Source organism: Streptomyces bugieae (genome assembly GCF_036352915.1).
Lineage (GTDB): Bacteria > Actinomycetota > Actinomycetes > Streptomycetales > Streptomycetaceae > Streptomyces > Streptomyces endophytica.
On the sequence record NZ_JAZBJP010000005.1, the window covers coordinates 57,672 to 115,342 of the forward strand.

The 57,671-nt window shown below is 74.1% G+C and carries 40 protein-coding genes and 1 tRNA gene (2 of these 41 cut by a window edge); 21 read left to right on the forward strand and 20 right to left on the reverse strand.

The annotated features are described in order from the left end of the window. From V2J85_RS13335 to V2J85_RS13345, 3 genes are all read left to right on the forward strand, one after another. Window positions 1–1,038, forward strand: partial view of an FUSC family protein gene (locus tag V2J85_RS13335; protein ID WP_330821692.1) — the final stretch only. It extends 1,074 nt beyond the left edge of the window; the window shows 1,038 of its 2,112 coding nt (coding positions 1,075–2,112); the start codon falls outside the window, past its left edge; its stop codon occupies window positions 1,036–1,038. A 114-nt stretch (window positions 1,039–1,152) separates the two neighbouring features. Beyond that, entirely contained in the window at window positions 1,153–2,232 is a 1,080-nt protein-coding gene (gene mreB / locus V2J85_RS13340) for a rod shape-determining protein (RefSeq protein ID WP_261951360.1), read from the forward strand. 84 nt (window positions 2,233–2,316) lie between these two features. Continuing rightward, window positions 2,317–3,333, forward strand: coding sequence for an alpha/beta fold hydrolase (locus V2J85_RS13345; protein ID WP_330821693.1), 1,017 nt, complete (start codon window positions 2,317–2,319; stop codon window positions 3,331–3,333). 204 nt (window positions 3,334–3,537) lie between these two features. Here the strand turns inward: V2J85_RS13345 and V2J85_RS13350 are convergent, their stop codons facing one another. Then, the gene (locus V2J85_RS13350) at window positions 3,538–4,284 is read right to left on the reverse strand and encodes a TetR/AcrR family transcriptional regulator (RefSeq protein ID WP_261951362.1); all 747 of its coding nucleotides are present in this window, start codon (window positions 4,282–4,284) and stop codon (window positions 3,538–3,540) included. 116 nt (window positions 4,285–4,400) lie between these two features. On the opposite strand from V2J85_RS13350, the gene V2J85_RS13355 reads away from it, so the two are divergent. Further along, a complete protein-coding gene (locus V2J85_RS13355; protein WP_330821694.1) occupies window positions 4,401–5,921 on the forward strand; it encodes an FAD-dependent monooxygenase in 1,521 nt (506 codons plus the stop codon). A 272-nt stretch (window positions 5,922–6,193) separates the two neighbouring features. On the opposite strand, the gene V2J85_RS13360 is transcribed toward V2J85_RS13355, so the two are convergent. Then, a tRNA-Arg gene (locus tag V2J85_RS13360) sits at window positions 6,194–6,269 on the reverse strand. 310 nt (window positions 6,270–6,579) lie between these two features. On the opposite strand from V2J85_RS13360, the gene V2J85_RS13365 reads away from it, so the two are divergent. From V2J85_RS13365 to V2J85_RS13395, 7 genes are all read left to right on the forward strand, one after another. Then, on the forward strand, window positions 6,580–8,472 hold the full coding sequence (locus V2J85_RS13365; RefSeq protein WP_330821695.1) for a dynamin family protein: 1,893 nt from the start codon (window positions 6,580–6,582) through the stop codon (window positions 8,470–8,472). 938 nt (window positions 8,473–9,410) lie between these two features. Continuing rightward, entirely contained in the window at window positions 9,411–11,294 is a 1,884-nt protein-coding gene (locus V2J85_RS13370) for a YfjP family GTPase (protein WP_330821696.1), read from the forward strand. Between the two features lie 177 nt (window positions 11,295–11,471). Continuing rightward, window positions 11,472–12,116 carry a single-stranded DNA-binding protein gene (locus V2J85_RS13375; protein WP_330821697.1) on the forward strand — a complete coding sequence of 215 codons (645 nt, stop codon included), beginning with the start codon at window positions 11,472–11,474 and terminating at the stop codon, window positions 12,114–12,116. Window positions 12,117–12,348: 232 nt separating this feature from the next. After that, entirely contained in the window at window positions 12,349–13,746 is a 1,398-nt protein-coding gene (locus tag V2J85_RS13380; RefSeq protein WP_261951424.1) for a Cys-Gln thioester bond-forming surface protein, read from the forward strand. Between the two features lie 572 nt (window positions 13,747–14,318). Continuing rightward, window positions 14,319–15,983 carry an energy-dependent translational throttle protein EttA gene (gene ettA, locus V2J85_RS13385; protein WP_330821698.1) on the forward strand — a complete coding sequence of 555 codons (1,665 nt, stop codon included), beginning with the start codon at window positions 14,319–14,321 and terminating at the stop codon, window positions 15,981–15,983. A 4-nt stretch (window positions 15,984–15,987) separates the two neighbouring features. Further along, entirely contained in the window at window positions 15,988–16,422 is a 435-nt protein-coding gene (locus tag V2J85_RS13390) for an acyl-CoA thioesterase (RefSeq protein WP_330821699.1), read from the forward strand. After that, on the forward strand, window positions 16,419–17,231 hold the full coding sequence (locus V2J85_RS13395; protein ID WP_330821700.1) for a DUF8185 domain-containing protein: 813 nt from the start codon (window positions 16,419–16,421) through the stop codon (window positions 17,229–17,231). Before V2J85_RS13390 ends, V2J85_RS13395 begins: the two co-directional genes overlap by 4 nt. A gap of 8 nt (window positions 17,232–17,239) precedes the next feature. Here V2J85_RS13395 and V2J85_RS13400 read toward each other — a convergent pair whose 3' ends face one another. The 10 genes from V2J85_RS13400 to V2J85_RS13445 all read right to left on the reverse strand — a co-directional run bounded on the left by V2J85_RS13400 (window position 17,240) and on the right by V2J85_RS13445 (window position 35,892). Further along, a complete protein-coding gene (locus V2J85_RS13400) occupies window positions 17,240–18,271 on the reverse strand; it encodes an ABC transporter ATP-binding protein (protein ID WP_330821701.1) in 1,032 nt (343 codons plus the stop codon). Next, complete coding sequence (locus V2J85_RS13405) at window positions 18,268–20,994, reverse strand: FtsX-like permease family protein (RefSeq protein ID WP_330821702.1); 2,727 nt, start codon at window positions 20,992–20,994, stop codon at window positions 18,268–18,270. Before V2J85_RS13405 ends, V2J85_RS13400 begins: the two co-directional genes overlap by 4 nt. A 46-nt stretch (window positions 20,995–21,040) precedes the next feature. Next, entirely contained in the window at window positions 21,041–24,439 is a 3,399-nt protein-coding gene (locus V2J85_RS13410) for an ABC transporter permease (RefSeq protein ID WP_330821703.1), read from the reverse strand. A 255-nt stretch (window positions 24,440–24,694) separates the two neighbouring features. Beyond that, a complete protein-coding gene (locus V2J85_RS13415; RefSeq protein ID WP_261951430.1) occupies window positions 24,695–25,099 on the reverse strand; it encodes a globin in 405 nt (134 codons plus the stop codon). 487 nt (window positions 25,100–25,586) lie between these two features. After that, window positions 25,587–27,200: an FHA domain-containing protein gene (locus V2J85_RS13420; RefSeq protein WP_330821704.1), complete on the reverse strand. Its 1,614-nt coding sequence runs from the start codon at window positions 27,198–27,200 to the stop codon at window positions 25,587–25,589. A 331-nt stretch (window positions 27,201–27,531) separates the two neighbouring features. Continuing rightward, window positions 27,532–29,022, reverse strand: a complete 1,491-nt coding sequence (locus V2J85_RS13425; RefSeq protein ID WP_330821705.1) for a PP2C family protein-serine/threonine phosphatase — start codon at window positions 29,020–29,022, stop codon at window positions 27,532–27,534. Between the two features lies 1 nt (window position 29,023). Further along, window positions 29,024–31,630 carry a serine/threonine-protein kinase gene (locus V2J85_RS13430; RefSeq protein ID WP_330821706.1) on the reverse strand — a complete coding sequence of 869 codons (2,607 nt, stop codon included), beginning with the start codon at window positions 31,628–31,630 and terminating at the stop codon, window positions 29,024–29,026. Beyond that, the gene (locus V2J85_RS13435) at window positions 31,627–32,919 is read right to left on the reverse strand and encodes a coiled-coil domain-containing protein (RefSeq protein ID WP_261951434.1); all 1,293 of its coding nucleotides are present in this window, start codon (window positions 32,917–32,919) and stop codon (window positions 31,627–31,629) included. The genes V2J85_RS13430 and V2J85_RS13435 overlap by 4 nt, the downstream gene beginning before the upstream one ends. A 256-nt stretch (window positions 32,920–33,175) precedes the next feature. Next, window positions 33,176–34,210: a glutamate ABC transporter substrate-binding protein gene (locus V2J85_RS13440; RefSeq protein ID WP_261951435.1), complete on the reverse strand. Its 1,035-nt coding sequence runs from the start codon at window positions 34,208–34,210 to the stop codon at window positions 33,176–33,178. 308 nt (window positions 34,211–34,518) lie between these two features. Further along, window positions 34,519–35,892, reverse strand: a complete 1,374-nt coding sequence (locus V2J85_RS13445; RefSeq protein WP_330821707.1) for a hypothetical protein — start codon at window positions 35,890–35,892, stop codon at window positions 34,519–34,521. A 464-nt stretch (window positions 35,893–36,356) separates the two neighbouring features. On the opposite strand from V2J85_RS13445, the gene V2J85_RS13450 reads away from it, so the two are divergent. Beyond that, window positions 36,357–37,049: a FadR/GntR family transcriptional regulator gene (locus V2J85_RS13450; RefSeq protein WP_330821708.1), complete on the forward strand. Its 693-nt coding sequence runs from the start codon at window positions 36,357–36,359 to the stop codon at window positions 37,047–37,049. A gap of 235 nt (window positions 37,050–37,284) precedes the next feature. Continuing rightward, window positions 37,285–37,614: a hypothetical protein gene (locus V2J85_RS13455; protein ID WP_330821709.1), complete on the forward strand. Its 330-nt coding sequence runs from the start codon at window positions 37,285–37,287 to the stop codon at window positions 37,612–37,614. 591 nt (window positions 37,615–38,205) lie between these two features. Here V2J85_RS13455 and V2J85_RS13460 read toward each other — a convergent pair. The 7 genes from V2J85_RS13460 to V2J85_RS13490 all read right to left on the reverse strand — a co-directional run bounded on the left by V2J85_RS13460 (window position 38,206) and on the right by V2J85_RS13490 (window position 46,334). After that, entirely contained in the window at window positions 38,206–39,186 is a 981-nt protein-coding gene (locus V2J85_RS13460) for an N-acetylglucosamine kinase (protein WP_261951439.1), read from the reverse strand. After that, window positions 39,177–40,430: a 6-phospho-beta-glucosidase gene (locus V2J85_RS13465; RefSeq protein ID WP_261951440.1), complete on the reverse strand. Its 1,254-nt coding sequence runs from the start codon at window positions 40,428–40,430 to the stop codon at window positions 39,177–39,179. Before V2J85_RS13465 ends, V2J85_RS13460 begins: the two co-directional genes overlap by 10 nt. An 8-nt stretch (window positions 40,431–40,438) precedes the next feature. Further along, window positions 40,439–41,347, reverse strand: a complete 909-nt coding sequence (locus V2J85_RS13470; protein WP_330821710.1) for a carbohydrate ABC transporter permease — start codon at window positions 41,345–41,347, stop codon at window positions 40,439–40,441. 3 nt (window positions 41,348–41,350) lie between these two features. Continuing rightward, window positions 41,351–42,316, reverse strand: a complete 966-nt coding sequence (locus tag V2J85_RS13475) for a carbohydrate ABC transporter permease (RefSeq protein WP_261951442.1) — start codon at window positions 42,314–42,316, stop codon at window positions 41,351–41,353. A 69-nt stretch (window positions 42,317–42,385) separates the two neighbouring features. Beyond that, window positions 42,386–43,726: an ABC transporter substrate-binding protein gene (locus tag V2J85_RS13480; protein ID WP_330821711.1), complete on the reverse strand. Its 1,341-nt coding sequence runs from the start codon at window positions 43,724–43,726 to the stop codon at window positions 42,386–42,388. Between the two features lie 75 nt (window positions 43,727–43,801). Then, on the reverse strand, window positions 43,802–44,941 hold the full coding sequence (locus V2J85_RS13485; RefSeq protein WP_265362712.1) for an ROK family transcriptional regulator: 1,140 nt from the start codon (window positions 44,939–44,941) through the stop codon (window positions 43,802–43,804). A 301-nt stretch (window positions 44,942–45,242) separates the two neighbouring features. Further along, a complete protein-coding gene (locus tag V2J85_RS13490) occupies window positions 45,243–46,334 on the reverse strand; it encodes a mechanosensitive ion channel family protein (protein WP_261951445.1) in 1,092 nt (363 codons plus the stop codon). Window positions 46,335–46,622: 288 nt separating this feature from the next. On the opposite strand from V2J85_RS13490, the gene V2J85_RS13495 reads away from it, so the two are divergent. Continuing rightward, on the forward strand, window positions 46,623–47,159 hold the full coding sequence (locus V2J85_RS13495; protein ID WP_261951446.1) for an HNH endonuclease: 537 nt from the start codon (window positions 46,623–46,625) through the stop codon (window positions 47,157–47,159). Window positions 47,160–47,333: 174 nt separating this feature from the next. On the opposite strand, the gene V2J85_RS13500 is transcribed toward V2J85_RS13495, so the two are convergent. After that, complete coding sequence (locus tag V2J85_RS13500) at window positions 47,334–50,294, reverse strand: glycoside hydrolase family 84 protein (RefSeq protein ID WP_330821712.1); 2,961 nt, start codon at window positions 50,292–50,294, stop codon at window positions 47,334–47,336. A 492-nt stretch (window positions 50,295–50,786) separates the two neighbouring features. On the opposite strand from V2J85_RS13500, the gene V2J85_RS13505 reads away from it, so the two are divergent. The 7 genes from V2J85_RS13505 to V2J85_RS13535 form a co-directional block, all read left to right on the forward strand. Further along, window positions 50,787–51,056, forward strand: coding sequence for a hypothetical protein (locus V2J85_RS13505; protein WP_261951448.1), 270 nt, complete (start codon window positions 50,787–50,789; stop codon window positions 51,054–51,056). Between the two features lie 6 nt (window positions 51,057–51,062). Then, window positions 51,063–53,168: a 4-alpha-glucanotransferase gene (malQ, locus tag V2J85_RS13510; RefSeq protein WP_330821713.1), complete on the forward strand. Its 2,106-nt coding sequence runs from the start codon at window positions 51,063–51,065 to the stop codon at window positions 53,166–53,168. Between the two features lie 144 nt (window positions 53,169–53,312). Continuing rightward, complete coding sequence (locus V2J85_RS13515; protein ID WP_330821715.1) at window positions 53,313–54,974, forward strand: alpha-L-fucosidase; 1,662 nt, start codon at window positions 53,313–53,315, stop codon at window positions 54,972–54,974. A 104-nt stretch (window positions 54,975–55,078) separates the two neighbouring features. Beyond that, window positions 55,079–55,324: a hypothetical protein gene (locus V2J85_RS13520; RefSeq protein ID WP_261951451.1), complete on the forward strand. Its 246-nt coding sequence runs from the start codon at window positions 55,079–55,081 to the stop codon at window positions 55,322–55,324. A gap of 258 nt (window positions 55,325–55,582) precedes the next feature. Next, the gene (locus V2J85_RS13525) at window positions 55,583–56,557 is read left to right on the forward strand and encodes an acyl-ACP desaturase (protein WP_261951452.1); all 975 of its coding nucleotides are present in this window, start codon (window positions 55,583–55,585) and stop codon (window positions 56,555–56,557) included. 144 nt (window positions 56,558–56,701) lie between these two features. Next, the gene (locus V2J85_RS13530; RefSeq protein ID WP_419836776.1) at window positions 56,702–57,622 is read left to right on the forward strand and encodes a DMT family transporter; all 921 of its coding nucleotides are present in this window, start codon (window positions 56,702–56,704) and stop codon (window positions 57,620–57,622) included. 17 nt (window positions 57,623–57,639) lie between these two features. Beyond that, on the forward strand, window positions 57,640–57,671 hold the start of the coding sequence (locus V2J85_RS13535; RefSeq protein ID WP_261951453.1) for a LysR family transcriptional regulator. The gene runs 985 nt beyond the window's last position; 32 of the gene's 1,017 nt are visible here — the first part of the coding sequence; it begins with the start codon at window positions 57,640–57,642; the stop codon falls past the right edge of the window.

Consider the following 57,671-nt stretch of genomic DNA (forward strand, 5'->3'; position numbering starts at 1 on the left):
CTGCACCGCGAGGCCCGCTGGTCCTCGCACATCTTCCGGCACGCCCTGCGGGTGGCCGCGGTCGCCGCCGCCGGCTATCTGCTGGGCACCGCGCTGCCGTTCGGCCACGGCTACTGGGCGCCGCTGGCCTCCGTCATGGTGATGCGCCCGGACTTCGCGCAGACCTACTCCCGGGGCGTGGCCCGTTTCTGCGGCACCCTCGTCGGCGTCGCCGTCGGGGGCACCGTGATGGCCCTGGTGCATCCCGGCGAATACGTCAGCGCCGCGCTCGCCGTGGTCTGCGTCTGGCTGATGTACCTGCTGATGCGCACCGGGTTCTCGGTGACCTCGGCCTGCGTGGCCGCCTACGTGGTCTTCCTGCTCGGCATCGCCGGCGCCGGCTGGGAGCAGACCGTCCAGGAACGCGTCGTGCTCACCCTCCTCGGCGGGCTGCTGGCGATGCTCTCCTACGCGCTGTTCCCCGCCTGGGAGACGCCCCGGCTGCGCGACCGGCTCGCCGACTGGCTGGAGGCCAACGGCCGCTACGCGCTCGCCGTATGGGAGGCCTGCGCCCGGCCCGCCGCCCGCCGGCCGCGGCAGGTCCGCGAGGCCCTGCTGGACGCCCGGGCCGCCCGCGTCGCCTGGGAGAAGAGCGAGGACCGCGCCGAGAAGGAGCCGGTGCGCCACCGCGGGTTGTCGCCGGGCGCGGCGAAGGCGGCGGGCGCCGCGCTCGCCACCATGGGCCGGGTCACCATGATCCTGGAGGCCCATCTGCCCGCCAAGGACGCCGAACCCTCCACCGGCGCCGCCGCGTTCGCCGCCGCACTGCGCCCCGGCCTGGAGCGCGCCACCAAGGCCGTACGGGAACGCGGCCCGCTGAACTGGAGCGCCCTGCGCACCGTATGGGAGAGATGGGACGCCGAAACGGGCAGCGAGGGCGTCGCACCGCGCGCCGCCGGACTGCTGGTCGACGCCCTCGACGAGCTGGCCGAGGCGCTGTCCGGCGACCCGGAAGCACGCGAGGAGGGGGTACGGGGAACCATCCCACGCCCCCAGTAGTCTTATTAATTGCCCGCAATGAACCCCATTGGTGACCAATGGGGTCATCTGCGGCCCGCCGCCCCCCGTCCCCGTCAGTTCCGTCCCCGTCGCGAGAGAGCAACCCCACTCCCCATGGCGTCCAGCACTTCGTCCGGTACGTACGACATAGGCATCGACCTCGGCACCGCCAACACCCTGGTGTACGCGCGCGGCAAGGGCGTGGTGCTGAACGAGCCGTCGGTGGTCGCCGTCAACGCCTCCGGCGAGGTCATCGCCGTGGGCGAGGACGCCAAGCGGACCATCGGCCGCACACCCTCCGGCATCACCGCGATGCGCCCCCTGAAGGAGGGCGTCATCGCCGACTTCGAGGCCGCCGAGCAGATGCTGCGCGCCCTGATGAAGAAGGCCCTGCCCAGCCGCCGCTTCTCCCGGCCGCGGGTGGTCATCTGCGTCCCCTCCGGCATCACGGGCGTCGAACGGCGCGCGGTCATCGACTCCGCCCGCGGCGCCGGGGCCCGCGAGGTGCACCTGATAGAGGAGCCGATGGCCGCCGCGATCGGCGCCGGCCTCCCGGTGGACGAGCCGGTCGGCTGCATGGTGGTGGACATCGGCGGCGGCACCACCGAGGTCGCCGTGGTCTCCATGGGCGGCCTGGTCACCGCCCAGTCCCTACGGGTCGCCGGTGACGCCCTGGACGCCGCCATCACCGCGTACGTCAAGAAGAAGCACTCCCTGGCCATCGGCGAGCGCACCGCCGAGGACATCAAGATCGCCATCGGGTCGGCGGTGTGGACCCCCGTCGACGTCGACGAGGACGGCGAGCCGGACCGCCGCTCCTCCTACACGGTCCGCGGCCGCGACCACATCAGCGGCCTGCCCCGCCTCCAGGAGATCGGCGAGGAGGAGATCCGCCGGGCCCTGGCCGAACCGGTCGACGCGATCGTCCGCGCCGTCCACCAGACCCTCGACGCCTGCCCGCCGGAGCTCTCCGGCGACATCATCGAGCGCGGGATCGCCCTCACCGGCGGCGGCGCCCTGCTGCGCGGCCTGGACCGGCGGCTGCACCAGGAGATGGGCGTGCCCGTACGCGTCGCCGACCAGCCCCTGGACTGCGTCGTCAACGGCACCGCCAAATGCGTCGACGAATTCGCCAGCCTGCACGGCCTGTTGACGGGGGCGAAGGAACAACCCCGCAAGACGGTGCGTTTGTAAGGTGACCGCTGCAGGACTGCACCCTGCGGGGCCGAACCCCGCAGGGACGGTGCTGCGGAGGAGACCGCCCCACTAGGAGGACGCATGCCGCTGACCACGGAAACGGCCGAGCACCCCGCCGGCCCGGTCCACCGCTTCGCCGAGATCCCCGAAGGCCGCATCCACTTCGTCGAGCAGGGCACCGGCCCGGTGGTCCTCCTGGTCCACGGCTTCCCCGAGTCCTGGTACTCCTGGCGCCACCAACTGGCCGCGCTGGCCGCCGCCGGCTATCGGGCGGTCGCCATCGACGTCCGCGGCTACGGACGTTCGTCCAAGCCGAGCGAGGTGTCGGCCTACCGCATGCTCGCCCATGTGGCCGACAACGTCGCCGTGCTGCGCGCCCTGGGGGCGGAGACCGCGATCATCGCGGGCCACGACTGGGGCGCTCCCATCGCCGCCCACACCGCGCTGCTCCGGCCCGACCTCTTCACCGCCGTCGCCCTGCTGAGCGTGCCGTACGCGCCCCGCGGCGCCACCCGCCCCACCGAGGCGTTCACGCGGCTCGGCGGCGACGAGGAGTTCTACGTCAGCTACTTCCAGGAGCCGGGCCGCGCCGAGGCGGAGATCGAACCGGACGTCCGCGGCTGGCTGGCAGGCGTCTACGCCGGCCTCTCGGGCGAGGCGAAGCCCGCCGCCGACGACCAGGACGGCAACGGCCTCACGCGGATGACCGTCCCCGCGGGCGGCAAACTCTCCGACCGCTTCCCGGCCGACACCACCCTGCCGTCCTGGCTCACCGAGGCCGACCTCGACTACTACACCGGCGAGTTCGAGCGGTCCGGACTGACCGGCGCCCTCAACCGCTACCGCAACGTCGACCGGGACTGGGCGGACCTCGCCGCCTGGCAGGGCGCCCCGATCACCCGGCCCGCCCTCTTCATCGGCGGCGACCGCGACGCCCCCACCCACTGGATGGCCGACGCCATCAAGGCCTTCCCGGTGACCCTCCCGGCCCTCTCCGGCTCCCACATCCTCGAAGGCTGCGGCCACTGGGTCCAGCAGGAACGCCCCGACGAGGTCAACCGACTCCTGATCGACTGGCTGCACGGCCTGCCGGCCTGAGGGGACCACGGCCGGGGGCTGTGTCCTCCACGGGCCGCCTCGCCGCCGGGGGTTGCGCCTTCTACGGGCTGCCGGCCTGAGGGGATCACGGCCGGGGGGTCTTCTACGGGTCGCTTTCCTGCCGGGGGGTGCGCCTTCTACGGGCTGCCGCCCCGCCGAGGGCCGCGCCCTCCACCGGCTGCCGCCCCGCCGGGGGCGCGCCCCTTACCGGCTGCCGCCCATGTAGGCCTCCAGCCCGTCGAGGATGCGCTCCAGGCCGAACTCGTCCGCCCGGTCGCGCTCGGCCGCATCGGCCTCCGTGGCCGCGAGGGCCGCGGCGACCGCCGGATAGCGGTCGGCGCGGCCCACCAGCAGCTCGTTCAGCGCCGCGCTCATCACCTGCTCGGGCTCCGTCGCCCGCGCACTGCCCAGCCCCATCGAGGCCGACACCTGCGCGAGGGCCCGTACGTGGCCGCTCACCACGACCACGGCGTCGAGCTGCTCCCCGCCGCTCAGCCCGGTGTCCGCCAGCGCGGCCACCGCCGCCTCCGTCCAGCCGAGTTCGTTCGGCCCCATGACGCGTGGGCCGGTGGCCGCACCCAGCAGCCAGGGGTGCCGGTGGTAGACGGCCGTCAGCGTCTCCGCCCAGGCCCGCAGCCCGTTCCGCCATCCCCCGGGCAGCTGTGGCGGTTCGCCCATCGCGCTGTCGATCATCAGCGCGACCAGCTCGTTCTTGCCCGGCACATAGCGGTACAGGGACATCTTCGTGAAGTCCAGCTCGCCCGCGACCCGTTGCATCGAGACCGCCCCGAGCCCGCCGGCATCGGCGAGCGCGATCGCCGTGCGGGTGATCAGCTCCAGGCTCAGCGCGGGCCGCGGCCCGCGGCTGGGCCGCTCACGCCCGCCCCACAACAGCTCGACACTGCCCGCCTGATCCCCGAACACACTGCGCTTCTCGTCCTCGCCCACCATCCCCGCATCCTAAAACTGCGTCCGGGGTACACAAAAGCGTGTCCGCCGGATACAGTTTCTTTCGTCGGCCCGATGACCGCGGACCGACCGACCATCCGATGACGGGGGAAACAGCGATGTCTCGACGCATGACGCACGACCTGGCGCACGGCCTGGCGTACGGCCTTACGCACGGCCTGGCGCACGGGCTTACGCGCGGCCTGGCGCACGGGCTTACGCGCGGCCTGACACACGAAACGACCCGCGCGCAGGTCGTGAAGGCGGAAGCGGGCGCGGAGGCCCGCCCCGACCGGGCTGACGGCGTTCCCGGTGACCGGCCCGAGGGCCGCTCCGCCGGCGGAGGCGGTAGCGGCCGGAACCGCACGGTCCTCATCTCCGGCGCCAGCGTGGCCGGCCCGGCCCTCGCGTACTGGCTCTGCCGTCATGGCTACCGCCCCACCGTGGTCGAGGTGGCCCCGGCCCTGCGCGGCGGCGGGTTCGCCGTCGACTTCCGGGGCGCGGCACACCTGACGGTCCTGGAGCGCATGGGGCTCCTGGACGAGATCGGACGCCACGGCACCGGCGGCGGCTCCGCCATGAGCTTCATCGACGGCCAAGGTCGCCAACTCGCCACCCTGCCACCCGAGTTCACCGGCGGCGACCTGGAAATCCTCCGCTCCGACCTCTCCCGAATCCTCTATCACCACAGCCTGACCCCGGCGGCCGACGGGCACCCGGCGCCCGAGTACCTCTTCGACGACACCCTCACCTCCCTCACGCCCACCCCGGACGGAGTCCACGCCACCTTCGCGCGCACCCCGTCCCGCACCTTCGACCTGGTGATCGGCGCGGACGGCCTGCACTCCACCGTGCGCAGACTGGCCTTCGGCCCCGAGTCGGACTTCGTCAGCCACCTCGGCTATTACGTCGCCGCCTGGGACCTCCCGGAGTCCGCCGGCGACCTGGCCGCCGCACCCGTCGGCTACTCCGAACCGGGCCGCACGGCGACCGTCGGCCGCACTCCGCGCCGCAGTGCCGAGCCGGGCTACGTAGGCGAGGCGTTCTGCGTCTTCGCCTCCGCTGAGGAGCTGACCCACGACCGCCGCGATCTCCCTGCCCACAAAAAGGCGATAGCCCGCGCCTACGAAGGAGCCGGCTGGCGCACCCCGGAACTGATCGACACCCTCCGGGCCGCCGACGAGCTCTACTTCGACTCCATCAGCCGCGTCGACGTCCCGTGCTGGTCCACGGGCCGTACCGCCCTCCTTGGCGACGCCGCCTACGGCGCCACCCTCGGCGGGATGGGCACCGGCTCGGCGATCATCGGCGCCTACGTCCTGGCCGCCGAACTGGCCGCGTCCCCCGACGACCACACAGCGGCCTTCGCCCGCTACGAACACCGACTCCGCCCGTATGTGACCCAGTGCCAGGAAGGCGGCCGCGGCACCGGCGCCTTCCTCGCCCCCACGACCCAGGAGGCCATCGACGCCCGCAACGCCGCCCTCAACGACCCCGCAACCCGCACCGCCATGCTCCAACAGGGCCACGACCTCTCCACAGCCATCACCCTCGACGACCAGCCCCCGGGCGAGCCGGCCCTCCACGCGACCGGCACGGCAATAGCCACGGCACCAGGCACGGCACCAGGCACCGAGTAGCGCGTCCACGAGTCGATCGCCGCCGCACCCTGCCGGCCCCTGACCACCCGACTCACGGCCCCCGAGCCACACAATTCCGCGTCACAACGACCCGCCCCCCGGCAGCCGGCGAGCACGACCACTCGCCCCGTACGGACCGCCCCCGTACGGACCGCCCCCTCCGCGCCCCGTCAACGACCTACGAAGATCCCGAGGGCCCCACCGAGGTCAGCAAACGCCCCCGCAACCCGCCCCCCAACGAAAAAAGACCCTCCCGTTGGGAGGGTCTGGCCTGGCGCCCCCGGCAGGACTCGAACCTGCGGCCAAGTGCTTAGAAGGCACCTGCTCTATCCACTGAGCTACGGGGGCCGGTGTGGGCGTGGATCACGGGCCGCGGACCAGGATAGAGGCCCGGGTGCCTCGTCCCGGTTGCTTCACCTCCGTGGCACGTTGTGGAGGTTCGGTGAAGCGGTCCCGATAATCGCAGGCAGGTACGAATCCTGCACCGCTTTTGACGCGCGGCGTGGCGGGTGTTGTGCACTCGTTATGCCTGCGTCTCAGTTGTCGCGAGCGTCTCATGCGCCACTCGTCCCATTCTGTGCGGGTTCTTGCGGCGCGCACGAGGGGTTATACGCTTCAAAAAGCCAACGAAATTGGGCATTCTGCACATGTGGCGACCTTGGACGTACGACCCCGCCTGCTCGACGCACTGTCCGTACTGCGCGACCGCGTCGAAGCCGCACGCTTTCCGCTGCCACTACGGGGCGCCGCCCGTGCCCGGTGCAACCGGGCCGAGCTGCTCGCCCAGCTCGACGACTATGTGATTCCCCGCCTCCGGTCGCCTCAGGCGCCGCTGCTGGCGGTGATCGGCGGCTCCACCGGGGCCGGCAAGTCCACCCTGGTGAATTCGCTGGTGGGGCGGCGGGTCTCGGAGGCCGGGGTGCTGCGTCCGACGACGCGTACGCCGGTCCTGGTGTGCCATCCCGATGACGTCCACTGGTTCTCCGGACGGCGGGTGCTGCCCCAGCTCACCCGGGTCTGGGGGCCCGAGGAGGACGACGGAGCGGAGGGAACTCATCCGGAGCACGAGGAATATGGGGAACGTGGGGAGTGTGGGGGATACGGCGGCGGGAGTGGCCCGGGTAAACCGGGTAAGGGAGGAGCGGCCGGGGGCGGGGAGCCGTTCGCGGTGCGGATCGAGGTGGAGGCGGCGCTGCCCAGTGGGCTGGCGTTGCTGGATGCGCCGGACATCGATTCGCTCGTCGCCCGGAACCGCGAGCTGGCCGCGGAGCTGATCTGCGCCGCGGACGTATGGGTGCTGGTCACGACGGCCGCCCGGTACGCCGACGCGGTGCCCTGGCATCTGTTGCGCGCGGCGAAGGAGTACGACGTCACGCTGGTGACCGTGCTGGACCGGGTGCCGCACCAGATCGCCACCGACATCTCCGGGAGGTACGCGGAACTGCTGCAGCGCGCCGGCCTCGGCCATGTCCCGCGGTTCACCATCCCCGAGCTCCCCGAGTCGGCCGGCGGCGGCAGCGGGCTGCTGCCCGCCACGGCGGTCGCCGGGTTGCGCGAGTGGCTGGAACGGCACGCCCAGGACCCGGCCGCCCGTAGGGCCGCCGCGGACCGTACCGCCACCGGGGTGATCGCCTCGTTGCGCAGCCGGCTGCCCGCCCTGGCCGGGGCCGCCGCCGCTCAGCACGCCGCGGGGCTCCGGCTCGCCGGCCGGGTCGAGGAGGCGTACGAACGGGCCGCCGAACGCGTGCGGAGCGAGGTCGCGGCCGGTGAGGTGCTGGCCGGGGACGCCCGCGCCTACTGGCGCGACCACGGGACCGGCGGCCGGTCGGACGAACTGCTCGACGCCCTGACGGAGGGGCTGACCTCGTTGCTGACCTGCGCCGTGGAGGAGGCCGACGAACGGGCCGCGGAAGCCTGGCGGCGCGATCCCGCGGCCGCCGACCTCTCGTTGACGGCCTCCTCGGGAGCCTCCGAGGCGTCGACCGCCTCGGATGCCGCGGAAGCCGCGGAAGCCGCGGGGGCGGCCGGCCGGCTGGGCGTGCTCGTCCGGCGCTGGCGGCGCTGCCTGGAGGAGCTGGCCGAGGAGGAGACCCGTGAGGCGCGTGATGCCCGTGACGCGCGCGGTGGACCGGCCGGTGAACGCGTCGCCCAGGTGGAGCCGGAGGAAGCGGCCGCCCTCCTGGCCGCCACGCTGCTCGGCGGCCGGCGCGCCCGTACGGCGGGCGAGAACCTCGCCGACCTCCTGGGTGCCCAGACCGCACTGCGGCTCCGCGACCGCGGCGGCCGGCTGCTGGTCACCTATCTGGCACGTGCGCTGGACGGGGAGCGCGAGCGGCGGCTGGCGCCGCTGGACCGGCTGACCGTACCGCCGGACCAGCAGGCCGAGCTGATCGCCGCGCTGTCCGTATTGCAGCGCGAGCGGCAGCCGGAGCAGAAGAGGACGGCGGCGGATGCCGTACGGGCGGAGGCGGTAGCGGCGGGAGCAGCGGCGGCGGACGCAGTAGTGGTGGAGCGGGAGCGAGAGCGGGAGAAGGCGGAGGTGTCGGGGTGAGCGGTTCCGGAACGGCGGATTCGGGTGTGGGGGAGGGGGCGCCCGCAAGGCCGACTTCAGGCGCGGGCAACGGGGCGGGAGAGGGGGGCGCGGAGAGAGCCGGTGGCGTGGAGAGGACCGGTGACGCAGGGAAGGCCGGTGGCGTGGCGAGAGCCGGTGACGAGCCGGGAACGGGGGACCAGGAGAGCGGCGCGCCCGGATGTGGCGAGTCCTGGAGCGGGCAGCCGGGGAGCGCGCGTACGGCGGTGGGGGAACCGGGCCCGGGCGGGGCGTGGGACGACGGGTTGATCGCCCGGCGGCTGCCGGAAGGCGGTGTTCCGCGGCCGGGCGCACGGCGGGGGACGGGCGGGGGGCGGATCGAGCCACGGGTCGAGCCGCAGTCCGGTGCCCCGGAGGTCGCTTCGGGCGCCGGCGCCGAGGAAGCGGGTGGTGGGTCATGCGTCGGGGCATATCCCGGGGCCTACGCCGAGGTCTACGCCGAAGCGCACGCCGGGACATACGGAGGGGCGTACGGCGAGCCGGGTGGCGCGCCGCGCGCCGTATCGGGTGGCGAGTCGGGTACCGCCTCTTCTGGCGCTGCCCCTACCGCGTCCTGTGGCACTACCCCTACCGGGGCATACGGAGCCGACCGGCCCGCTTCGTCCGGCGACGGACGGTCCGGTTCGTTCGCCGCCGAACGTTCCGGTTCGTTCGGAGAGGCGCGGGGCGTTTCGTTCGCAGAGGGGCGGGGCGGGTCGTCCGGCGAGGGGCGGGGTGGATCGTTCGGCGAGGGGCGCGTGGGGTCGTCCGCCGCGGCCTCCCTCGGCGCTTCAGGTGACAGGCCGTATGAGGGGCAGCGCCGCACCGCGCAGCCGTACGGCGGGCCGTTCGACCAGCCGGCTGACGGGCCGTACGACGAACCGTGCGGTGGGTCGCCGCAGGAGTCGCCCGCGGAGGCCATGGTGCAGCCGCGTCCACCGGTGGAGGGCTATCGGTGGGTCGCGGACGGGGGCCGGCGGGCGCCGGGGGGCGGGTTGCGGGCGCGGCTGGAGGCGTTGCGGGAGCTGATCGCGCTGTCGCGGTCACGGCTGGACGGGCGGACGCTGGCGGCGGCCGGGCGGGTGCTGGCGGCCGCGGACGAGCGATACCGGCTGTCCGGCGAGCACACCGTGGTTGCCATCGCCGGAGCCACCGGCAGCGGGAAGTCGTCGCTGTTCAACGCCCTGGCGGGGGCGAACCGTTCGCAGGTCGGGCCGCGGCGGCCGACCACCGCCGAACCGGTGGCGTGCGTCTGGCCCGGCGGCAGACCGGGCGCCGAGGGGCTGCTGCGGCGGCTCGGGGTGTCCGCGCACCGTCGGCACATCGCCGCGGACGGCAGCCCCGAACTGCGCGGACTCATCCTGATCGACCTGCCCGACCACGACTCCTCGGCCACCGAACACCGCGCCCAGGTCGACCGGATGCTGGAGTTGGTGGACGCGGTGATCTGGGTGGTCGACCCGGAGAAGTACGCGGACGCGGTGCTGCACGAGCGCTATCTGCGGCCGCTGGCGGGCTATGCAGAGGTGATGTTCGTCGTCCTCAACCAGGTGGACCGGCTGCCCGGCGAGGCCGCCGACCAGGTGGTGGACGATCTGCGCCGGCTGCTCGACGAGGACGGGCTGGCGCTCGGCGAACACGGGGAGCCGGGCGCGGCGGTGCTCGCCCTCTCGGCGGCGACCGGCAAGGGCGTGGCGGAACTACGGGAGTCACTCGGCCAGTTCGTCGCCGAACGGGGCGCGGCGGACCGGCGGCTGGCGGCGGACGTGGATGCGGCGGCCGAGCGGCTGCGGTCGGTGTACGTGGCCCGGAGCCAGGTCGGACTGACCGAACGGGCCCGCGAGGAATTCGCCGACCGGTTGGCCGAGTCGGTCGGCGCGGTCGCCACCGGGCGGGCGGCGGAACGCGACTGGCTCCGGTACGCGGAACGGGCCTGCGGGTCCCCCTGGGCGCGGATGCGGGGCCGCCGGCCCCGTGGCGCGCGGTCGACCCACGGGCCGGGAGGCGCCACGACCGGAGCGGGGCACGCGACGACCGGGGTAGGACACGCGACGACCGGTGTGGGAGACCGGTCGACCGGCGTGGGACGCGGAACGACCGGGGTGCGCACCCCGGAGCCGACGGGCACTCAGCAGGACACGGTCGCCGGGTGTACGAGCCGCAAGGGCGCGGCCGGACCTCCTTCCGTGGGGCGGCAGGTGACGGCGGGGCACCGGAGGACGTCCGGGGCCTGGGGCGGCGACGCGACCGGGGAGCCGGTGGTGGTCCGGGCGGCGGCCCGGCCGGTGGTGGAGCAGGCCGTACGGGGCGTGGCCGCGGAGGCGGCGCACGGGCTGCCGACGCCCTGGGCGCAGGCGGTGCGCGAGGCCGCGGACCGGGGCGCGTGCGGGCTGCCGGAGGCGCTGGACAAGGTGGCGGCCGATGCCGAGGAGGCGCTCCGGGGCGGGCCGGCCGTCAAGCCGCGGTGGTGCACGGTGGCCGCCGCGCTGCAGGGGACGCTGTCCGTCCTGCAACTCGTCGGGGTGCTCTGGCTGGTGGCGGCGCTGACCGGTCTGGTCGATGCCTCGACCTGGGTCTCCGGGCTGCTGCCCGCGGTCATCGGGTCGGTGGGCGGCCCGGCGCTGGGGTGGCTGTGCCGGGTGGTGGCCCGCGGTCCCGCGCGGCGGTACGGGCAGGACGCCGAGCGACGGCTGCGGAACGCGGCGGCGGCCTGCGGCCGGGGCCGGGTGCTGGAGCCGGTCGCCGCCGAGTTGCTGCGCTACCGCGAGGTGCGGGAGCAGTACGCGGTGGCGTCGGGGGTCTGAGGGCGGACGGCGCGGGGCTGGGGCGGTGTGCCCCAGCCCCCCTTGCGGGTGGCCGAGTTGTCCACAGTCGGCAGGTTGTCCACAGGCCGCGGCGGGGCTTGCCGGATCCGTGCAGCATGAGGTCGACGCGGCGCGAGCGACCCGGCGAGCGCGCGGAGGACGGGGGAGTGGATTTCCGTGAACGAGACGATGGTGACGCTGGTGGGCAACGCCGCGACGGCGGTGGAGCACCGGCAGACCACGGCGGGCGTGACGGTGGCGAGGTTCCGGCTCGCGGCGACGTCCCGGCGGTGGGACAAGGCGCAGGAGCGGTGGACCGACGGGGAGACGAGTTTCTACACGGTCCGGTCGTGGCGCGGTCTGGCCGACAACGTCGCGGCCTCGGTGGCGGTGGGCGAACCCTTGGTGGTGCAGGGGCGGTTGCGGCTGAGGGAAGGGGAACAGCCGCCGGAGAAGGGCGGACAGCGCTGGTTCTCGGCCGAGGTCGACGCCGTCGCGATCGGACACGACCTGTCGCGCGGCACGGCGGCCTTCCGCAGAGTCACCCGCGTGAGCCGTATGAGCACGACGGACCAGGAACCGTCCCCGGCCCCGCGCGTGGACCCGGAGCAGGTCCCGTCCGAGCGCCGGGACCTCGGGCCCCAACCACGGGCGAGCGCAGGGAGGTTGGGATCGCGGCCCGACGGGAGGCCGGAGGTGGCGGTAGGGGTCGAAAAGGAAGCCGTCGAGCCAGTCGCAGAGGCAGTCACCAAGGCAGTCACCAAGGCGGTCACCGGGCCCATCACCAGGGGGAATTCGCCCCAGAAGGCCGCAGTGCCCTGAAACGTTCCGGGGATTTGTCGATAATGCCAGGTCAGGGTGCCTGTGTTCGGTAACGATTGCGATTCGGATCGCTTATGGGATGCCATTAGTGGGGACCCTGATGCGCCTGCTCCATAAGATCCGACGAGTACTCACGGGGGCTCACGGGGGCTGACGTTCGGCTTTTGAGTTCTTTGGATCTTTCCGGCGAGGCAACTTCCCCACCCGACCGCCTCGCCCAGAGGGGAAATTCATGCTTTCGATGAAGAGGCGGGGCGCAGCCCGCCTTGCCGCCGCGGTCGTGGCCTCCGGCCTGGTCGCGGCGGGTGCGATAGCCACCGCGGGGACCGCAGTGGCGGACGAGACGACCCCGGCCCACGGGGGTGCCACCGCCACGCTCGGCGGCCTGAAGATCTTCGACCAGGCGGTCGTGCACAACGACGGCGGCGACCAGCGCGTCGGCGCGGGCCTCTTCGAGATGTCCGTCGACAACGGCGGCACGCTCCAGACGTACTGCATCGACATCCACAACCCGACGCAGCAGCAGGCGAAGTACCAGGAAGTGCCCTGGAGCGCCTCGTCGCTGCACAACAACGCGGACGCCGGCAAGATCCGCTGGATCCTGCAGAACTCCTACCCGCAGGTGAACGACCTCGCCGCCCTCGCCTCCAAGGCCGGTGCCGGGAACCTCACCGAGAAGACCGCGGCGGCCGGTACCCAGGTCGCGATCTGGCGCTTCTCCGACCACGTGAAGGTGGACGCGGTCGACCCGGCGGCGGAGAAGCTCGCCGCCTACCTCGAGAAGAGCGCGCAGAGCGTCGAGGAGCCCAAGGCGTCGCTGACGCTGGACCCGCCGGCCGTCTCCGGCAAGTCGGGCAGCAAGCTCGGCCCGGTCACCGTGCACACCAACGCCGACAGCGTGACGATCTCCCCGGCCGCCGGTGCGCCGGCCGGCGTCAAGATCGTCGGCAAGGACGGCAAGCCGGTCACCAGCGCCGCCGACGGCACCCAGCTGTTCTTCGACGTGCCGAAGGGCACCGCGGACGGCAGCACCTCGCTGACCGCGCAGGCCGCCACCAAGGTGCCGGTCGGCCGGGCCTTCACCGGCATCGGTGAGCACGCCAAGAGCCAGACCCAGATCCTGGCCGGCTCCAGCGAGTCCACCGTCTCCGCGGCCGCCACGGTCTCCTGGAAGAAGCAGGGCGCCATCCCGGCGATCACCGCCGAGAAGAACTGCGCCAAGGGCGGCGTGGACGTCACGGCCAGCAACAAGGGCGATGAGGCGTTCCACTTCCAGCTGGCGGGCAAGGACTACGAGATCGCCCCGGGCAAGTCGCAGACCGTGACCGTTCCGGTTGCCGAGGACCAGCCCTACGAGATCACGATCAAGGGTGCGGGCGGCTTCAAGAAGACCTTCTCCGGGGTCCTCGACTGCAAGACCGCCGGCAGCGGCGGCGGTAAGCCCTCGCCCAAGCCCAGCCCGGCGTCGGTCGGCGGCAACACCGGTGGCGGCCACGGCACCGACCTCGCCGAGACCGGTTCCAGCAGCGCCACCCCGATGATCGCGGGCGTCGCGGTCGTCCTGGTCGTGGTCGGCGGCGCCGCGGTGTTCTTCCTCCGTAAGAAGAAGACCGGCACCCCCGCCCAGTAAGGGCCTCAGCAGTAGGCGCCCCGTTTTCGTGAGCGGCCCGACGCCTGCGACCAGCGGCAACGAGGCGATCACCGAGCCGAGCACCGGGGTGATCAGGGCCGACCACCGAGCTGACCACCGAGGCGATCAGCGCCGACCACCGAGCTGACCACCGAGGCGATCACCTCGTCGATCAACGAGGCGATCAACGAGGTGATCGACGAGGCAATCTGCGCGCGGCGGGAACAAAACGTGGACCCGAGCGGTTATCGCTCCGGGGCCACGGACGTGCGGTCCCGGGGCGCGCCCCCCAAGTGCCCCGACGCCGCATGACGCCGTCTTCGGCCCCTCGGCATCCCGCACCCCGCCCGCCGTGCCCGCACCCCCTCGCGGGCGTCCGCCCCTCGGCACCCGTTTCCTTCCGGGGACGGACGTACGGCAAGATGGGTGTATCTGCCCTCCCACGGTCGCGACGGACGTCACGACGGCCGCATGGCGCTCGCGCGGCGCACGCATGACGGACGGACGACGGTCGATGGCCCGGGGCGGTGCCGTACAGACCCTGATCGATCCAATCTGCCGGACGGTTTCTCTTGGCTGAGTACATCTACACGATGCGCAAGACGCGCAAGGCGCACGGCGACAAGGTCATCCTCGATGACGTGACGCTGAGCTTCCTGCCGGGCGCGAAGATCGGTGTCGTGGGTCCCAACGGCGCCGGTAAGTCCACGGTGCTGAAGATCATGGCCGGTCTCGAGCAGCCGTCGAACGGCGATGCCTTCCTCTCGCCCGGCTACACCGTCGGCATGCTCCTGCAGGAGCCGCCGCTGGACGAGTCCAAGACCGTGCTGCAGAACGTGCAGGACGGCGCCGCCGAGATCATGGGCAAGCTGCACCGCTTCAACGAGGTCGCCGAGCTGATGGCGACCGACTACAGCGACGAGCTCATGGAGGAGATGGGCAAGCTCCAGGAGGACCTCGACCACGCCAACGCGTGGGACCTGGACACCCAACTGGAGCAGGCCATGGACGCGCTGGGCTGCCCGCCCGGCGACTGGCCGGTCACCAACCTCTCCGGTGGTGAGCGCCGCCGCGTCGCGCTGTGCAAGCTGCTGCTGGAGGCCCCCGACCTGCTGCTGCTCGACGAGCCCACCAACCACCTGGACGCCGAGTCCGTGCAGTGGCTGGAGCAGCACCTCGCGAAGTACCCCGGCACCGTCGTCGCCGTCACCCACGACCGGTACTTCCTCGACAACGTCGCCGGCTGGATCCTGGAGCTCGACCGCGGCCGCGCCCACGGCTACGAGGGCAACTACTCCAAGTACCTGGAGACCAAGCAGGCCCGCCTCAAGGTCGAGGGCCAGAAGGACGCCAAGCGCGCCAAGCGCCTCAAGGACGAGCTGGAGTGGGTGCGCTCCAACGCCAAGGGGCGGCAGGCCAAGTCCAAGGCCCGTCTGGCGCGTTACGAGGAGATGGCCGCCGAGGCCGACAAGATGCGGAAGCTGGACTTCGAGGAGATCCAGATCCCGCCGGGCCCGCGCCTGGGCAACGTCGTCGTCGAGGTCGACAAGCTCAACAAGGCCTTCGGCGAGAAGGTCCTCATCGAGGACCTCAGCTTCACCCTGCCGCGCAACGGCATCGTCGGCGTCATCGGCCCGAACGGCGCCGGCAAGACCACGCTGTTCAAGATGATCCAGGGCCTGGAGACCCCGGACTCCGGCGACATCAAGGTCGGCGAGACCGTCAAGATCTCCTACGTCGACCAGGGCCGCTCCAACATCGACCCCAAGAAGACGCTGTGGGCCGTCGTCTCCGACGAGCTGGACTACATCAACGTCGGCCAGGTCGAGATGCCCTCGCGGGCGTACGTCAGCGCCTTCGGCTTCAAGGGCCCGGACCAGCAGAAGCCGGCCGGCGTGCTCTCCGGTGGTGAGCGCAACCGCCTCAACCTGGCGCTCACCCTCAAGCAGGGCGGCAACCTCCTGCTCCTCGACGAGCCGACCAACGACCTCGACGTCGAGACGCTCTCCTCGCTGGAGAACGCGCTGCTGGAGTTCCCGGGCTGCGCCGTGGTCGTCTCCCACGACCGCTGGTTCCTCGACCGCGTCGCCACCCACATCCTGGCGTACGAGGGCGAGTCCAAGTGGTTCTGGTTCGAGGGCAACTTCGAGTCTTACGAGAAGAACAAGGTCGAGCGCCTCGGTGCGGACGCGGCCCGTCCGCACCGCGCCACGTACAAGAAGCTCACCCGGGGCTGACCTCGTGCGACACCTCTACTCGTGCCCCCTGCGCTGGTCGGACATGGACGCCTTCGGCCACGTCAACAACGCGGTGTTCGTCCGCTACCTCGAAGAGGCGCGGATCGACTTCATGCGCCGGCTCGCGCCGGGGGACGGCAGCCCGTCGTTCACGGGCGGCTCGGTGGTCGCCCGGCACGAGATCGACTACGTGCGGCCGCTGGTGCACCGGCCCGCACCGGTCACCGTCGAGTTGTGGGTGACGAGGATCAGCGCCGCGTCGATGACGGTCGCCTACGAGGTCAAGGACGAGGACACCCTCTACCTGCGGGCCTCGACCGTCGTCGTGCCGTACAACTTCGCCGAGGAGCGTCCGCGCCGCCTCACCGCGGAGGAGAAGGCGATCCTCAAGGAGTACCTGGCCGACGCGTCGCACCAGGAGGGGGCCGTCGCGGTATGACGGTGCTCGCCCTCGTCGACGCCGGGGAGGCGGCGGACCTCGCCGCCTTCCTCGCCCGGCTGATCCACTACGACCGGGCCGCCGCGGTCCGGCTGCAGACCGGTGGCGGGGTGCTCGCCGTCTTCGGCCGGCCGCCGTCCTTCGAGGTGCTGGCGATCCGTACGGCCCGGCTCGCCGCGCCCACGGGCCCCGGCGACGACCGGGCCGGCGGCCGCTCCGGAGCTGCGGGCCCCGCTCGGGACGGTGGTCCGGACAGCGCCCCCGCCGAAGGACCGGCCTCCGGCCTCGACATCACCGTCTCCGCCGGTGACCTCCTCGAAGGCGTCGACGAGGAGCAGGGCACGCTGACCGTGCCCGCCGCCGTCACCGGCCCGCCGTGGGCCGGGCTGCTGCCGCCGCGCGGCGGCTGGCAGCGGGTGCCCGGACTGCCCGCGCCGGAGGCGCTGCGGCGCGCGGTGGCCGCGGCGGTCGCCGAGTTCCGGGCCCGGGACGAGGCACTGCCGCCCGAGCGCCGGACCCGCGCCGAACGCGACCGTATCGGCCGGGAGATCTGGTCGCGCACCCTCGGGGACACCCACCTCCCGCTGCGCGCCGCGCACGCCGCCCAGTCGCTGGGCTTCCTCCGCCCGGTCCGCACGGCCGTGCTCGCCTCCGGCGGCGGCCCGCACCCCACCGAGCCGCCGGCGCTGACCCTGCTGTCCGCGGGTGGCTGGCTGCGGCTGCGCACCCCGTACGGGTCGGTCGCGGTGCGCACCGGCGGGCCGTCCGGGCTCACCGGCCTGTCGGGGCTCACGGTCACCCCCGTCTGAGCCGCGGCCTAAGTCGTCGCCCCGTTACCGGACTTCGGGCCGTCACCGGCGCCGCGGTCGGTGTTGCCGTCCGCCGTCGGGTCCGGCCACACGCCGATGTGGTCGCTCTCCAGCTCCAGCAGCACCCGGTGCGCCATGCCCAGGCTGCTGGTGTAGTCGGCCGGCAGCTGGAGCCGGCCGGCCCGGTCGAGCATCGCGTACTCCCGCGCCACCAGCGCCTCCCGGCCGGTCGCGGCGTCCCGTTCGGTGCGCCGCAGCACCTCCGACGACGTCCGGCCGTCGCGGATCGCGACCGTGCGCCGCACCTCGTCCGCCACCGCCTGGTCATGGGTGACGATCACGATCGTGGTGCCCAGCTCCTCGTTGGCGGTGCGGAACGCGGCGAAGACCTGCTCGGCGGTGTGCGAGTCCAGTTCGCCGGTGGGCTCGTCGGCCAGCAGCACCGACGGGGTGTTGGCCAGCGCCACCGCGATGGCGGTGCGCTGCTGTTCGCCGCCGCTCAGCTGGTGCGGCCGGCGGTCCCGGCAGTGGTCCAGCGACAGCATCGCGAGCAGCCGCTCGGCCGCCTTCGTACGGGCCGCCCGGCGCCGTCCGCCGCGCAGCTGCATCGGCAGGGTGACGTTCTGCAGCACCGTCAGATACGGCAGCAGGTTGCGGGCGGTCTGCTGCCAGACGAAGCCGACGACCTCCCGGCGGTAGGTGAGCCGGGCCCGGGCGTCCATGGTCAGCAGATCGCGACCGGCGACCGTGGCGGCGCCCGCGGTCGGCACGTCCAGGCCGGCGAGGATGTTCATCAGCGTCGACTTGCCGCTGCCGGACGCCCCCACCAGCGCCATCAACTCGCCCTCGGACACCAGCAGATCGAGGCCCTGGAGGGCCTGCACCTCGACGCCGTCCGCGGAGAAGACCCGCACCAGACGGTCGCAGGCGATCAGCGCGTCGTGCCCGTAGGCGGGCCGCTCGCGCCGGGCCGCCGCCCGCGCCTCCAGGTCCGCCAGGCTCACCGGCGCGCTCGTGGCGTCCTCGGGCCGTGTGCTCATGAGGGGTCCCCCGCTCTCAACTCGGTGCTCTCCCGCCGCCGTTCGCCCACCCACGCCTGGACCAGGGCGACCGCCAGGGCCAGGACGACCACGCCCGCCGACGGCAGCAGCAGGGACGCGGGATCGGTCTGCAGCCGTACGGTGCCCGGCCCGCCGCCGGCCGTGCCGGGCAGGGCGAGCGGGGTGAGGTCCGTGCCCGGGCCCAGCAGCCGGATCGCGGCGGCCCCGGCCAGCACCCCGCCGACCGCCGCGAGCAGCGCCGGCGGCAGCGCCTCCAGCACCATCAGCCGCCGTCCCCGGCCCGGGGGCAGCCCCATCGTGCGGAGCCCGGCCAGGAGACGGGTGCGTTCCGGTGCGGTCCGCAGCAGGGAGAGGAGCAGGGCGAGCAGCGCGAACCCGGCACCGGCCACCACGGCGGCGGTGTAGAGGCGTTCGGCGCCCTGCTGGAGCGGCGAATCGGCCAGCTCGGCGCGTTCGGCGGAGCGCAGCGACACCTGGACGGCGAGGGACGCCGGGGCGTGGGCGCGGACCGCGGCCCGCAGCGCCCCGGCGTCCAGCCCGCGGCCGGACAGCAGCATCGTGGTGGGGCCGTTGTCCGCCTCGGCGTAGGTGTCGGGGTGCACCCGGGCCACGCTCCGGGCGTTGATCAGCACGAAGTCGCCGCCCGGCTGGGCCGGGGTGTCGGCGCGCACCGCCCGGGGCCGGACGACGAGTTGGCCGAAGTCCGGTTGCAGCGCCATCGGGGCGTCGCCGAACCGGGTCCGTACGCGCGGGGAGACGATCGCGGGCAGCGGCCGGTCACCGCCCGGGTCGGCGAGGTCGGCGGCGGGGAAGGCACCCAGCCCCATGGCGCGGGCGAGCCGGGCGTACGCCTCGGGTTCGGCGATCACCAGGTAGAGGGGCGGGCCGCCGTCGTCCGCGGTCAGCGCGCTGATCCGCAGCGGTACGGCGTCCTCGACGCCCGGCACCCGGGCCACGGCGTGCTGCAGCGCGGCGGGCAGCGGCCGTTCGGCGGAGATCCGGGCCTCGGCGCCGGCCGCGGTCAGCGCCGCACGGTCCCGGGCCGTGGCGACCCCGGCGAGCACCGAGCCGCCGAACGACGCGGTGGTCAGCGCGACCAGGAGGGCCAGCAGCGGCAGGCCCGCGGTGGCCGGGGCGCGGCCCGCGCGGGCCAGGGCCAGGAAGCCGGTCAGTCCGGACGTGCGGGCGGCCGGGCGGGCCGCCAGCCGCAGCGGCAGCGGCCACAGCCGCAGCAGCACCAGCGCGGCGATCACGGCGACGAGCACCGGGGCCGCGCTGACCAGGGCGTCCACGCCCCCGCCGGCCGTGGTGCGGCGGCGCAGCGCGACCACCGCGGCCACCGCCAGGACCAGCACGGTCAGTTCGGCGACCGTCCGGCGCCGGGAGGGGCGGGCGCCGGCCAGATCGGCACGGGCGGCCGGGCGGGGACGGCGGTGTGCGGCGGCGGCCCGCAGCGGCAGTGCGAGCGTGCCCAGCAGCCCGGCCCCGGCCGCCGCCAGCAGCGCCGGCACCACCCGCTCACCGGGCACCAGCAGCAGCGCCAGCCCGCCGCCGGCCGCCGCGGCGGGCAGTGCCACCACCGCGGTCTCCGCCGCCAGCCGCCCGGCCAGGCCCGTCAGCGACGCGCCGCGGGCCCGCAGCAGCGCCAGTTCCGGGCGGCGGCGGTCCGCGGTCAGCGCACCGGCCATCAGCAGCACGATCCCCGCGACGGTGCCGAGGCCGCACGCCGCCACCGCGATGACCGGGGCGATCGCCGCCCGGGTCCGTGCGTAGCCGTCCAGCAGACCGTCCACCGCGCTGTCGGCCAGCGCGCCGGTACCGGCCACCGCGCGCAACTTGGCCAGCGTCGCGCCGTGTTCGGCGGACGCCACCCGCTCCCGCAACAACGGGGCGTCCGCGGCGGTCAGCGCACCGGCGTCGACCGGATAGTGCCAGAACTTCTCCGGCTCCCCGGCGGTGGCGGGCAGCGCCGGCCCGTCCCCGGGAGCCAGCAGCAGCCCGGCGCGCCAGAACCGCTGCGCCGGCACCCCCTCGGTCACGGCCCGGCGCGGCGCCGCCCGCAGCGCATCGGCGGCCCAGTAGTCGCCGTCCGGCTCCCGCGGCGCGAGCAGTCCGGAGATCCGTACGGTCAGCCCGTTCAGATGCAGGGTGCGGCCGGTGCGCAGGTGCAGGGTGCGGGCGGTGGCCGTGGTCACCGCGGCCTCCAGCGTGCCCGCCCCCGGGGCGCCGGCGCGCGGCAGCCGGCCCTCGGTGACGGTCGCGTGCCGGCCGAGGCCGGAGGCCGCGTACAGCGACAGCTCCGGATCGACGCCGTCCGGCCGCGGCAGCCAGGGGTCCCCGGCCGTCAGCGGCTTCGTGGTGCGGACGCCGTGCACCGCGTCCGCCGCCGGGGTCCGCAGCGGGGCGTGGAACAGGCCCCGGATCGCCCGGTCCTGACGGTCCAGCGCCGCCGCCGTGTAACCGGCCGCCGGGTCCGCGCCGGTGACGTCCGCCCGGCCGACGGAGACCTCCACCGCCCGCTGCTCGGGCGGCGCCGAGCCGAGCGCATCGCGCAGCCCCGCCGTCTCGTACGCCGTCACCCCGCGCGGGAACGCCGCCGCGAGGAACGCCGTGACCAGCACCAGCGCGCCCAGCGCCAGCGCCGCGGCGCGCGCGGACCGCAACCGGATGCCCAGCCAACCCGGCCGGGTGAGCGCCTTCACCGGTCCTCACCCGCCCGCCGCGCCGTCGCCGTCACTGCCGCCACCGTCACCGCACCCCCTGCCCGCGCAGCGCCGCCACCGGGTCGCCGCGGCGCAGCCCGAGGGCCGCGACGACCAGCAGCGGCCCGGCCGCGACCGCCGCCAGCAGCCCGGCCACCTGGCCGGCCGGCAGCTCCACCAGCACCGGCGGCACCGGGCGGGTGGCCTGCCCGGTCAGCACGACCAGCGGCACCACCGCCCGGGTCAGCACCGCCCCCAGCACCCCGCCGACGGCCAGCGCCAGCACGATCAGCACCCCCTGCTCGGCGGCGAGCATCCGGGCCAGCTGCCGGCGCGGCGCCCCCAGCGCCCGCAACACCGCGAACTCGCGGTCGCGTTCGCGGACCGATCCGGCGGCCCCGACCGCGAAACCGACCGCCGCCAGCGCCACCGCGACCACCGCGGCCGCGGTCAGCGCGGTCTGCGGACCGAGCCCCAGCGGATCGTCGTGCAGTTCCCGGGCGATCTCCGCGCGCACCAGGACCTGGCCGGGGTCGGTGTCCGGGCGGGCGCGCAGCGCCTCGACGACCCGGTCCACCGCGCCCGGCCGGGGCCGCAGCCACCACTCGGTGGCGGTCAGCGGCGCGGCGTCGAGGTCGGCCAGCGCCGCGTTGACGGCCCCGAAGTCGACCAGCAGCCCGCCACCGGCCGGCGGGCCGTCCGCCGGGCCGGGCAGCGCCCGCACCGCCCGCACGATCCGCGCCTTCACCTGCTGCCCGCCGACCGGCAGATCGACCACCGACCCGACCCGGGAGCCGCTGTCGCGCAGATACGCGTCGGTGGCCACGGCGGCGAGCGGCGGCAGCGGCGGATGCGCGACGGTGATCCGCACGGTCGTCACCGCCGCGCTCCACTCGTCGGGCCGGGCACCGGTGTCGTACGTCTGCGCCAGCAGCCCGCCGGCGGGCACCTCGGCCCGGCCCGCGCGCGGCCCGAACGGCTGGCCCAGGTAACTGCTCTTCTCGGTGATGCGGGCCCGCCAGCCCAGCCCGGCCGGCGCGGTGCGCGGGCGGACGGTCCCACCTGCGGTGACGGCCTGCGCGGCGGAGACGGTCAGCCGCTGACGGTACGACACCGGCGACTGGTCCATGTCGGCCAGCAGGCCGGTCACCCGCAGCGGCCCGGCCGGGCGCCCGGCCGGCGGACCCGCCGCGGCGGTCAGGTCCGCGCGCAGGGTGTGCGGCCGGCCGTCGGCCGCGAGCCGGCCCAGCGGCAGCGTGTACGGCACCCCGAACCGGTCGGTGACCTGGACGGAGAGGGTCGCGGGCACCGGCCCGGTGTCCTTCCCGGGATTGCCGAGCCGCGGGCCGTCGGCCACCGGCGGCAGCGCCTTGACGGACCGCAGCTCCGCCGTCACCCGCAACGCGGCGGTATCGGAGGGGAGTTGAAGCCCCACGGTCCGGTCGTCCTCCGGCGCCACCGCGCGCAGCACCCCGTCCGCGGCGCCCGCCGAGTCCGCGGGACCACCCGCCAGGTCGCCGCGCAGCAGCAGCGCGCCCGCCGACCTTCGGGAGTCCACCGCGAGCAGTGAGGAGGACCGCTCGCCTGACAGGTCCAGGTTCACGATCCCCACCGGCAGCGCCGCGGCCACCCCCGGCACCGCCGCGTAGCCGCCGCCCTGCCCCATCTCCGGTGTCCTGCTGGTTAGTACGCGCACCGCCGCGCCCGCCCGGAAGTCGGCCTGGTTGTCCTGCGAGCGCTGCCAGGACGCGCGCTGGCCGATCGCCAGCATGCCCAGCGCGGTGGCCAGCACCAGCAGCAGCACCGGTCCGGCGCCCCGGCCCGCGTACCCGCCGCCCGTGCGGAGGCCGGTGCCGGGGGAGGTGCGCCGGCTGATCTGCCAGCCGGCCAGCGCCGCGGCCAGGCCCCGGCCGCGGGCCGCGCCCCGCTCGGCGATCCGGGCCGCGAGCGGCAGCAGCCGCAGCGTCAGCACCGTACCGGCGAGCAGCGCCAGCGCCGGGGCGGCCACCAGCACCGGGTCGACGCCCAGCGCGCCGGTCCCGTCCCCGGTCAGCACCCCGCCGCCCGCCCCGCCGTTCGCGGTCCGCTGCCGCAACTGCCAGTACGCCACCCCGGCGATCACCAGCAGCCCCACATCCGCGCCGGCCCGTGCGGCACCGGGCAGCGCACCGGCCCGCCGCCGGCGCGGCGCGTCGGACCCGGTCCCGAGCAGCGCGGGGGCGGCGACCGCGAGGGCGCAGCCCAGGGCCACGGCGGCGCCGGTCAGCCAGGTCGCGACGGTGAGCCGGGTGTCCAGCGGCAGCCCGATCCGGGCCAGGGCGCCGTGGGAGGCCAGCAGCCGGATCAGCGGTCCGGACAGCAGCGGCCCGGCGACCGCGGCCGGGACGGCCAGCAGCAGCGACTCGGCGAGGGCCAGCCCGGCCAGCTGCCGCCGGGCGGCGCCGCGGGCCCGCAACAGGGCCGTCTCGCCGGCCCGTTCACCGCTCAGCATCCGGGCGACCAGCAGCAGCGCGTACCCGGCGAGCAGGACCAGCTGGAGCGCGACGATCAGGATCGCGGCGCGGTTCACCAGCAGCGCCCGCCGCAACTGCCCCAGCGCCGCGGGCAGATCGGTGCTCGCGGTGGCATGGCCGGCGAACGCCGGATCGGCCATCAGCGCCTTGGGGGCCCGGCCGGCCGCGGCGCCGAGCGCCGGCAGCCGGTCTGCGGTCAGCGTGCGGAAGTCGGCGGTGGCGAGCCAGCCCACCGAGTCCTGCACCAGCCGTCCGTCGCGGAACGCCGCCGGGTCGGCCAGCAGCGGCCCGTAGGTGGTGAAGCCGACCGTGCGCACCCCTCGGCCGCCGAGGTCGTCGAGGTTCCAGTACGGGTCGGTGCGGTCCTCGGGCCGGTAGACGCCGGTGACCTGGACGGTCAGATGCGGCGGTCCGGACAGCCGGTTGTCCAGCGTGAACCGCCGTCCGGGCCCGGCCCCGAGCCGGGCGGCCGCGGCCTCGGGCAGCGCGACCGGCAGCGGACCGTGCCGTTCCGCCGTGGGCCAGCGGCCCCTGACGAGGGTGAGCCGGGAGCGGTCGAGGGCCGCGAGCTGGGTGAGGTCCGGTTCACCGGTGCGGCCCCGGGACGGCGGGCGCGTTCGGGGCAGTGCGTACGGCCCGGAGCGGGTCAGCGTCCGCACCGTGTACGGCAGCCCGTCGAACGCCCGCCGGGCCGCCGCGGCCACCGCCCGGTCCGCGGACTGCCTTGCTTCGGGCGGGAGTTGGGCCTTCACCTGGAGCGCGGCGGCCGCTGCCGACCTGGTCCGCAGCGCCTGCCGGAGCCCGGCGTCGCCGACCGACTCCGAGAACGCCGCCAGTGTCGCCAGCACCGTCCCGGTCAGCAGCACCGACAGCAGGGCGGCGGCCAGCAGCAGGCGGTGCGCCCGCACGCGCAGTACGGCATAGCCGGCCACGGTCCCCCCTGCCGTGTTCGGCGTCGAACCCATTCGGTCGTACGCAGTCCTCTGAACGCACCCGGCCGGGCGGAGTCAGCCGCCCGGATTCACACGAATGATCGACGCAACGGATGAAACGGATGCTGTCAGAGTGCGGGGCGTCCGGTAAGCGGTTTCCGGGGTCCCTTGACCGGATCGTGACGGGAGGTGTCCGGGAGTACACCCCGGGGCGCGACGGGGTGTGGGAGGTGTGACGTATCTCTCGCGCCGGCGTCAGTCCGCGGTGTTGATCATCGACGCGGCCGCGTACGTGAGGTAGTCCCACAGCTGCTTTTCGTGTTCCCCGGCCAGGCCGAGCGAGTCCACCGCGTCCCGCATGTGCCGCAGCCAGGCGTCGTGCGCGGCCCGGTCGACGGTGAACGGCGCGTGCCGCATCCGCAGCCGGGGGTGCCCGCGGCCGTCGCTGTACGTGCGGGGGCCGCCCCAGTACTGCATGAGGAAGAGCGCCAGCCGCTCCTCGGCCGGCCCCAGGTCCTCCTCCGGGTACATCGGCCGCAGCAGCGGGTCCTCGGCGACTCCCTGGTAGAAGCGGTGCACCAGGCGCCGGAAGGTCTCCTCGCCACCGACCTGTTCGTAGAAGGTCTGCTCCTGCAGCGTGCCGCGTGGAATCTCGTTCACGGCTCCATGGTGGCATGGGGCGCCCCACACGTATTTGCTGCGCCTCCCACGTACCTCGCCGTCCCGCCGTCGGGCTTGTTCGCCGTTGCGCCTGGCGGCGGGCGTTTGTGTGTCGGGTGCGGTGCCGGCCCTCCAGACTTCGTCCTCCGGTCCAGCCCCTCCCGTGAGTGGGTGGTGAGAGGCCGGTGGGGGTGATTGTGGTCACTTCACTGCCCGTGCGTGACCAGTGACGCCCGCCCCCACCCACCCGCACCCTTCCCCAACGGGAGGGGACGGGCCGGAGGGGCCTGGTGTGTGGACGTAAAGCGTCAGCAGTCCACACACCAGGCCCCGGAGGTCCGTCACCGCACCCACCACAACCCAGCCCGCCGCAGGCGCCACGGCGAACAACAACCGCGGCGGGACAGACGGGTACGTACGGGGCGCCGCAAAGCGCGCAACGGCGAGAACAACCGCGGCGGGACGGCCAAGTACGTGGGAAGGAAGCTCAGCCGCGCCGCACCGTGAGCGTCGTCCAGGCGCCGACGTGCACCCGGTCGCCCTCGTGGAGCGGCACCGGCACGTACGGCTGGATCGGCTCCTCGGCGAGGTTGATCGTGGTGCCGTTGGTGGAGTTCTGGTCCACCACCGCCCAACTGCCGTCCTGCTGCTGCACCAGCAGCGCGTGCTGGTGCGAGACGCCCGGGTCCTCCGGTGCGCTGCCCAGGTCGATGTCCGGGGACTCGCCGGTGCTGTTGCGGCGGCGGCCCACCGCGAGCTGGCCGTTGGCGAGCGGCAGCACCTGCTCCGGGGAGTACGAGGGCAGGTTGAGCCCCGCCGCCTCCGGGCCGCTGCGGCCCATCATCGCCATGAAGTACTCGCGGTCCGGCGCGATCGCCACCACCCAGCCGTCACCGACGACCGGCGGCGGACCCTGCGGCGGCGCGGCGGGACCCTGGCCGGGGCCGGCGTTCCACTGCTGGTCCGGCCCGGGCCCCTGCGGCGGCATCTGCTGCTCGAACGGGGGCGGCGGCTGCTGGTCGTACGGACCGGGCTGCTGGTCGTACGGGCCCGGCTGCTGCGGCGGGAACGGTGCGGGCGGCTGCTGCTCGAACGGCGCCTGCGGGCCGGGGCCCGGCGGCGCGGGGGCCATCGGCGGCGGCGCGCCCTGGGCCGAGGGCGGGCTCAGGGGCCAGTCGTCGGCCTGCGGCGGCGGGCCGGGCTGGCCGGCCGGGCCGGGGCCGGGCATGCCGGGCGGCGGGCCGGGCTGGCCGGGGAAGCCACCGGGGCCGGGCTGGCCGGGACCGGGCGGCATGCCCTGCGGGGCCTGCGGCTGCTGGTGCTGCGGCGGCGGGAAGCCGTAACCGCCCTGGCCGTCCTGGCCGGGGGCGCCGGGACCGGGCATCGGCTGGCCGGGACCGGGGCCACCGGGACCCGGGCCGGGGCCGCCGGGGCCGGGTGCGGGCGGTGGGAAGCCGTAGCCGCCCTGGCCGCCCTGGGTACCGGGACCGCCGGGGCCGGGGGCGCCGGGTGGCGGGCCGGGCTGGCCCATGGGCTGCCCGGGCGGGGCGTAGGACATCGGGGAGTTGGTGAGGAAGTTGTAGCGGCACTCGGCGCAGAACGGTGCCATCCCGTCCCGCGGCGTACCGCACTGCGGGCACGGCTCACCCGGTGCGCCGGGACCGGACTGGTCGGGTCCGGGGCCGGGCATCGGCTGGCCGAGGCCGGGACCACCGGGGCCCGGACCGGGGGCACCGGGGCCGGGGGCCGGCGGCGGGAAGCCGTAACCGCCCTGGTCACCCTGGGGGCCGGGGCCACCGAAACCGGGGCCACCAGGGCCGGAGCCGGGGCCGCCGGGGCCGGGTGCGGGCGGCGGGAAGCCGTAGCCGCCCTGGCCGCCCTGGGTACCGGGACCGCCGGGACCGGGACCGGGGGCGCCGGGCGGCGGGCCCGGCTGGCCCGGCGGCGGACCGGGCTGGCCGGTCGGCTGGCCGGGCGGTGGCGTGTTCAGGAAGCCGGCAGGCAGGGAGGGCGGCGGGGGCACAGCACCCGGCATCCGCTGGCCGCACACCTCGCACCAGTCTTCGGCCACCGACTGGTGGCCGTTCGGGCAGGTCGGCATGTCGGTTCTTCCCCCTCCGTACCGTTTTCTGTCGCTGGTACTGCTCGGTACTGATCGTGGTTCTCTGTCGCTTTTTCCTCGCGCGAACGGTGCGCGCGGCGCGTGCGGCGGGAGTCATCCCGCCGGCCCCGGCACCCTTCGCCTTCGTCGCACAGTACCGGGCGCCGCATTGACGACGCCCACCACCTTCGCAAGGAGTTTCGCACTCTCCTTCTTCCGTGCGACGTCGGACGGCCGGTCAGTGCCGCCCGAAGTCCCCGTGCCACGACCGGAATCGGGCCGAACCTCCGCTAAGCCGTCATCCCTCCCTTGATGACTGGCTTGTGGTGATTCAGCCGGTCCGGTCGGGGGCCGGTGCAGGGAACGGCACCACCGCCACGGTGACGTTGTCGTGCCCGCCGCCGGCGAGCGCATGGGCGACCAGCGCCCGGGCCGCGGGCAGCGGCCGGGCCGGCGCGTCGTACGGCAGCACCGCGGCCATCTGCTCCGCGGTGTCGGCGTAGTTCCACAGCCCGTCCGTGCACACCACCACGACGCCCGGGCCGTCCGGCTTGAACGACGCGGTGTGCGGCTCGACCTCGTAGGCGTCCGCGCCCAGCCAGCCGGTGATGGCGTGTGCCCGCTGGTCGGCGTTGGCCTCTTCCTCGGACATCAGGTTGTTGGCGACCATCTGGGCGGCCCAGGAGTCGTCCTCGGTGAGCCGTACGGGCGGCGCCGTGCGGTCGTTGGGGATCCAGTACGCGCGGCTGTCGCCGACCCAGCCGACGGTCAGCAGCTCCCCGCCGACCAGCACGCCGACGATGGTGCAGGCCGGGGCGTTCTGCTGGCGGTGCTCGTCGTGTGCGATCGAGGGGTCGGAGGCGAGTGCGTCCACCGCCGTGGAGGCGGTCAGCACGGCCTCGTGCATGGCCTGCTGGGGGTGGGTGCCGCGCGGCAGCGACGCCGCCAGGGCCTCGCCGGCCGCCTCGGACGCCGCCCGGGACGCGTCGTCCGGGCGGGTCGCCGAGGAGACGCCGTCACAGACCACGGCCACCACGGCGGGCGCGCCGTCCGGCAGCGCGGCGGCCCGCAGCGCGAAGAAGTCCTCGTTGCGGTGGTGGCGGTGGCCCCGGTCGCTGACCGCCGCGACGCCCGCCAGCTCCCGCTCCATGTGGTCCCGTTCCGGTCCCGTGGCGGCGGGTTCCGGGGCGGCCTCCGGGGCGGGCGCGGCGACGGGCGGTGCCGGCGCCGGCGGGGGATCGAAGGGCGAGCCGCCCGACGGCGGGTCGAACGGCGACCGCTCCGACGGGGGATCGAAGGGCGTCTCCTCCGGGGCGGTCGCACCGGCCCCGTCCGCGGTCGCCCCGGTCGCGCCTGCCCCGTCGGCGTTCGCCCCGGCCGCGGCGTCGGCGACCGCCTCGTACCCGGCGACCCGCGGATCGGCCGGCGGATCGGCCAGCGGACCGGCAGGCGGACCGGCCGGCGGGCCCGCGTCCGCACCCGGCAGACGGGTGCCGGGGTCGGGCGGCGGCGGCCCGGCCGGGGAACCGCCGGCGGGCGGTGCGGGAGGTACGGGAGGTGCGGGCGGCACCGGGGGCCGTGGCGGCACCGGAGGCGCGGGCGGCGCCAGTTCGTACACCGACGGCTCCGACGACTCCGACGACTCCGGCCCCTCCGGCGCCTCCGACGTCCCCGACGGATCCGAAGCCGCCTGCGTCGTCGGCGCCGCCTGCGCCCCGGCCGCCGCTGCCGGCAGGACGGCGCCGCACCGTCCGCAGAACCTGTCCGCCGCCTCGTACGGCTCGTCGCAGCCCGCACACCGGAACGGCCCAGTCACACCCATGTCACACCCATGTCCTGGGGCGGAAGCGGTTGGCCCGTTCCACCAGTTCGATCCTTCTCTCACCACGTTCCGCCAGCCGCGCCAGCAGGCGGTACGACCGTTCCAGGCCGAACCGCAGCCCGCGCTCGTCCAGCGGGCTGCCGAGCAGCACCGGCGGTCCGCCACCGTCCGCCGTACCGTCCGGTCGGGCACCGTGGCTCCCGGAGAGTACCCAGTCCAGGGCCGCGCCGAGTACCTCCGTGGCGAGTTGTTCCCGCCGTCCGGCGTCCAGGCCGAAGTCCGAGAGCGCCTCGACCTGTTGGGCGGCCGCCCGCAGGTCCGGCAACAGCGGATCCTCGGGCGGGCGCTGCCGCAGCCGCGCGCGGACCGCCGCGATCCGCGCCGCGGTGTAGTGGATGGACGACGCGGGCACGGACTCCAGGGCCTCGACCGCGCCCGCCCGGTCGCCCGCCGCCAGCCGCACCCGCGCCAGCCCGAACGCCGCACTGACGTAACTGCGGTCGGTCGCCCACACCAGGCGGTAGTACTCCACCGCGTTGTCCCACTGCTCCAGCAGCTCGGCACACAGGCCCAGCGCCAGCTTGGGCGCCGGCTCGCCCGGGAACGCGTCGTAGACCGCGTCGAAGGCCAGCGCCGCGGTCTCCCGGTCGCCGGTCGCCAGCGCCAGCAGGCCGCGGTGCCACACCACCCGCCAGTCGGCGCCCAGGTCACCGGGCCCGTCACCGGACGCGTCACAGGACCGTACGGCGGTGTCCCACGGCCCGGCGAGCGGGCCCGCCACCTCGTCCAGTACGGCCCGCGCGGCCGCGCCGTCGCCGTTCTCCAGATGGGTGCGCAGCTCCCGCAGCCGTATCTCCGGGGAGGCGACGGGCGCGGCGCGCAGCGCGGCGAGGAGTTCGGCCGGGGCGGCGGCCGGCAGCCCGGCCAGCAGCCCCGCGCCGGCGTCGTCCGGGTCCACCCGCGGCACCGGCAGCGCGAGCGCCGCACCGGCCACGTCCAGCGGCCGCAGCACCGGCCCGACGTCCGCCGCCTCCCCGGCCCGGCCCGGGGCCGCGCGGCGCGCCCCCAGCAGCGAACTGTCGCCCTCCTGCGGCGCCAGCAGCTCGGTGTCCGCCGCCCGGAGCTCCGGCCCGAACAGCTGCGACAGCGCCGGCCGCGGCTCGCCCGACCGGACCGCCACCACCTCCCGCAGCACCCCCGTCAGCTGCTCGGCCATCTCCTGCGCCGACCCGAACCGGCGGTCGCGGTCCGGGTCCGTGGCGCGCACCAGCAGCCGGTAGAACGACTCGTAGGCGCGGAACACCTCGATGTGGTCCGGATCGGGCAGCGAATCGGCGAAGACGTTGGTGTAGCCCTGGAAGTCGAAGGTGAGCACGGCGAGGGTGCGCGCGACGGTGTACAGGTCGGAGGCGACCGACGGGCCCAGCGCGGCGATCTCCGGCGCCTGGTAGCCGATCGTGCCGTAGATCGGGCTCTCGTGGTCGTCCATCCGGCGCACCGCGCCCATGTCGATCAACTTGAGCTGGTCGTGCTGCTGGATGGCGTTGTCGACCTTGAAGTCGCAGTACAGGTAGCCGCGGCTGTGCAGATGCCCGAGCGCCTCCAGCGCCTCGATGCCGTACGCGCAGGCCTGCTCCACCGGCAGCGGATCGCGCCTCCCCTCCGGCGTCCGCCGGTCGTTGGCGATGTCCTTCAGCGACTTGCCGCCGACGTACTCCATGACGATGTAGCCGTCGAGGCTGCCCGTCTCCCGGTCGAGGTGCTGCACGAAGTTGTAGATCCGCACGATGTTGGCGTGCTCGATCTCCGCCAGGAACCGCCGCTCGGACATCGCGACCGCCAGCGCCTCCTCGTCGCCGGTGTCCAGCAGCCCCTTGAGCACCACCCAGCGGTCCGACACCGCCCGGTCGATCGCCAGATAGATCCAGCCCAGCCCGCCGTGCGCCAGACAGCCCACGACCTCGTACTGGCCGTGCACCCGCTCCCCGGGCCGCAACTTCGGTACGAAGCTGTACGGATGGCCGCACTTGCCGCAGAACCCCTCCGAGCGGCCCGTCCGGCCCTCGCGCGAACGGCCCACCGGCGCACCGCAGTCCGCCCGGCTGCAGAACCGCTTGCGCTCGGGCACCTCCGGATGCGCCAGCACCGCCGTCCGCGGATCGGGCCGCGGCACCTGCGGCACCGTCACCAGGCCCGCGCCCAGCCGCCCCCGCGCCGACCCGGACGACGCCCCGCCACCGGACCCGCGCACCGACACCGCCGCCACCCCGCGCGCCGGCGCCCCGCCGGACCCGCCGCGCGGCAGCCGCCCGGACACCGAACGCCGCGACACCGGCCGCCGGGACCCGGGGACCCGCCCGGACGTCCCGGCACCGGAACCCGGGCCGGGGGAGGGGACGGTCAGCAGCGCACCGGCCGCCTCCCGCTCCTCCGGGCCGGCCAGGAACGCCCGGCCGGTGACGCCCGTCGGCGGCGCCGCCAGCAGCCCGTCCGGCGACACCACCGGCGGCAGCCCGCACCCGTCGCAGTACCGCTCACCACCGCCGACGTCCTCGTAACCGCCCGCACAGTCCCGCCGCTGGCAGCGCTCGCCGGCCCGCTCCGTCACGAATCCCCCCTGCTCTCCGGCTGCTGCGGAACCAGCACCTCCGCCGCCGCCTGCTGATACCGCCACACCGCCTGCTCGGCCGCCCGCAGATCGCACGGCGCGCTCCACAGCATCCGCCGCGCGATGTCGTACCGCTCCACCAGCAGCGGATCCTCCGCCAGGCCGTACCGCGCCACCCGCGCCCGGCACGCGTCCAGCCGGCCGCGCAGCTCCGCCCGTACGGCCAGCGGCGCGGTCACCGCCGTCAACGACTCGCGGGCCCGCTGCAGTTCGTCCTCCGCCCGCTCCTCCAGGCTGTCCAGCAGCGGCGACAGCCGGTGCCACTGCGCCCGCCGGCGGTACTCCGCGGCCGCCGCCAGCTGCTCGTGCAGCGCCGTCGACGGGCCGCTGACCGCCGGCACCTCCGACGCGGCGATCTTCGCCAGCACCTCGCCGCGCGCCTGCCGCGCCTCGGTCAGCGTCCGGTCCGCCCGCGACAGCACGTCCCGCAGCCGCATCAGCCGCCGCTCGGCGTCCTGCCGGACGTCCAGCACCGCCGCCACCTCCCGCCGGATGTCCTCCAGCGCCCGCGCCGCACGGTCGTAGCGCACGGTGTCCGGACGGCCGCCGCCCGGCGCCGAACTCCCCGTCGACGACGACACCCAGAACGCCAGCGGATCGGCGATCACCTGCGCCCGCAGCCGCGCCAGCTCGCCCGTGATCCGCTCCAGGTCGTCGCCGGCCGGATGCTCACCGGGCCGCACGCCCACCGAATGCGCCAGCGACCGGGTCCGCTGCAACTCGGCCGACAGCAGGTCTATCCGGGCCGGCAGCGCCGACCACACCGCGTCGGCCGCCACGATCACATCGAGGGAACGCGCGTACAGCCCGGTCATCCGCGCCACGAGCTCCTCCAGGCAGTACCGCTCGCCCGGCCCGCTCACCCCCGGCACCGTCACGCCCGCGCCGTGCAGCAGCTCCGTCAGCGCCGCCAGGTCCTCCGGGGACGGCCAGCGCCGCCGCGCCCGCAGCTCACGCGCCGCCGCCAACGCCCCCGTATACGCGTCGAACAGCGCCCACAGCACCGTGAGGGACCCCTCCGTGGCGGCCCAGCGCTCCTTCGTGGTGCCCGACAGATCCGCGCCCTCCAGCAGCCGGCGCCCCGCATGGTCCTGCAGCGCCAGCAGCGAGGTCTCGAGCGCCTCGTACTCGGCGCCGAGCCGCGCCAGGGCGCGGTCCACCTCCTCCAGGCCCAGCACCGGGGCATCGGAACTCCCCGCGGAACCGGGGACAGGTCCAGGGACCCCCATCGATCACCTCTCCAATACGCGTACGCTGCACGGCGATTGCTGCGACCGAGTCCGCGCGGCTGCTGCGGTCCGGCTCCCTCCGCCTCCTGTTCTGTCCGCTTTCCATAGTGACGCCATCGGGCACTGCGTGGGGCGATCGCCCGGGTGACACCGCTCCCGGGGGCCTCTTGACTTTCGCCGGGCCGTTGTCGACGCCCCGGGGGTGTTGTGGCCGCCCCGGCCCGTCTTGGCGGCTCGGTGCGGCGCGCCGGGGGAGTCAGTCGCTGTACTCCGGCGACGGCGGGCCCGATATGTCCGGCAGATCGGCCTTCAGCCACTTGCGGTACGCCCGCATCCACGGACCGTCGGACGCCCCGCCGGCCCGGTAGTCGTCCAGGACCTTGTTGACCCGGCGCACCAGATCCGTGTCCGCCTCGTTCATCGCCACCCCGTACGGCTCGTTCGTGAACGGCCGGCCCTTCAGCTCCACCGCCGGATCCTGCGCCGCCTGCGCCGCGGCCAGCGCATTGTCCGTGACCACCGCGTCCGCCTGGCCCAACTGGAGCCGCACCAGGCAGTCGAGCTGGTTCGGCACCGTCAGCACCTTCGCGCCGTGCGGCCGCGCCGCCAGCTCCGCCTCACCCGTCGAACCGGCCGCCGTACACACCCGCTTGCCGCGCAGCGAATCGTCGAACGCCTTCACGGCCGACGTCTTCGGCGCCAGCACCTGCTGCCCGCCCTGGAAGTACGACGTCGAGAACGCCACCAGCTTCTTGCGCGCGCAGTTGATGGTCATCGTCCGCACCACCATGTCGACCCGGCGCTTCCGCAGCGCCGGAATCCGCTGGTCGGTCGGTACCGCCTTGAACACCACCTTCGCGTCCGGCCCCAATATGTCCGCGGCGATCGCCCGTGCCAGATCGATGTCGAAGCCCGCCAGCTTGCCCGTCGCCGGATCGCGGTAACCCCACCGGTAGGTGTTCTGGTCGACCCCGACGACCAACTGGCCCCGCTCCTTGATCCGCGCCACCGCCGGCCCGTCCTCCGACGACGGCCGCAGGCTCTCCGCGGCGTTCTCCGGCGTGCACCCCGCCGCGGGGGACCTGGCCGACGCCGACCCCGGACCGTACGCCCCGTGCGTCACCACGGGCGACGAGGCACGGCCCGCGCCGCCACCCACGGCACCGTCCCCGGGCCCGCCGGCCAGCGTCGGCACCAGCACCGCCGCCGCGGCCGCCATCACCCCCATGCCCGCCGCGACCGGCGCCAGGACGGCCCGCAGATTCCCCAGCACCCGCCGGCGCACGCTCATGCCCCCCTCACCACGCCTTCTCCCCGACGCCCCGCCGCCCACCGGCACTTCACCACCCACCGGCACGCTGCGCACCGGCCCTCCACCACTCACCGGCACGCCGCGCACCGGTGGTTCGCCGCTCGCCGGTAGTCCGCCCACCGGTCGTTCGCCGCCTGCCGGTCGTTCGCCGCTGGCCGGCACTCCGGGCACCGGCACGTCGCCCTTGACCGGCAATCCGCCGCTCGCCGGTACTCCGCCCACTGGTGGTTCGCCGCTCGCCGGTACTCCGCGCACCGGTCCTCCGCCGCCTGCCGGTCGTTGGACACTCATCGGTACTCCGCCAGCCTGCGCCCGATCCCCAGCACCGCACCCAGCGCCCCCACCAGTGTCAGCGCCCCGGCCCCCTCCGGCAGCCCGCCCAGCGCCCCCCGCCCGGCGTCCGCCGCCGTGCGGAACTCCGCCTGCTCGTGCACCAGCGCCCGGGACAGCCCCGACGCCACCCGGTCGCAGGACTCGCCCGTCGAACCCGCCCCGCCGACCACCTTCGCCAGCGCCCGCTCGTAATCCCCCTTCTCGTCCGCCGCCCGCGCCTCGGCATGCCGCACCTGCCACTGGCGTACGGACGCCAGCGCGGCGCGCACCGGCGCCCGCCCCGCCTCGTCGTCCGCCAGCGCCAGCGCCGACCCCAACCGGCTCCGCGCCGCCGCCGGACCCCGCTCACCCGCCCCCGCCAGATCCGTCATCCGGCTGCGGAAACCGGCCTCGTAGAAGTCCTGCTGATCATCCGTGAGCACCGCACCGCGCGCCACCAGCGTCAGATTCTCGTCCCCGCGCGCCTGCAACGCATCGATCCGCGCCTCATTGAGCACCCGCAACGACCGGGCGCCGTGCTCGTACGACGCCGTCAGCTCCGCGCGCGCCACCGCATGCCCCACCACGAGCCACAACAACACCGCCACCGACGCGGCCGTGGCCGCCACCAGCCCGCGGTTGAACACGCGGTTCGTCCGCCGGTAATGCCGCCGCTGCGCCCACCTCAGCGCGGCCACCGCCAGCACCCCCGCCACCAGCGCCGCCCACGGCCAGGCCTTCGCATCGGCGTAGTCCGCCGCCAGCCGGTCCGTCTCCGCCTCGTACAACGCCCGGGCGGCCGGGAGGAGTTCCGTCCGCATCCGCTCGTTCGCATACCGCAGATACGCCCCGCCCAGCGGCAGCCCCTGCCGGTTGTTCGCCCGCGCCGTCTCCACCAGGCCCGTGTACTGCGGCAACTGGCGGTTGAGCCGGGCGATCTGCTCACCCGCGCCGTCCGAACCCCGGGCACTCTGCGCCGCCTTCGTCAGCAGCTCCGCCGCGGTGGCGATGTCCTTGCCGTAACGCTGCCGGGTCGCCGCATCGCCCTTCCCGCCCGCCAGGAACCCGCCGGCGGCCGTGGTGTCCGCGTCCGCCAGCGAGCGGTAGATGCTCGCCGCGTCCGCCGTCAGCGGCTGACTGCGCTCCACCACGTCCTCCGCGGCCGCCGCCCGGTCCGCGACCTGCCACGCCGCGGCCGCCCCGAAGACCAGCACCAGCAGCGCCAGCACCGCCCCGATCACCCGCAGCCGCCCCGGCTCGGTCGTCGCCGCGGCCCGCAGCTCGTCCAGCCCCTCGGCCCAGGCCGGACGGCGCGCCGGAGCGGGCGGCGCCGCGCTGCTGGTCGGCACGGACGACACAGATCCTCCCCCTGGGTCGCTGATACGCCACCGGCCGTCCGTCCGCGGCGCCCGAACGCGCTCACGACAAGGACCGGTGCATGGGCAGCAGTATGTCCGCCACCACCGACACGCACACCGCGATTGGCTCGATCTTGCCCCGATCGCCCTCGCCACCGGCGCACAGCGGCCCCACGAGCCGGTGCTGTCGGTGGACCGGCGCACGACCCCGGCCCGCCGCCACCGCACTAAAGTGACGGCCGGAGCCCGCCCCTCCTCGTGACCTGGACGGACACCGAACACATCAGACATCAGAAGACGCCAGAAGACATCAGAAGCGGCCAGAGGACGCCAGAAGAACGCCGCGAGACGCCAGCAGAAACCCACGAGGCGCCAGAACAGGCCGGACCCACCACCGACCACCCACCACCCACCATCGACCACCGACCACCGACCACCCGAAGGGAAGTGATCTCATGCAGCCCGTCCGCAAGGGCAGGGTGTCGCTCGTGGAGACCGCGACCGACGAGATCCGCTCCCAGATCGTGAACGGCACCTGGCCGGTGGGCAGCCGCATCCCGCCCGAGAACGCCCTGTCCGAATCCCTCGGTGTCAGCCGCGCCTCGGTCCGCGAGGCCGTCCGCTCGCTCGTCCACTCCGGCCTCCTCGAACCCCGGCAGGGCGACGGGACCTTCGTGATCTCCGACGACGACAGCGCGGTCGCCCTCCGCCGCCGGCTCGAACGCGCCGAGCTCAGCCACGTCACCCAGGTCCGCCAGGGCCTCGACGTGGTCGCCGCCCGCCAGGCCGCCAAGCACCGTACGGACACCCAACTCGCCGGTATCGAGGCCGCACTGGCCCGCCGCAAGGCCGCGCTCGCCGCCCACGACGCCGAGACCTTCACCGCCGCCGACGCGGAGTTCCACGTCCTGGTCGCGGAGGCCAGCGACAACCCCGTGCTCGCGGACATCTACCGCTCCCTCAGCGCCGCCCTGCGCGAGGAACTCCGCCGCGCCGCCTGCCTGGACACCGCCACCGCGGCCGCCACCGATCCGCACGCCCGGCTCGCCGACGCCATCCGCGCCCAGGACCCCCAGGCCGCCGTCGACGCCGCCGTCCTCCTCCTCGCCGGCCACGTACGCGACCTGGCTCTTCCGCTCGAGGACTGAGCGCCTGCCGACGACTGAGGGCCTGTCGACGGCTGAGCGCCTGTCGACGGCTGAGTCCCCTCGGCGAAGGAATCGCCCCAAGGGGGAGCGTGAACCTCACCTCCACGCCCCCTCCTCGCTCCGCGCGCCGCTACCACCCCCACCCTCATTCGACTACTCTCAGTGACGAAAGCAAGAGCAGTCGAGCGCGGAGCCAGACGACCTGACCACCGCGCCCCAATGTCCGGAGGTCACCATGCACCGCATCCGCACACTCCTCGCCCCACTCGCCAACCGCACGCAGACTGACGCATCAGCACCACTGACCAACCCCTCTGCCAGCGGTTTCCTCACGATCGGCACCACCACATACATCGACCCGCACGGCACCTACCCCCTCGACCACCGCTCGGACGGCACCCCGAGCGTCATCATCAACGACACCACCCACCCCATCACCATCCTCACGGAGAGCAACCACTCCCACCCCGCCACCGCACCCCCGACCGACCCACTGCCACCCCTCGTCCTGGCCCCAGGCGAGCGCACGGAGACCCGCCGGGGGGACGGGGTGCGGGTGGGCTGAGTCGGAGGCCTGGAGGTTTGGGGCTCCGGAGGCGCGGGGGCGGAGGCCCGGAGATCCGGAGACCCGGAGGTGTGGGGGGCCCAGGGGGGCTGGAGCCCCGGGGGTTGGAGGTCCGGAGCCCCCGAGTCCCGGGGGGGAGGCCCCAAGGGGAGGGGGTGCGGGTGGGCTGCCGGCTGGAGGTCGGGGCACGGGCGTCGGGTGGAACCCGGGCTCGGCTCAGGGGCTCGGGTCCGGAGAGCTGGTGGGTCAGGGCCTAGGCCAGGAGCTGGCCAGGCTGGGAGCTGACCAGTTCAGGATCCGGCCGGTTCAGGAGGTGACCACTTCAGGAGCCGGCCCGTTCAGGAGCTGGCCGGTTCAGGAGCTGGCCGGTTCAGGGGCCGGCCAGGCCGGGAGCCGTTGCGTCCGTTGCCTCTCCGCCAACCGAACTGCCCGCCAAGGCATTCCCCGCCAAGGCATTCCCGGCCAAGGCGTTCCCGGCCGGACGAACCTCGGCCGTAATGCCATAACGCCGCAACGCCGCAACGCCGCAACGCCGCAACACCCCCACTTCACCCGCTTCCCCCGGAGCGACGAGCCCACCGCCGGCGCCGGTCACCCATAAGCCCCCCGCAGGCGCCCGTAAGCGCCTGGTGGGGCCGCTGCCTGGTCCAGGGTGGCGAGGGCGGCGCCGAGGACGGGTGGGGCGGTGAGGACGTGGGGGACGGCCTTGGGGGCGCGTTCGGACAGCAGGCGGGTGAGGTGGTCGTGGAGGAGGGGGTGGCGGGCGGCCAGGACGCTGCCGCCGAGGACGACGGGGGTGGGGTCGGCGAGGAGGTCCAGGCGGCGCAGGGCGACGGTGGCCATGGCGGCGATCTCCTCGGCCTGCCGGGCGACGAGGGTGCGGGCCAGCGGGTCGCCGTCGGCCGCCACGGTGAAGAGCAGCGGGGTGAGTTCGTGGCGGCGGTGCGGGGGGATGCGGCCCAGGTGGAGGGCCTCGATCAGTTCGGCCATGGTGGTCAGCCCGAAGTGGGCGGGCAGGGCGCGGGCGAGTGCGGTGGGGTCGCCGCGGCCGTCCTCGGCGCGGGCCGCCGACCACAGTGCCTCGTCGGCGAGGTGCGCACCGCCGCCCCAGTCGCCGGAGATCCGCCCGACGGACGGGAAGCGGGCGGTGGCCCCGCCGTGGCCCAGGCCCGCGCAGTTGATGCCGGCCCCGCACACCACCGCCACCCCCACCGGCTCCCCGTCGTCCGGCAGTCCGGCCCGCAGCAGCGCGAAGGTGTCGTTGCGGACGGACACCGTACGGGCCCAGCCGCGGGCGGTGATCTCCGTGGCCAGTGCCGCCTCCTCCGCCGGGAAGTCGGCGTTGGCGAGGAAGGCGGAGAGGTGGCCGACGGGGCCGGACAGTCCGGCTTCCGCGAGGGCGGCGGCCACCAGGGGCGCGAGGGTGTCGACCGCGCGGGCGGTGCCGACCACCGGTGGCTGGAAACCGCCGCCGCGCGCCGAGCCGAGCAGCCGGCCGTCGGTGGTCACCAGCGCCACGTCGGTCTTGCTGTTGCCCGCGTCGATGGCGAGCGCCGTGCCGGTCAGGCCCACGTGAGGTGCTCCCGGTTGTGCGCGATCAGCAGGTCGGTGAGCCGGTCGGCGTGGTCGATCTGGCCGATGAGGGGGTGGGAGAGGAGCGCGGCGAAGACCCGGTCGCGGCCGCCGTGCAGCGCGGCGTCCAGGGCCAGTTGCTCGTAGGCGGTGACGTGGGCGATCAGGCCGGCGTAGAGGGGCTCCAGGGGGCGTACGGGGAGGGGGGTGGCGCCGGTTGCGTCCACGGTGGCGGGGACCTCAATGACCGCGTCATCGGGGAGGAAGGGCAGCGTGCCGTTGTTGCGGGCGTTGACGACCTGGGTGTCGCCGGTGTCCGCCAGCAGGGAGGAGGTCAGCGCCACCGCCGCCTCGGAGTAGTAGGCGCCGCCGCGCCGGGACAGCAGTTCCGGCTTCTCGTCGAGCGCGGGGTCGGCGTAGAGGGTGAGCAGCTGCTGCTCGATGGCGGCGACCTCGGCGGCCCGGGACGGTTTGCCGCGCAACTCCTCGACCACCGCGTCGTGTTGGTAGTAGTAGCGCAGGTAGTAGGAGGGGACGGTGCCGAGGCGGTCCAGGACGTGCCGGGGGAGGCGCAGATCGGCGGCGAGGGCGTCGGCGTGCTCGGTGAGCAGTTCGGGGAGGACGTCCTCGCCGGCGACGCGGACCGACCGCTCCCAGGTGAGGTGGTTGAGCCCGACGTGTTCCAGGACGACCTGGTCGGGGGCGACGCCCAGCAGTGCGGCGAACTTCCGCTGGAAGCCGATCGCCACGTTGCACAGGCCGACCGCCTTGTGGCCCGCCTGCAGCAGTGCGCGGGTCACGATGCCGACCGGGTTGGTGAAGTCGATGATCCAGGCGTCCGGGTTGGTCCGGCGGACCCGTTCGGCGATGTCGAGGACGACGGGCACGGTCCGCAGCGCCTTGGCGAGGCCGCCGGCGCCGGTGGTCTCCTGGCCGACGCAGCCGCACTCCAGCGGCCAGGTCTCGTCCTGGTTGCGGGCGGCCTGGCCGCCGATGCGCAGCTGGAGCAGGACGGCGTCGGCGCCGTCGATACCGGCGGCCAGGTCGTCGGTCCAGGTGATCCGGCCCGGGTGGCCCTGTCTGGCGAAGATCCGCCGGGCCAGGCCGCCCACCATCCGAAGCCGGTCCGGGGCCGGGTCGACGAGGACGAGTTCCGCCAGCGGCAGCACGTCCCGCAGCCGGGCGAAGCCGTCGATGAGTTCGGGGGTGTAGGTCGAGCCGCCGCCGACCACTGCGAGCTTCATATCCGTTCTCAGCCCTTTACTCCGGTGAGGGTGACGCCTTCGACGAAGGCCTTCTGCGCGAAGAAGAAAACGATGATCACGGGTGCCATGACCAGCAGCGTCGCGGCCATGGTGAGGTTCCAGTTGACGCTGTGGGCGCTCTTGAAGGACTCCAGTCCGTAGGAGAGCGTCCAGGCGGCGGGGTTCTGCGCGGCGTAGATCTGCGGGCCGAAGTAGTCGTTCCAGCAGAAGAAGAACTGGAAGAGCGCGATCGCGGCGATGCCCGGTCTGGACATCGGCACGACGATCCGCAGCAGGGTGCGCAGTTCGCCGCAGCCGTCGACCTTCGCCGATTCCAGGTACTCCTGCGGGATGGTCAGCAGGAACTGCCGCAGCAGGAAGATGGAGTACGCGTCGCCGAACGCCATCGGGATGATCAGCGGCCACAGCGAGCCGGCCAGGTGGAACTGCTGGGCCCACACCAGGTACATGGGGATCACGACGACCTGTGGCGGCAGCATCGTGGTGGCGAGGACGAGGACGAGCGCGGTGCGGCGGCCGCGGAAGCGGAACTTGGCGAGCGCGTAGGCGACGGGGACGGCCGAGCACACGGTGAAGAGGGTGCCCAGGCCCGCGTACATCAGGGAGTTCTTCCACCAGTCCAGGAATCCGGGGGTCTCGAAGACCGTCACGTAGTTGGACCAGTGCCAGGTGTCCGGCCAGAGCTCGCCGCTCATGGCCTGGCGGTCGCTCATCACGGACGTCAGGAAGACGAAGACGAAGGGGAGCACGAAGGAGAGGGCGGCGGCGACGGCGACGGTGTGCACCGCGATCCAGTGCAGCAGCCGGGTGCGGCGGGCGCGGGTACCGGCGATGCCGTCTCCGGGGTGGCCGGTGCGGGCCGGCGCGGTGGGGGCGTTGAGGGTCGTGGTGGTCATCGGTCAGTCCTCCGCCGGGAGCAGGCCGGCGCGCTTGCGCATCAGCAGGGTGGTGACGGCCATGGCGATGACGAAGAGCACGAGGGAGAGCACGCACGCCGCGCCGGTGTTGAAGTTCTGGAAGCCGAGGGAGTAGACGAGCTGCGGGACGGTGAGGGTGGAGTGGTCCGGGTAGCCGGGCTGGATGACGGTGCCGGGTCCGATGGAGACGCCGGAGGCGAGCTTTCCGGCCACCAGCGCCTGGGTGTAGTACTGCATGGTCTGGACGACGCCGGTGACCACCGCGAACAGCACGATCGGGGTGATCGACGGCCAGGTGACGTACCGGAACCTCCCCCAGGCGCCCGCACCGTCCAGTTCGGCGGCCTCGTACTGCTCCTTCGGCACGTCCAGCAGCGCCGCCATGAAGATCACCATCAGGTCGCCGATGCCCCACAGCGACAGCATCACCAGTGAGGGTTTGGCCCAGGCGGGGTCGTTGAACCAGGACGGCGCGGGAATCCCGAGCGTGCCGAGGATCTCGTTGACCGGTCCGGTGCCGGGATTGAGGAGGAAGACGAAGGCGACGGTGGCGGCCACCGGCGGCGCCAGGTAGGGCAGGTAGAAGGCGGTGCGGAAGAATCCGACGCCGGTTTTGAGCTTGGTGACGAGCAGGCCGATGCCCAGGCCGAACACCACCCGCAGGGCGACCATCACGACGACCAGCCACAGCGTGTTCCACAGCGCCGGGCCGAACAGCGGCATCTGCGTGAGGACGTATCTCCAGTTCCGCAGGCCCACGAATTCGGGCGGTTCGATCTGGTTGTAGTGCATGACGGAGAAATAGCCGGTGGCGAGCAGCGGATAGCCGAAGAACACCGAGAACCCGACCAGCCACGGGGAGAGGAAGCCGAGGAGGCGCAGCCGTTCGCGGGCGCGTTTGCGCCGGAGTGCGGGCGCCGGTGCGGGGGCGGTGGTCGTGGTTGCCATGGCGGTTCTCCGTCGGTTCACCGGCCGTCCGTCCCGGCCGTCATCGCGCGGACCGGAGGGTTTTGGCCGTCAGTTCTCGGACTGGAGGGTGTCGGCGTCGATCTGGGCGTCGAGTGCGCGCAGGCCCTTGCCGATATCGGGGACCCTTCCGGCCTCGACGTCGTAGGAGAAGTCCTGCAGGGCGGTGACGTACTGCCCGCCGTTGGCGGACGGCGGGAGCGCGACGCTGCGCGGGTTCTGTGCGATGCGCAGGAAGGTGCGGAACGTCGGGTCGGCGTCCAGCTCCGGGGATTTCAGGGCCGCTTTCGTGGACGGCACGTTGTGGATGGCATTGGCGAACCGGACCACCTGATCGGTGTCCGTGGTCAGGAATTTCACCAGTTCCCAGGCCGCGTTCTGGTGGGTGCTGCTGTGCGCGATACCGATGACGGTGCCGGTCAGATATCCCTTGCCGTAGGTGTCGGCCCGGTCGTCGGGCACCGGCATCGGCGCGGTGTCCCAGCCGAACGGGGCCTTGGCCTGCCGCAGCATCAGTCCGCGCCATTCACCGTCCAGGTGCATGGCCACCTTCTGTGTCAGGAAGGCGTTCTGGGAGGACATCTCGTCGCCGAAGGTGGTGCGGAATCTCTCCAGCGGTCCGTAGCCGCCCTGGGCCTCGATCAGGTCCCGCTGGAAGGTGAGGAACTGCCGGGTCGACGGGTCCTTCGCCAGCCGGGATTTCCCGTGGGCGTCGAAGTAGCGGGGTTCCCACTGCGCGAACAGCCGGTCCGGACTGTTCTGGTAGAGGCGGAAGTCGGGCATGAATCCCACCCGTCGGTAGGAGCCGTCCTTGGTGCGCCGGGTGAGTGCGACGGCGTCCCGTTTCAGTTCGGACATGGTCCGCGGGGGCCGGGTGATGCCCGCCTCCTTGAAGGCGTCCTTGTTGTAGTAGAGCCCGTAGGAATCGGCGAGCAGCGGCAGCGCGCACTGCTTGCCCCGGTAACTCGTGTAGTCCAGCAGGGTTTTCGGGAAGACCTTCTCCTTCACCACCCCCGTTTTCGCGAGGAACGGGTCGAGGTCCGCCCACATCCCCGACGAGCAGTACTGCCCGACATTGTTGGTGGTGAAGGACGAGACCACGTCCGGTGCGTCGTCCCCGCCGGCCCGCAGGGCCTGGTTCATCGTCTCGTCGGTGACGTTCGGGACGACCTTCACCGTGATGTTGCGGTGCCGTTTCTCGAACCGGGTGACCGAATCGTTGATGGCCTTCATTTCGCCCGGCGTCGACCAGCCGTGCCAGAAGGTGAGGGTGACCGGCTCGGTCGGGTCGTCACGGTCACTGCCGACGCTCGGATGGGCGCAGCCGGACAGGAGCAGCCCGGCACCGGCCAGCGCCACGGAAAGCCGGTCGCGCAGACGGGTAAGCGGCATGGCGGACTTCCTTTGCGGCGAGAAGGACTTCCCGCACGGCGGGAGACTTCCGGGGGAACGGTCCGGCCGGGCGGCTCAGCCCGTCGTGTCGAACACCGCATCGCGGGCCTCCGCGAGCGCGGTGCGCAGCGCGCCGATGAGAATGGGATTGCCGTCGATGTCGCTGAGCCGCAATTCCGGGCGGGGCAGCGCGAGTCCGGTGAATTCCTCCTCGACCAGGGCGCGCAGCGCCTCTCCGCCGGCCTGCGGGACCTCCCCGGAGAGCACCACCAGCCGCGGGTCGACCACCGCCACCACGGCGGCCAGCCCGGTGGCCAGCCGCCGCGCGACCTCTTCCCGTACGTCGTCCCTGGCCAGCGCCTCGTCGACGGTGCGGACCTCGGGCGCCCCGTACGCATGGGCCAGCTCGATGACGCTGGGGGAGCCGACCAGCCGTTGGAAGCCGCCGCCGGCGTCCGGTCGTGCGGCGCTGCGGTCACCGCCCCGGGACAGCGGCGCGCCCGGCAGCGGCATGTAGCCGATCTCGCCGGCGCCTCCGGTGGCCCCCCGCAGCAGCCGGCCGCCGAGCACGATGGCGGCGCCCACGCCCTCGTCGGCCCACACCAGCACGAAGTCGTCGAAGTCCTGGGCCGCACCGTCGTGTTGCTCGGCGACCGCCGCCAGGTTCACGTCGTTCTCGATGGTGATCGGCGTGCCCAGCACCTCGGCGAGCTCTTCCTTCAGCGCGCGCGAGTGCCAGCCCGGCAGGTGCGGGGCGTAGCGCAGCCGGCCGGTTCCCGGGTCCAGGGCGCCGGGCGTGCCGATCACCGTCCCGTGCAGCTGCTCGCGGCCCAGTCCGGCCTTGGCCAGCGCCCCGTCGACGGCCTCGGCGACGAGCCGCGCCGTGCGGTTCGGTACGTCCGCGCCGACGGCGTCGGTGCCGACCCGCTCCTCGCCGAGCACCCGCCCGGTGATGTCGGCGACCGCGGCGGTGATCCCCAGCTGGTCCACGGCCAGCGCGGCGACCTGCGCGGCCGCCGGATCGACCTCGTAGAGCTGCGCGTTGGGGCCCGGCCGCCCGGTCACGTTGCCGGTCGTGCGCACCAGTCCGGCCGCCTCCAGCCGGGCCAGCAGCTGCGAGGCGGTGGGCTTCGACAGCCCGGTCAGCTCGCCGATCTGGGTACGGGTCAGCGGGCCCTGCGACACCAGCAGGTCGAGCGCCGCCCGGTCGTTCATGGCGCGCAACACCCGTGGCGTTCCGGGCGTTCCCTGTGCCTGCTGCCCACCGGCCAAGACCGTCACCCCGTTCACCGGTGGCCGACCGGCCACCCATCTGTTAGGAAACCTTCCAATCGATGAACAGGAAGGTAGGCGGCCCGCCCGGCGGCGTCAATGGGTGCGGCGGGGTGAGTTGGCCGAACGCGGCCGGCGCAGCGCCCGCACGCGGAGGGCGCGCGTGCGGCGGCCGGCGTGAACGCAAGGGAGGGGCGCACCGCACGGCAGCGGTACGCCCCTCCCGGAATGCGCGGGGAGCGGCCTACTTCACCGACTTCGGCGCCGCCGCCAGCGGCTCCGTGGCCTGGGCCTGCGGCGACGTGGGGTTGTTGAGCGCCGAGGGGGCGGCGATGGCGGCGGTGGGATCCGCGGCGGGGAGCTCTTCCTCCTCGTCGGGGGCCGGGCGCGGGGCGAGGTGGACACCGGCGGCGTCCAGGGCCCGCTTGATGCGCCAGCGCAGTTCGCGCTCCACGCCCGCGGCCTTGCCCGGCATGGTCTTGGCGGCGACCGAGAGGGTGACCGTGTCGAGGTGCACCTCGCTGAGGCCGAGGACCTCCACCGGCTCCCACAGCTGCTCGTTCCACGGCTCGGACTTCGACATCTCCTCACCGGCCGCGGTGATCGTGTCCCGGGCCCGCTGGAGGTCCTGGTCGGCGGCGAGGACGACGTCCACGGCGGCCGTGGACCAGCCCTGGCTGAGGTTGCCGATCCGCTTCACCTCGCCGTTGCGTATGTACCAGATCGCGCCGTTCGGGCCGCGCAGCTTGGTGACCCGCAGACCGACCTCGATGACCGTACCGGTGGCCACCCCCGCGTCGATCTCGTCGCCGACGCCGTACTGGTCCTCAAGGATCATGAAGACGCCGGAGAGGAAGTCCGTGACCAGGTTGCGGGCGCCGAAACCGATCGCGACGCCCGCCACGCCCGCGCTCGCGAGCAGCGGCGCCAGGTTGATCTGCAGGACCGACAGGACCGTCAGCGCGGCCGTGCCCATGATCACGAAGGAGGCGACGCTGCGCAGCACCGAGCCGATCGCCTCGGACCGCTGCCGGCGGCGCTCGGCGTTGACCAGCAGCCCGCCCAGCGCGGTGCCCTGGGCGGCGGCCGCGGTGCGGTTCATCCGCTCGATGAGCTTGGTGATCGTGCGGCGTATCACATGCCGCAGCACGACCGCGATCACGAGGATGAGCAGGATCTGCAGGCCGGACGTGAGCCACGTCCCCCAGTTCTCCTGCACCCAGCCGGCGGCGTTGGTGGCCTTCTCCGTGGCCTCGTCGAGCGAGGACGGGCCGGAGGAACCGGCGGGGGCGGCGCGCAGGTGCGCGGCGGCGACCGTCGAAGCGGACCAGAACACAGTCGAACCTTCCGTGTGGGACAGCAGACCCGGGCCGTTGTGGGGGCCGGCGACCGGGCTGACCAACCACACTAACGGGGCAACCTGGGTGGCCCGCGCCCGTGTTCGACCGGTCACGTCCGCGGAAGGCCGTAATGAGCCGTATCCGGCGGGACCGGCGGGGGTGTGGTGGAAAACACCTCCGGGCCGTTACCCGGTCATGGTGGCGCTCCGACCAGGCACCGGGGGACACTGTGGAGAGATCGTCCCGGCGCGAGCCACGCGCCGCCGGCGTACAAGGAGGCACCCGTGCCGCATGTCCTGGTCCTCAACGCGTCGTACGAGCCGCTCGGCGTCGTACCGCTCCGCCGCGCGCTCATCCTCGTCCTCAATGAGAAGGCCATCAGCCTCGAGGAGTCCGGCGCCCTGATGCACAGCGCGACCCGTGTCATTCCGGCCCCCAGCGTGGTCCGCCTGAAGCGGTTCGTGCGGGTGCCCTTTCGTGGCCCCGTGCCACTGACCCGCCGGGCGCTCTTCGCGCGTGACGGCGGTCGCTGTATGTACTGCGGTGGCGTCGCAACCAGCGTCGACCACGTCATCCCGCGCAGCCGCGGAGGTCAGCACACCTGGGAGAACGTCGTCGCCGCCTGCCGGCGCTGCAACCACGTCAAGGCGGACCGCCACGTAGCCGAGATCGGCTGGCGGCTGCGCCATCAGCCCGCCCCGCCGTCAGGACTGGCGTGGCGGATCATCGGCACGGGGCATCGTGATCCGCGCTGGCTGCCTTATTTGCAGCCGTACGGCGCGGACGACGCCTTGGCCCGGATCGATGCCGTGTCGGCATAGGCCGGGCCTTCGTCGTGTCCGGGCGGGCGGAACTCGGTTCCACCCGCCCGGACACGACCAGCAGTCACCTGCCGTCGGTCTTCGACGACAGTCATCTGCGGTCTTCGACGACAGTCATCTGCGGTCTTCGGCAGTCATTTGCGGTCTTCGACAGTTAGTTGCGGTCTTCGACAGTCATTTGCGGTCTTCGACCGCGTAAGCCTCCACCGACCACAGCGAGTAGCCGAACCGGGTCGCTCGCTTGTCGCCCTGGATGCGGACGAAGCGGGCGTCCTTCGCGTCCATCCTGATCGACTCCCGGCCGCCCTTGCCGTCCCGTACGGTCGCCGCCGTGCGCCAGCTGCGGCCGTCCGGTGAGACCTGGATGCGGTAGCGGGCGGCGTAGGCGTCCTGCCAGTGGAGGACGAGCCGGCCCAGGCGGGTCGGGTGGGCCAGCGCGAACTGCAGCCAGGCGCCGTCCTCGGCGGGGGAGGACCAGCGGGTCGCGGGATTGCCGTCGGTGGCGGCGGACGCCGGGAAGTCGGGGGTCTCGTCGCCGGAGGAGGTGGCGACCGTGCCGCGCGCCAGGTCCTTGCCGCCGGTGCGCGGATAGGCACGCACGGTCAGGGTCTGCTCGGCGCCGTCGAACTCCACCGGGATCCGGTACGTGCCGGAGGGGGTGCCCTCGGGGACGTCGACGGTGAGCGGGACCGTCGCGGTGCCGCCGCGCGGCGCGGTGACCTCCTCGGGCGCGTGCACGGTGAAGCCCTTGGGAGCCTTGACCGTCAGCTTGCCGCGGACGTCCTCGGGGCGCCGGGAGAAGATCCGGGCGTCCACCCGGGCGCTGCCGCCGGTCTGCGCGTCCGACTCCGTGCGGGAGAGTTCCAGACCGGCCGCCGGGGTGTCCGCGAACCACGGGGTCAGGGCGTGAACGGACGGTGCCTCGGCGCCGTTCGCCCAGGTCAGCCGGACCGCGTCGGCGCGCAGCCGGGGGGTTGCGGACTCCGTCCAGCCGGTCGCGGACAGCCGGCCGAGGCGGCGCCAGCCCTCGCCGGGGACGTGCGCCTCCAGGGAGACGGCGCCCGCGGACGGGCCGGGGTCGGTCAGCGCGGTGACCGCGGCCAGCGGGCGGACCCGGCCGAACGGCACGGTCAGCGCGGTCGGGTCGGCGCCCTCGTCGGGGCGCGGGGTGTCGCGCCGGGCGCCGGTCCAGGCGTCGGCCTCGGTCATCGCCCGGTCCAGGAACGGGGCGAGCACCCCCTTGCCGACGGTCGCCGGGCTGTGCGCGATCTCCTTGCGCAGCCGCTGCACCTCCCGCTGCGCCGACCAGGCGGCGTCCCCGTCCTCCCCGGCCTGCGCCACGAGCGTGTCCACGGCCTGCTCGCCGGCCCGGCCGTAACGGGCCAACTGCGCGGCCCACGGCCGGATTTCGGCGGCCAGGTCGGAACGGAGGTCGTCGGGTGCGGTGCTCATGGTGTGGAAGGCGGCCCGCAGCGCCTTGGCCGCCTTGGCGTAGTCCGCGTCCCTGCCGGGCCGGCCGGTGTTGACCGCGGCCTCGCGGGTCTCCCAGAAGCGGTCGATCAGCGGCCGCAGATAGCCGGACTCGCTCGTGTTCAGCAGCGAGGACGAGGCGTTCCCGGCGAGGGCGCGCAGCGCCGCCCGGCCCCGCGGGGCGCCGCCCGCCAGGTCGTCGATGGCCGCGTCCCAGGATTCCGCCGGACGGTAGGCGCGCGGGTTCCAGGCGTAGTCGGCGGCGGTGAACAGCGGGATGCGGGACGCCAGCGGCTGCTCCATCGCGTTGGCGAGCAGCGCCGCCGACCCGGTGGCCACGGCCGGTTCGCGGCCCCGGTACGGGCCCAGGAAGATCCGGTCCTGGGCGTAGTCGTTGACCGGGTAGTTGTCCATGGTCACCAGGGGGTGGCCGAACGCCTGGCGGGCCGTGACCAGCTCCCCGCCGGTGATGGTCCGCGGGACCACGCCGACGCCGGTCCAGGCCACCTCGACCCGGTCGCCGAGCGCCTCGGCGAGCGCGTCGCGGTACGCCGTCGAGCCGTCCTGGTAGTACTCGGTCGGCATCAGCGACAGCGGCGCGGCGTCCGGGTGCCGTTCGTGGAGGTGGTCGGCGAGCGCGCCCGCGACCTTGGCCTGGGCCCGGGCGGCGGCCTGCGGCCCGGTGCCGAAGGCGTCCTCGTCGGCGCCGCAGTGCCATTCGTCGTAGGCGACGTCCTGGAACTGCAGCTGGAAGGAGCGCACGCCCAGCGCCCACATCGCGTCCACCTTGCGGCGCAGCGCCCGCAGGTCCTCCTGTGAGGAGAAGCACAGCGCCTGGCCGGGGGCGAGGGCCCAGCCGAGCGTGACGTGGTTGGCGCGGGCCCGCTCGGCCAGCGTCCGGAACGCGGCGCGCTCCTCGGCCGGGTACGGATCGCGCCAGCGGGCCTGGCGGTACGGGTCGTCGCCGGGCGCGTACAGATAGCGGTTCTGCTTGGTGCGGCCCATGAAGTCCAGCTGGGCCAGGCGCTGCGCCTGGCTCCACGGCTGCCCGTAGAAGCCCTCGGTGGTGCCGCGCACGGCCGTACCGGGCCAGTCCCGGACGACCACGGAGGCCAGCTGCCGACGGCTGTCCGGGCCGTCCGTGACGAGCTGCCGGAGGGTCTGCGCGGCGTGGAAGAGGCCGTCCGGGCCGACGCCGTCCAGGGCCACCGTGTCGCGGCCGTCGACCTGGCCCACGGCGAGGCGGTAGCCGCCGGCGGGGAGGTCGCCGCGAGCCGGTGCGCGCAGGGCCCGCAGGGCGTCCTCGGCCGGTGCGCCGCCGATGCGGATCACCGGCCCGGACGCGGGCAGCCGCTCGCCGGGCGCCACCTGGTGCACCGTGCGCACCCCGGCGTCCCGCAGCAGGCCGCGCACCACGTCCAGTGCGTAGGTGTCGGTGCCGGGGGCGGCCACCACGACGGCCGCGTCGCCGAGCGGGACCGGGTCGCCGAGCGCGCGCAGCGACTGCGGCCGCGGCCAGACGGCGGGCAGCTGCCCGGCCCCGGCCGGCCGGTCCGGCTGGTCGGGACTCCCGGCGGCCGGGTCGGCCGGTGCCGCCTGGGCGCTGGGCACCCCGCCGAGCAGGCCCCCGATGACCGCGGCGGCCAGTGCGGTGGTCCCCGCCACCCGTGCCCGGGTGCCCGCGCCGCTCCCCCTGCCGTTCCTACCGATTCTTCCGACGCCCCACACGCCCCGGCCTCGCACGGCTGCTCCTCGTCCGCGTCCGCATGCTCGCCGGCTCGCGCCGGCCCCCCGTATGTCCCCTGAACTTTCCGCTGGTCTCCCCGCCCGAGGTCCGTTCGGACAGACCTTCGGCCGTGAGCCCACCATTGTGGCGGTGAGGGTGTCAACCGGGCGATGGCGGGGGTCCCGGAGCGGAGGCTTTGCGCCGGTTACGGTCGCTGCCGCAAGGCGGATCCGCCGGGTCCGCCGGCCCGCAGAACTTCCTGTGCCGGCCCGCTCCCACCGCGTTCTTCGCGTACCGCGGCGGTGTGCGCGGGGAAATCGCCTGCGTACGGCATACTGTGACGTGAGTCACGTTTCGTGGGTGATTGCGTCTGCGATCGTGCCGACTGGGTAGGGCCAACGTGTCCCACTACCGATGAACGGGAGGCCTTCGTGGCCGCATCCGCTCAGCTGCTCCTCGACGCCCTGTCCTCCAAACCGGGAGGTGCGACCGTGGAGCGCGATCTCTTCGACGGGGTCTCCGACCCCGATTCCGGCCTCGACGGCTCCGGCTCCTACAGCTTCGCCGAGCCGCCCCTCACCAGCGAGCCGCCGCTCGCCGACGCCGCGCCCCTGACCAGCGAGGTCCCGATCGCCGCCGAGCTGCCGCTGACCAGCGAGCCGACAGCCGCCGGCCTGGGGACGGAGTCCATGGAGGTCTGACGACCCATGGGCCGCGCGCGGCTCGCCCGGTTGCACGGCATCGCGACGTCGTACGAACCGGCACCGGGCAGAAGCGTCCAGATCACCGACGACACCGTCGTCGCCGTGCTCGCCGCACTGGGGGTCGACGCCTCGACCCCGGACGCCGTACGCACCGCGCTCGCCGCGTACGAGGACGCCGCGGGCCGCGCCCTGCTTCCCCCCGCGGTCGTCGCCCGCCCGGGCCGGCCGCCCGACCTCACCGGCCTCCCCGAAGGCACCGCCCTGCGGGTGGAGGCCGAGGACGGGCAGTCCCACGACGTACCGCGGCATCCGCACGACGGGCCGCACGAGGGCGCCGGACCGGCGCTCGCCCGGCTGCCGCTGGGCCTGCACACGCTGCACGCCGAGGCGCCCGACGGCCGCAGCGCCCGCGCCCGGCTGATCGTCGCCCCCGACCGGGTGCCCGCCCCACCCGCCCGCAGTCACGGCTTCCTGGTGCAGCTCTACTCCCTGCTGTCCCGGCACTCCTGGGGCATGGGCGACCTGGGTGACCTCGCCGACCTCGCCGCCTGGTCCGGGCGCGCCCTGGGCAGCGGATTCGTCCAGCTCAACCCGCTGCACGCGGCCGTCCCCGGCCCGCCCACCGACCCCTCGCCCTACCGCCCCTCCTCGCGCCGCTTCCCCGACCCGGTCCATCTGCGCATCGAGCAGATCCCGGAGTACGCCCAGCTGACCGGCGCCGCCCGGTTACGCGCCGACGAACTGGCCGCGCGGGCCCACGCGCTGCGGGACGGCGTATTGGAGCGGGGTGCGCTGATCGACCGGGACGCGGTCTGGGAGCTCAAGCGCGAGGCCCTGGAGCTGCTCTGCGCGGTCCCGCTCTCACCGGGCCGCCGGGCCGCGTACTGCGACTTCCTCGCCGAAGGGGGCCAGGCGCTGGAGGACCACGCCACCTGGTACGCCCTCGCCGAGCGGCACGGCCCCGACTGGCGGACCTGGCCGGCCGGGCTGCGCGACCCGAGGTCCGCCGGCACCGCCCGGCTGCGGCCGCGGCTGATGGACCGGATCGACTTCCACTGCCGGCTCGCCTGGTTCACCGACCAGCAGCTCGCCGCCGCCCAACGGGCCGCCAAGGAGGCCGGGATGCCCATCGGGCTGGTGCACGACCTCGCCGTCGGCGTGCACCCCTCCGGCGCCGACACCTGGGCCCAGCAGGACGCGTTCGCCGCCGGCATGTCCATCGGGGCGCCGCCGGACGCCTTCAACGCCCGCGGCCAGGACTGGGGCCTGCCCCCGTGGCGCCCGGACGCACTGGCCGCCACCGGCTACGCCCCCTACCGCGAGCTGCTGCGCGGACTGCTGCGGCACGCCGGCGCCCTGCGCATCGACCACGTCATGGGCCTGTTCCGGCTGTGGTGGGTCCCCGAGGGCCGGCCGCCGACCGAGGGCGCCTACGTGCGCTACGACGGGGAGGCGATGCTCTCGGTGCTGGCCCTGGAGGCGCACCGGGCCGGCGCCGCGGTGATCGGCGAGGACCTGGGCACCGTCGAACCGGGCGTGCGCGAGGCGCTCGCGGAGCGGGGCGTCCTCGGCACCTCGGTGCTGTGGTTCGAGCGGGACTACGCCGGTGTGGACCCGGCGACCGGCGGCGAGGCCCGCATCCTGGCCCCCGACGAATGGCGCAGCGACTGCCTCGCCACCGTCACCACCCACGACCTGCCCACCACCGCGGCCCGGCTGACCGGCGACGACCTCGCCCTGCGCGAACGGCTCGGACTGCTCGCCGGGTCCCCGGAGCGCGAACGGTCCCGCGCGAGGGGTGAACTCGCCGCCTGGTTCGGGGAGTTGACCCGCCGGGGCCTGCTGCCCGAGGGGGCCGGCGACGAGGAGGCGGTCATCAGGGCCGTGCACCGCTTCCTGCTGCGCACCCCGGCACAGCTGGTCGGGGTCTGGCTGCCGGACGCGGTGGGCGACCGGCGTCCGCAGAACCTCCCGGGAACATGGGAGGAATACCCGAACTGGCGGCTTCCGGTGGCCGGTGCGGACGGGCGGCCGCAGACCCTGGAGGAGCTGGCCGCCTCACCGCGGCTGCACGCCTTGCTGCGCGAACTGGCCGACGGCCAGCGGTAGTCGGGTTTCCGCCGGCCCTTCGCCGCCGTCGCTGTCGTGGCCGCGAGGACCCTTCCGGTCCGTCGTGCCGTCCGGCACCATGCCGTGGACACCATCCAGACATCCGACCACTGCCCGTGCGTGGTCGGCGAGTTGGAGGGAACCATGGCACTTCGCAGCACCCGGCGGGCGCTCTGCGCGCTCGCACTGACCGCGGCCGCCGCGCTCCTGCCCGCCCCCCGCTCCCTGGCCCAGCCGCCGCCCGCCGCCGGCCCCTGCGACCGCCCGGTACGCCCCGCCTCCCAGATGACGGTCGAGCCCTGCGACACCCCCGCCCGGATCATCGACAAGGCCGCCCACATCGTCCCCACGACGGGCCAACTCGCCTGGCAGCAGCGGGAGATCACCGCCTTCACGCACTTCGGCATGAACACCTTCACGGGCCGGGAATGGGGCTCGGGCGCCGAGGACGAGAGGCTGTTCGCGCCCGCCCGGCTCGACGTCGACCAGTGGATGCGCGCCTACAAGGCGGCCGGTGCCGAGCAGGTGATGCTCACCGCCAAGCACCACGACGGCTTCGTCCTCTACCCGAGCCGCTACACCCCGCACTCCGTCGCGGCGAGCCCCGGGCGCCCCGATGTCGTCGGTGCCTACGTGCGGGCCGCCCGCCGGGCCGGCCTCAAGGTCGGCCTCTATCTCTCGCCCTCCGACGGGGCCGAGCTCCCGCACGCCTGGCACGCCCGGTGGGTCGCGGAGATCCGCAAGAAGCAGCAGGAGGGCAAGGAGCTCACCCTGCCCGAGCGGGTCGCCCTGGAGGACGGCGACCACGCACCGCGCGGCCTGGGCCGCTTCGGCAACGGCAGCGCGGTCACCGCCCGGACGATCCCCACCCTGGTCCCCGGCGACGACCGCGCCGCCGCCGTCCGCAGCGGCAGGCTCCCCACCTTCCACGTCCTGGCCGACGACTACGACGCCTACTACCTCAACCAGGTCTACGAGCTGTTCACCCGGTACGGGCCCCTCGACGAGCTGTGGCTGGACGGCGCGAACCCGTGGTCCGGCTCGGGGATCACCGAGCCGTACCACCTCGCGCAGTGGTTCCGGGTGATCCACGCGCTCTCCCCGGACACCGTGGTCTTCCAGGGGCCGCAGGGCGTGCGCTGGGTCGGCAACGAGAACGGCGTCGCCCGCGAGACGGAGTGGAGCGTCACCCCGCACGCCCAGGACCCCTGGACCGTCCTCGGCGGGCTGCCGAACGACTCCACCGACCCCGACATCGGCTCCCGCGCGAAACTGCTCGCCCCCACCACCAGGTACCTCCAGTGGTATCCGGCCGAGGCGGACGTCTCGATCCGGCCCGGCTGGTTCCACCACCCCGGCGAGCGCCCGAAGACGCCGGCGCAGCTGATGGACCTGTACGAGAGGAGCGTGGGCCGCAACGCCTCGCTGCTGCTGAACGTGCCGCCCGCCCGGGACGGCCGGGTCGACGCCGGGGACGTCGCCTCGCTCACCGCCTTCGGGGCCGCCGTGCGCGACACCTACGGACGGGACCTGCGGGCGGCCGGGCGCGGGCCGTGGACCTTCGACCGGATCGGGCTCGCCGAGGACATCCGGCACGGCCAGCGGGTCGAGCGGTTCACCGTGCAGGCGCGCAGCGGCGGGCACTGGACCGCGATCGCGCACGGCACCACGATCGGGCACCGGCGCATCCTGGCCCTCCCGGGGCCGGTGACCGCGGATGCCGTCCGGGTCGTGGTCGAGGAGGCCCGCGGGCGGGCTCGTCTCGCACCGGTCACCCTGCACCGCAGCCGGGGCCCGGCGGGCTGATCGGCCCGTCCCCGGCCGTCCGGTCCGCGGCCGCCCGGTGGGCCGGTCCGTCGATGCCCACCCCGGGCGCGCGGGGCGGCGAGGCGTCCGATACGTTGATGTTCGTGAGCAACAAGGTCAAGAAGAATGCCCTGCGCGCCGGAACCGTCACCGCCGGCACCGCGCTGATGCTGCTGATGTCGTCCCCCGCGTTTGCGCTCACCCGCGACGATGGTGACGACCCGGGTCCCGGTCTGAACGTCGCCCAGACGCTCGGCCTTTATGTCGTTGCCCCCATCGTGCTCTTCCTCGTCATCGCCGGGCTGGTCATTCTGACCGACAAGTCCCGCAAGGCGAAGTCCCAGGGCTGAGCCCCGGCCGTACCCCGGGCCCCGCACGGGCCCCGGCGACCTTCCAGGGCGCCGCTCGGTTACAACAACCGAGTGGCGCCCTTTGTCGTACCCGGCTATTTCCGCAGGTGAAAAACGGGTTGCGAAACGGCTATCGCGCGATTTTCGGCCGATTTGCGCGAGCGGATCACTTAACCGGAGCACACCTACGATGACGTAACCTACGCAGCCGTAGGTTCAACCTACGGTCCCGTAGCTCATCGTCCCCAGGAGTTCCCCGTGACCATCGCCCCCGCCCACAACGGAGAGCTCGGCCAGGCCGCGTGGAGCGACGCCAAGCTGCTCTACGCACTCGAAGAGGTCGTCGAGAAGGAGCTCAACCGGCACCTGAAGGTCGCCAAGGAGTGGATGCCCCACCAGTACGTCCCCTGGAGCGACGGCCGGAACTTCCCCGGGGTGCTGGAGGACGGCGAGGAGTGGGCGCCCGAGCAGTCCAAGGTCAGCGACATCGGCCGGACCGCCCTGGTGGTCAACCTCCTCACCGAGGACAACCTCCCCAGCTACCACCACGAGATCGCCACCCTCTTCGGGCGCGACGGCGCCTGGGGCACCTGGGTGCACCGCTGGACCGCCGAGGAGGGCCGGCACGGCATCGTCATGCGTGACTACCTGCTCACCAGCCGGGCCGTCGACCCGGACGAGCTGGAGCGGTTCCGCATGGCCCACATGTCGGAGGGCTTCGAGTCCGACAACTCGCACAGCATGCTGCACTCGGTGGCCTACGTCGCCTTCCAGGAGCTGGCCACCCGGATCTCGCACCGCAACACCGGCCACCACTCCGGTGACCCGGTCTGCGACCGGATGCTGGCCCGGATCGCCGCCGACGAGAACCTGCACATGCTCTTCTACCGGAACCTGCTCGGGGCGGCCTTCGAGATGGCCCCCGACCAGACCATGTGCGCGGTGCGGGACGTGGTCACCGGCTTCCGGATGCCCGGCCACGGCATCCCCGGCTTCGAGCGGGCCGCGGCCCGGATGGCCCTCGGCGGGATCTACAACCTCCGGATCCACCACGACGACGTGCTGCAGCCCGTCCTGCGCTTCCTGAAGGTGCTGGAGATCAGCGGCCTGGGCCCGGCCGGTCTGGCGGCCCAGGAGGAGCTCGGGCTCTACATGGACGGTCTGGACGCCCAGGCCCGCAAGTTCGAGGAGCGGCAGGCGGCCATCCGTGCCCGCCGCGAGGCCCGCCGCTGAGCCGGGCCGGCCGCAGGGTGGGGCCGGAGGTCAGGGGTCGCGATCTTTCAGATTTCCTGCAAGGAATGATGGAAAATATTCGATGGACCTGATGGTTCCAGGGCTGTCACGGTGGAACTCCACCAGCCCCGAGGAGAGGAAACCGTGGCAGTCCTGGAAGAGGTCCGCGACCGTCGTACGCCGCTGTCCGCGCAGGGAGCCGGGCTGACGCTCGCCCTGACGGCGACCGTCGTCTGGTCGGGCAACTTCGTCATCGCCCGCGCCCTGCACGACACCGTCCCGCCCGTCCAGACCGCCTTCTGGCGGTGGATCATCGCGCTGCTCGCGGTCGCGCCGTTCGCCGTCGGGCGGGTCCGCCGCGAGGGGCCGGTCATCCGCCGCCACCTCGGCTTCCTGACGCTCGCCGCGCTGCTCGGCGTCACCCTCTTCAACACCCTCATCTACCAAGCCGGACGCTCCACCTCGGCCACCAACATGGCCATGATCGCGGCCGCCTCGCCGGTGCTGATCGCCCTGTTCGCGCGCGGCGGGGAGCGGCTCGGCGGGCGGCGGACCGCCGGGATGGCGCTCGCGCTGGCCGGTGTGGTGACGCTGGTCGGCAAGGGCTCGCCGGCCGCCGTCCTCGGTCTCGGCTTCGCCGGCGGCGACCTGTGGATGCTCGCCGCGACGGCCACCTTCGCCGGCTACAGCGTCCTGCTGCGCCGCCGCCCCGAGGGGATCGGCGGGGTGTCGTTCCTCTTCATGACGTTCGCGCTCGGCGCCGCGATGCTGCTGCCCGCGTACGGCGTCAGCCTCGCGGCGGAGGGCGGCTTCGCGCCCACCGCACGGACGGTCGGACCGCTCCTCTACATAGGCGTCTTCTCGTCCGCCGTCGCCTACTTCACCTGGAACAAGGCCATCGCCCTGATAGGCGCCGCGCGGGCCGGGGTCGTCTACTACCTCCAGCCGGTCTGTGTCGCACTGTTGTCGTTCGCCGTTCTGGGTGAGGCCGTGACGCCGGTGCAACTGCTCTGCATGGCCCTGATCGTCGCGGGCGTCGCGCTCGGTGCCGGCGGCCGCCGCTGACTGCGTACGCTGCCGGCATGGCCGACTGGGACATCAAGAAGCTGCGGAT

Excerpts from the sequence above, each read along its gene's own strand:
- V2J85_RS13435 (WP_261951434.1), bottom strand. The coding sequence starts at position 32,919 with ATGGGGGTCCCTGGACCTGTCCCCGGTTCCGCGGGGAGTTCCGATGCC.
- V2J85_RS13380 (WP_261951424.1), top strand. The coding sequence starts at position 12,349 with ATGCTTTCGATGAAGAGGCGGGGCGCAGCCCGCCTTGCCGCCGCGGTC.
- V2J85_RS13345 (WP_330821693.1), top strand. The coding sequence starts at position 2,317 with ATGCCGCTGACCACGGAAACGGCCGAGCACCCCGCCGGCCCGGTCCAC.
- malQ (WP_330821713.1), top strand. The coding sequence starts at position 51,063 with ATGGGCCGCGCGCGGCTCGCCCGGTTGCACGGCATCGCGACGTCGTAC.
- V2J85_RS13480 (WP_330821711.1), bottom strand. The coding sequence starts at position 43,726 with ATGCCGCTTACCCGTCTGCGCGACCGGCTTTCCGTGGCGCTGGCCGGT.
- V2J85_RS13350 (WP_261951362.1), bottom strand. The coding sequence starts at position 4,284 with ATGGTGGGCGAGGACGAGAAGCGCAGTGTGTTCGGGGATCAGGCGGGC.
- V2J85_RS13450 (WP_330821708.1), top strand. The coding sequence starts at position 36,357 with ATGCAGCCCGTCCGCAAGGGCAGGGTGTCGCTCGTGGAGACCGCGACC.
- V2J85_RS13420 (WP_330821704.1), bottom strand. The coding sequence starts at position 27,200 with ATGCCGACCTGCCCGAACGGCCACCAGTCGGTGGCCGAAGACTGGTGC.
- V2J85_RS13425 (WP_330821705.1), bottom strand. The coding sequence starts at position 29,022 with ATGGGTGTGACTGGGCCGTTCCGGTGTGCGGGCTGCGACGAGCCGTAC.
- V2J85_RS13440 (WP_261951435.1), bottom strand. The coding sequence starts at position 34,210 with ATGAGCGTGCGCCGGCGGGTGCTGGGGAATCTGCGGGCCGTCCTGGCG.
- V2J85_RS13455 (WP_330821709.1), top strand. The coding sequence starts at position 37,285 with ATGCACCGCATCCGCACACTCCTCGCCCCACTCGCCAACCGCACGCAG.
- mreB (WP_261951360.1), top strand. The coding sequence starts at position 1,153 with ATGGCGTCCAGCACTTCGTCCGGTACGTACGACATAGGCATCGACCTC.
- V2J85_RS13515 (WP_330821715.1), top strand. The coding sequence starts at position 53,313 with ATGGCACTTCGCAGCACCCGGCGGGCGCTCTGCGCGCTCGCACTGACC.
- V2J85_RS13355 (WP_330821694.1), top strand. The coding sequence starts at position 4,401 with ATGTCTCGACGCATGACGCACGACCTGGCGCACGGCCTGGCGTACGGC.
- V2J85_RS13400 (WP_330821701.1), bottom strand. The coding sequence starts at position 18,271 with ATGAGCACACGGCCCGAGGACGCCACGAGCGCGCCGGTGAGCCTGGCG.
- V2J85_RS13485 (WP_265362712.1), bottom strand. The coding sequence starts at position 44,941 with ATGAACGACCGGGCGGCGCTCGACCTGCTGGTGTCGCAGGGCCCGCTG.
- V2J85_RS13470 (WP_330821710.1), bottom strand. The coding sequence starts at position 41,347 with ATGACCACCACGACCCTCAACGCCCCCACCGCGCCGGCCCGCACCGGC.
- V2J85_RS13395 (WP_330821700.1), top strand. The coding sequence starts at position 16,419 with ATGACGGTGCTCGCCCTCGTCGACGCCGGGGAGGCGGCGGACCTCGCC.
- V2J85_RS13475 (WP_261951442.1), bottom strand. The coding sequence starts at position 42,316 with ATGGCAACCACGACCACCGCCCCCGCACCGGCGCCCGCACTCCGGCGC.
- V2J85_RS13370 (WP_330821696.1), top strand. The coding sequence starts at position 9,411 with ATGGTGCAGCCGCGTCCACCGGTGGAGGGCTATCGGTGGGTCGCGGAC.
- V2J85_RS13465 (WP_261951440.1), bottom strand. The coding sequence starts at position 40,430 with ATGAAGCTCGCAGTGGTCGGCGGCGGCTCGACCTACACCCCCGAACTC.